The sequence below is a fragment of the Paenibacillus taiwanensis DSM 18679 genome, from assembly GCF_000425125.1.
GTDB lineage: Bacteria > Bacillota > Bacilli > Paenibacillales > Paenibacillaceae > Paenibacillus_B > Paenibacillus_B taiwanensis.
On the sequence record NZ_AULE01000023.1, the window covers coordinates 1 to 57671 of the forward strand.

Here is a 57671-nt window from a genome sequence, read left to right on the forward strand (position 1 = left end):
CCCGTCCGCCGCTAAGTCTCAGAGGTGCAAGCACCTCATCAACTCCGCTCGACTTGCATGTATTAGGCACGCCGCCAGCGTTCGTCCTGAGCCAGGATCAAACTCTCCATTAAAGTGTTTGACTTGCTCATTTGTATTGCTGACGAGATAAATCTCGTGATTCTTAACATTCCCGTTAAATGCGCTTCATGACCGAAGTCATGTCCTTCATTCAACGTTGCTCGTTGTTCAGTTTTCAAGGAACAATGTAATGGTTAGTGAAGCACTCTTTCGCTTCATTTTACCGTGTCGCTCAGCGGCGACTTAATTAATATATCATAACGCCTATACAAACGCAACCCCTAATTTTAAAAATATAAAACTTTACTATTGTCTAATCTATAGTCATGCAATGATAAAGGCCATTTTGGCCTTTATCGGATGCACATTACACCAGCACGTTCATACTATTTATAGAAATAAAACTTCTATTTTTCCTTATTCGGAACGACCGAAACAATCCACAATTTCTTATTCGATTCCAAATGAACCATTTCACCGTTAATAGATATGATAGGTCTTGTTGGGTTAAGAGCTTCTATACTTACAATGTGGCCAACTCGACCATCATTAAGCTTAACGATCGTTCCCTGAGTAAGCTGTGACATCTTCTGAATAAAGGTTTGAACCATAGAAGGCTCCAACTTGCCAAATGAAGCTTCATGTAACTGCTCCAGCGCGACATACGGTGACTCTGCTCGCTTATATACACGGTCTTGTGTCATGGCATGGAACATATCGGCGATCGCAACAATTTTGGCATATGCGTGAATTTTGTCAGCTTTGACACGTAACGGATAACCACTACCATCTAATCGTTCGTGATGTTGTAGTGCCGCTAGCTTAACACCATCGTTAATCGCCGGGACATTTCGCAAAATTTCATATCCATACTGTGGATGGCGCTTCATTTCTGCCTTCTCGGATTCGTTTAGATAAGTTTTGTTATACAATATATCTTCATCTATTTTAATCATACCGATGTCATGAAGCAGCCCTGCCATTGCAATCTGCATTCCTTCCTTGGAAGGATAATCACACCACTGGCCAATAAGGTAAGAGGTTAGACACACTGCAATTGATTTGTTAATTAAGTAGTCGGAGGCATCTTCATTTAATAGCTCAACTATTTGTGATTTTACAGACATAGGTCGATAGCTAGATATATTAGCAAGCAGCTGCTCCAGAACTTGACGGAGTTCCAATATAGGAAGTCGGTTTAGAGCTACCGTAGATAGCATTTTTGACATGTATTGATTAAGCGCCAACCACGCCTGAACAAACTGTTCTTCATCTTTTGCATTTACTTGATCCAATACTGCGATTTCTGGGGAGTTTGAAGGTTGCCCCACAGAAGCTGCTATTGGCGCGATTTCAATGGGACTCCCCCCGCCAGATGAACGATCTACATCGATATGCTTAACCATAAAGGCTTGAAGCACTTCCAGATCACGTGGAGACAACTGTCTGCCCTTTAGCATCAGCAGCCCACCTAACGAAGTATGGATATCCTGATTGAGACGATCTCCAGGTTTCGTTTGCACAAGAGGAATCATAACCATGAAAATTACACGCTCCTACCCAATTAGTGTCTAGTGCAGGTGTAAGTATCATTCATTCGGTCTTCTTATACGCGTATGAAGTTAAAAATAAGGGCGCATCTTATCTATGCGCCCTTACATCTATTCTTGATGGTGTTGTATAATCTCCGTCGAATGACTAGGCATACACACATTTATCATGTTATTCGTTGTCTGGAGGTGATTCTTCCAATACCTCTTCAGACTCAACATCTTCGTTTTTGCTGCAACGAGTTACTGTTGATACAGCATCCTCATCGCGAATATTAATAATCTTCACGCCTTGTGCGTAACGGCCCATTTGCGAGATGCCCGCTATGCTCGTACGAATAATCGTTCCTGATTCGGTAATGACCATAAGATCATCATCATCACTGACTACTTTTAGGCCCACAACCGCGCCATTTTTGTCGGTAACGTTAATGGTTTTAATTCCTTTACCACCACGCGTCTGCGAACGATATTCTGTAGTTGGAGTACGTTTGCCGTAACCTTTGGCCGTAACAATGAGCACATCATTGGCTGGATCAATAACATCCATATCAATTACCTTATCGTTCTCATCCAAAGAAATACCCTTAACTCCAGTAGCCGAACGACCCATCGATCGCACGTCCTGCTCATTAAATCGAATCGACATACCGGTGCTCGTACCCATTATGATTTGTTGATTACCATCCGTTAATCGAACACCAATTAAATCATCATCGTCACGCAAATTAATTGCGATCAAACCGCCCTTGCGGATGTTAACATAATCATCCAACGGCGTCTTCTTCACAATTCCTTGACGTGTAGCAAAGAATAGATACGTATCTGCATCGAACTCTTCCACTGGAATTACCGCATTAATCGTCTCGCCTTGTTCAATCTGAATCAAATTGATAATTGGCGTTCCTCTTGCTGTACGGCTCAAGTCCGGGATCTCGTAAGCTTTGATACGGTATACCTTACCTTTGTCGGTGAAGAACATAAGATAGTGATGCGAGTTTGTGACAAATAAATGCTCTACAAAGTCATCATCCTTTGTTCCCATGCCGACCACGCCTCGACCACCACGCTTCTGACTACGATAAGTGGTAGCAGGCAGCCGCTTAATGTACCCACTATGTGTGATGGTAATAATCACATCTTCGCGAGGAATTAAATCCTCGTCCAAAATATCATCACCAAACGTAATTTCGGTACGACGCTCGTCCCCGTACTTCTCTTTCACTTCTTCAAGCTCGTCGTGAATGATGTTAAGAACAAGCTGCTCACTCGCTAAAATTTCACGGTACTCCGCAATCTTCTTCATGATCTCGTTGTACTCTTCTTCGATCTTCTCACGTTCCAGACCTGTAAGACGGCGCAAACGCATATCAAGAATGGCTTGTGCTTGCTCATATGACAAGCTAAAGCGTTCAATCAAGCCATTCCTTGCTGCTTCGTCATTACGCGAAGCACGGATAAGGGCAATGATCTCATCCAGATGGTCAAGCGCAATGCGCAAGCCTTCCAAAATGTGAGCCCGCGCCTCAGCCTTCTTCAAGTCATACTCTGTACGACGGCGAATGACTTCGATTTGGTGCTGAATATAATAATGCAGCACATCGCGCAAGTTCAACACACGCGGCTCTTGATTAACAAGCGCCAGCATATTTACACCAAAGTTAGATTGCATTTGAGTATGACGATACAAGTTGTTTAATACGACACTTGGTGTAACGTCACGGCGCAGCTCAATAACGATGCGCATTCCGTTACGATCTGATTCATCTCGAAGATCAGTAATGCCGTCAATCTTCTTCTCACGAACAAGCTCGGCAATCTTCTCAACAAGACGTGCTTTATTTACCTGATAAGGAAGCTCCTGTACCACGATACGTGCCTTACCGCCATTTTCCTCAATCTCGGCTCTTGCACGCATCATCACTGAACCTCGACCCGTCATATAAGCCTGACGAATACCCTCACGACCCAGAATAAGTCCGGAGGTCGGGAAGTCTGGTCCTTTAATATATTCCATGAGATCTATAGGGGTTAGATCGGGATTATGAATCAACGCTTGAACCCCGTTAATGACCTCAGTCAAATTATGTGGCGGTATATTGGTCGCCATACCTACGGCAATACCTGACAAACCATTAACGAGTAGGTTCGGGAATCGTGCAGGCAGCACGACCGGCTCCTTCTCTTCCCCATCATAGTTCGGTGCAAAGTCAACCGTTTCTTTGTTCAAATCACGCAGCATCTCGGTTGCAATCTTGGATAGGCGCGCTTCTGTATATCGCATTGCAGCTGCCATATCACCGTCGATTGAACCAAAGTTTCCATGTCCATCGATCAACATATACCGCAGTGAGAAATCCTGCGCCATACGTACCATCGTCTCATATACGGCAGAATCCCCGTGAGGATGATACTTACCGATTACTTCGCCGACGATTCTCGCCGATTTCTTATGTGGCTTGTCCGGCGCCATCCCAAGTTCCGACATCGCATACAGAATACGGCGATGAACCGGCTTCAAACCATCGCGCACATCTGGCAGCGCACGACTAACGATGATGCTCATCGCATAGTCAAGAAAGGATTCTCGCATCTCCGTTCCAATATCGCGGTCCTTGACTTGCGAGTGTTTTTCTTCCGCCATGCTGGACCTCCTTCTAATATTTCATTAACAGCGTCCGCATTGGTGTGGTGATAGCCCTATAATTGCTCAGCAAATGGGACGATATTATCCATTTGGACCCTATTAGGACATATGTCTCTACAAGACAAACGTATGTCATCACACGAAAAAACGGCATGATTCCCTCATAGGAAACAGCACCGTCTTCCTCTTGATCATCTGTCGTCTTGCCCATTAATACGCTATTTATATTATATTACTTTCACAAATGAGAAACAATTAAACGTTCTCATCAACAGCGGTTAGTTCCGAACATTAGGCTAACGCAATTAGGTATTTGTTCCTTTCCCACGCGGATGGGTAATCATACTATTGTTTATTATACCATGAATGCGGCTCGATACTGTACTAAAAACATGTTATACAGCTCGATTGTGAAAGGATATTCCTCTAAGTAGACCTTTATTGTATCCTTCCCGTCCGTTAAACGAAACTATGGTGCAGATAGACATCAGATGTAAAACAACCGTTTAACTTTGCAGGGTTAACGACAACTAGGAAACCTGATCACGATAATCTTACTGCTCCTAATGTTTCATGTGAAACATTTATAGAGCTTTTATATTATATGTGGCTGTCCTGCCATAAAGAAGATAACGAATAAGGAGAAATAATGCACTGCTCCTTTAAAATTATTAAAAGTCCCCTATCTGGCTAGACAGGGGACCAAAGCTTTAATGAATTAAATATCCAAATTCTTAACGAACTTGGCATGTTTAATAATGTAATCGCGACGAGGTTCAACTTGATCTCCCATAAGCGTATCAAATATTTCATCCGCCACCTTGGCATCATCTACCGATACTTGGAGCATAGTACGGCTTTCAGGATCCATTGTCGTTTCCCAAAGCTGAACAGCATTCATCTCGCCGAGACCTTTATAACGCTGAACGTTGATCTTCATACCTTCGCCAAATTCAGCTATAATCTCATCACGCATTTTTTCGCTATCTGCATATCGAACTACCTTGTTTCTTTCGACTTTGAAAAGTGGCGGTTGGGCAATATATACGTATCCAGCCTCCACCAATTGTCTCATATAACGATAGAAGAACGTAAGTAATAGTGTCCGAATATGTGCACCGTCAACGTCGGCATCCGTCATAATTACGATCTTGTGGTACCGAGCTTTAGCCAGGTCAAAATCTTCACCAATACCTGTTCCAAGTGCCGTTATAATTGCACGAATTTCTGCATTGGACAATATTTTATCCAAACGAGACTTTTCTACGTTCAAAATCTTACCACGCAAGGGCAAAATAGCTTGGAAATGACGATCGCGTCCTTGCTTTGCGGAACCGCCTGCAGAGTCACCCTCAACGATATACAATTCGCTGATAGAAGGATCTTTAGATGAGCAGTCAGCTAATTTGCCGGGCAGCGAGCTTACTTCGAGCGCACTTTTGCGGCGCGTCAATTCACGTGCACGACGAGCGGCTTCACGAGCGCGAGCAGCTTGCGTACCTTTTTCTACAATTTTTCGAGATATAGCAGGGTTTTCATTTAAAAATTGCAAAAACTTTTCAGCGAACAATGACTCGACAATACCACGAACCTCACTGTTACCTAGCTTCGTTTTTGTTTGTCCTTCAAACTGCGGGTCTGGAATCTTAACAGAAATAATCGTCGTTAAGCCTTCACGCACGTCATCCCCACTTAAATTCGAATCGTTGTCTTTCATCAGGTTCATCTTGCGGGCATAGTCGTTAATAATCCGCGTCAAGGCACTCTTAAAGCCGGATTCATGTGTTCCGCCCTCATGCGTATGGATATTGTTCGCAAAGGAGTAAATGTGCTCTGAATAGCTGTCATTATACTGTAGTGCTACTTCACACGAAATGTTATCTTTTAGGCCCTCCACATAAATCGGTGGCTCATGAACCTTCTCACGATTGCGGTTCAAGTATTCAACAAACTCAATAATACCGCCATCGTATTTAAACGTTTGCGTCTGCTCTTGGCCAGGACGTTCATCCGTTAATACCAATTCGATTCCTTTATTCAAAAAAGCCAACTCGCGTATACGAGAGGTCAAAGTATCGTATTCAAAGATTACCGTTTCCGTAAACACTTCATGATCCGGCTTAAATGTAACTATCGTTCCTGTCTCATCCGTGTCACCGATCACTTTCAGATCGTATTGCGGAGCGCCACGACGATATTCTTGTTGGTAGCTATGTCCGTCCCGTTTGACCGTTACGATAAGCAACTCAGACAATGCATTTACAACAGATACACCAACACCGTGCAAGCCGCCGGATACTTTATAACCTTCGCCGCCAAATTTACCGCCGGCATGGAGTACCGTCATAACAACTTCCACCGTCGAGCGTTTCATCTTTGCATGTTCTCCGACAGGAATTCCGCGACCGTTATCAATGACAGAAACGCTGTTGTCTTCATGTACAATTACTTCAATACGTGTACAGAAGCCTGCCAGTGCTTCGTCTATACTGTTGTCGACAACTTCCCACACCAGATGATGAAGACCCTTAGCGCTGGTAGAGCCGATATACATACCTGGCCGTTTCCGAACGGCTTCAAGGCCTTCCAACACCTGGATCTGGTTCTCATCATACGTATGCTGATTCAAAGACATGCCCTTCACCCACTTCTCAAATTTCAGTTCCGTCTAAGCTTCATCCATTCGCGACAAAAGATGCGAACGCTTCTTTAACGTTGTCGATGAGATCGGAGAGTAATAAACTTTCCCTTTTGTCACGACAATAGATTTGGCTTCTTCCTCGCCGATCGACTCCACATTTTTCCGTTTATGTGAATGAGCCACAAACTGCTTGGACAGCTTGGATGATTTCTCGATTGAAATATCGAAAATAGCAACCAACTCCGAAGAGCGGATAACTTTTTCGCCACCTAAGTGAATATACAACACAATCACCCCTTAGCGCTTCACTTGCCCGCTCTCAACATGAAATACATTAGCATCTTGCAGTTTATTCGTATGAATTCCTTCTATGCCGGTTGTCGTAATAAAGGTCTGCACCTTATCCTGAAACGTCTCTATCAGTTGTGTCTGCCGATAAGCGTCCAGCTCTGATAAAACATCATCAAGCAGCAGCACCGGATATTCGCCGATTTCTTCATGCATCAATTCGATTTCAGCAAGCTTGAGCGATAATGCTGTTGTTCGCTGCTGCCCCTGGGAGCCGTATGTTTGCACTTCTTTACCGTTAATAAAAAAGGTCAAATCATCCCGATGCGGGCCGACTAACGTTATACCACGCCGCACTTCCTGATCATTCATTTGTGTTAACTTTAACATAAATTGCTCAAATAAGACAGCATCGTCATCCACCTGCGCCGAGAAGGAGGGCACATACTCTATGTTGAGCTGCTCCTGACCATTCGTAATACCGGCATGAATCTGTTCCGCCCAAATTTGCAATTTCTTTAAATATTGTTTCCGTTTCTTTACAATTTTAACACCGTTATCAGCCAATTGCTCGTTCCATATTTCCAACATAGCATGAGAGGTTTTGCCTTTCTCATTCCACATCTGCTTTAACAAATTATTACGCTGCACAAGCACCTTCTGGTACTGCTGCAAGTGGTATAAGTAGCTGGGCTGCACCTGGCCGATCTCCATATCGAGAAAACGACGACGCACGCTTGGACCACCTTTGACGATTTCCAAGTCCTCTGGTGCAAACATCACAACGTTCAGTGAACCGATAAAACCACTTAACTTCCGTTGTTCCAGTCCATTAAGCTTAGCTTTCTTCCCTTGGCGAGATATAGACAGATCCAACGTGCAGGGCCCATATTTGCGCTCGACAACTGCTTTAAGCTGAGCCGTGCTGTCTTCCCATCCGATAAGCTCTTTATCTTTGGAAGTCCGATGTGATTTGGTCAGAGCAAGTACAAAGATCGCTTCTAAAAGGTTTGTCTTTCCTTGTGCATTGCGGCCAACAAATATATTAACCTTATGGTTCGTATCAAGCTCCAACGATTCATAATTACGATAGTTTCCAAGAGCTAGTGAACGGACAAGCACCCGCTAAGCCTCCTGTGACTTGACAATGCGGAAGGAGCCCTCACTCTTCACTTCAACCTTGTCGCCATCATACAACTTGCGGCCTCTGCGCTCATCAATCTCACCGTTAACAAGTACAGCCTGCTCTTGAAGTAATACTTTGGCATGTCCACCTGTAGAAGCAATATCTGCGAGCTTCAGCGCCTGCCCTAATGTAATGTAATCGGTCCGAATGGACACTTCTTTCATCGTTATTCCTCCTGGCTTCATTCAACGAGCTGCGTTCAAAGTAAAAATTAGTTGGTCGTCCGGTATGGGAGAATTAAATGCAAACTGTTCACACGCTCAGTAGGCTTAATAATAATCGGACTCATCGCCCCAGTAAACCCAATAAAAATATGTTCACACTCGACCACCTTAAGTACATCAAGCATATATTTTGAGTTAAAAGCAATACGTAAAGGCTCTCCGTTAAATTGTTTGACTTCAAGTTGTTCCTGCACACGACCGAGCTCAGAGGAACTCGATGAGATTTCAATGGTTCCGTCCTCTTTTGTTTGCAGGCGTACAATGTTGGTCTTCTCTTCACGAGACAACAAATAGGCGCGATCAATTGCTTCTGTTAATTTTTTTGTATCGAGTACAAGTTCTGTTTTGTAGTTAGTCGGAATAATCTTAGAAGTGTCAGGATAAGTTCCGTCTAGTATACGTGAATAGAACAATACACGGTCAATTTTGAATAACACTTGATTTTCTGCAACAACAATATCAACCATTGTGTTTTGATCCGGAATAATTTTGCTCAGTTCATTTAACGTTTTCCCGGAAATGACGATATTTTGAAAACGCAAAGAAGAATCTACCTGTATATCTGCAAGACGACTTGCCAAGCGATGGCGGTCAGTAGCAACAAACTTAAGCTCACTGTCCTGCAAATTCCACAATACACCTGTCAAAATAGGTGTCGTTTCATTGGAGGAAATCGCAAATGTCGTCTGTTTAATCATCGTTTTCAGTAAATCACCATTCACTGTAACCACTTGATTTTCTTCAATGTTTGGCAAGACAGGATATTCCTCAGGATCTAGGCCAACCATTTGGATATCCGTTGCTCCAGCACGCAAAAAGGTCTGGAACTGTTCTTTGACCTCTATCTCAATGTTTTGTGATGGCAGCTTCTTAATGATCTCCACAAAAAATTTAGCAGGCAATACGACACTACCTGGACGTTCTACTTGGGCAATTGTTTGTCGATCATCTTCAACAGGGATAAAGCTTTGAATAGAAATATCCGTGTCGCTTGCTGTAAGTGTGACGCCTTGAAAGGTAACGTCCATCTTAATGCCTGTCAAAATAGGTATTGTAGTTCGGCTTGAAATAGCTTTAGACACATTTTGTATCGCTTCGTTCAGTTCATTTTTGAGAATAGTTAACTTCATGCTTTCACTCCTTAACGCAAATTAGCGTTGTATCTAATGATGTCGATTATAAGTTTTTCTTATATTTTATAAGATGATCTTTATTTAAAAAGATAGTAGTAATAGTAGGGGCCCTGAATATGTGGATAACCCTATTATAACAGCATAAGATAAAGCCTATCCACATGTGTATAGTTTGTGTATAGGCTTATCATTTTGTTCACAGGGTCGGATTTTTAATTTTATCGATTAAACTTTGAATGACTTTGTACAATTCTTGATCCTGCTCGATATTATTGGTGATCTTCTCATGTGCGTGAATGACAGTTGTATGGTCACGCCCTCCGAAGGCTTCACCAATCTTAGGCAAGGAGTAGTCGGTTAACTCACGCGACAAATACATCGCAATCTGGCGCGGAAAAGCGACTGCTTTCGTACGTTTCCGTGCTTTAAAATCCTCAAGGCGCAAGCCATAAAATTCACCGACTCGATGCTGAATGTCTTGAATCGTAATGATCTTAGGACGGCTTGTCGGAATGATATCTTTTAGTGCTTCGGCGGTTAAATGTGTTGTAATATCCTGATTGGTCATCGTAGAGTACGCAACTACGCGGGTTAGAGCGCCTTCAAGCTCACGAATGTTGGTGTTGATCTGATTCGCGATGTAGACCATAGCTTCATTCGGGATATCCAAATTGTCAGCCTTCGCTTTTTTGCGCAAAATTGCGATACGTGTCTCCAGATCAGGCGGTTGTATGTCTGTAATGAGTCCCCATTCAAAGCGCGATCGAAGCCGCTCTTCCAATGTTTCAATTTCTTTCGGTGGACGATCACTTGAGATGACGATCTGCTTATTCTCGGTATGCAGCGCATTAAACGTATGGAAGAACTCTTCCTGCGTTGACTCTTTGCCTGCGAGAAACTGAATGTCGTCAATAAGCAAAATATCGATAGTTCGATACTTATTGCGGAAGCTTTCGCCACGATTGTCACGAATAGCATTAATAAACTCATTCATAAATTTCTCAGATGTCGTATAGACAACTCGACTATTCGGATTATGCTCCAATATATAGTGCCCGATTGCGTGCATTAAGTGAGTCTTGCCAAGTCCGACTCCTCCGTACAAGAACAGCGGATTATACGCCTTGGCAGGTGCTTCTGCAACAGCCAATGATGCCGCATGCGCAAATCGGTTGTTCGAACCGATAACAAACGTGTCAAACGTATACTTTGGATTCAAAATGTTGGAAACGGGCTCTTCTTGCGACACTGCACGAGGAACAGACGTCGGTGGCTGCATGAGCTCCGGTTCGGCTTGCGCTGCTTCCTCAATGATGAATTTAACGTCCACTTGCTTGCCGGCCATTTCGAATATTGTGGAACTAACGAGCTTCGTGTAGCGACTCTCCAGCCATTCGACAGCAAATGTGGTCGGTGCTGTAATTATAAGTTGGGTGTCGGTATACTTGACCGCCTTTGTAGCTTTGAACCAGGTATCATAGCTTGGCTTGCTAAGCTTTGTCTGGATTACGGTAAGTACTTCCTGCCAATGTTCATTTACTTGGCGATCCACAGATGGTTTCACTCCTTCAAACCTGTTGCGTCGTCATTAGAACGCGCTTTCCGGCAAAGTCGCCTAAAAGGACAAGTTCCCCGACAACGCGCCTTAATTACAGAAGGGGCTCTCCAAAGGCACAGAAAGCCCTCTGCTTAGTAGGGCGCTTTGTCGGGGTCTATGTTGTGACATGATACGTTCATGTCGAAATATACCGTACATACTGACATTAATTATCCACACAAACAACAACGAACGATGTAGGTTAGGCACAGCATAAAATAAGTTGTTCACAACTTTATCCACAGCCTGTGTATAAGATAGGATTGTTAATAACTATGCACAACCGAAAAACAATATAATCATAGCAGATGAGCCCTTATATTTCAACGATAGCAGGTATTTTATCCACAAATTCAATAACTTGTGTACAAAAATTATATACACCACAAGATATTGTTTATAACTTGTGTCAATTCGACAAAAAGGGGAATTATGGTGTCGAACGTTATACACAGAGATCGAATTAAAGGTGTTGTTATCTCTCTCACTTTTGCACATGTGAATAACTTCTTATTTAAAATAATAAGGAATGTGTATTCAATGGGGTTGTGGATAGTTTGGCAAACAAAAAGAGCGGCTATACATGTGAACAAATAAAGAGATCACAAAAAGAGGAAGAGTGAAGGTTGACTTGCGCCATTGACTTTCTATGCTGTTTTTGATTAAATGTATAAAGGCGTTTTGCGCGAACATATAAACAGTGCAATGAACTGGTTCTACATGAATAATTGTGTTTTAAGGAGGTGCAAGCTGAAATGAGACCTACATTTAAACCAAATGTAAGCAAACGTAAAAAGGTTCACGGTTTCCGTACACGTATGAGCACTAAAAATGGCCGCAAGGTATTGGCTGCTCGTCGTCTTAAAGGCCGTAAAGTATTGAGCGCATAAGAGCGTGAATGCAAGACCACCCGCGGTGGTCTTTTTTTCTTTTTGTATATAATCAACACGTTTATTCTCTCGAGCTCACGTACATACTTGGGACATATACAAGAGCCTACAAGAGCCTACAAGAGCCGGGATCAGGCAGGAGTTTAATTGTGCAAAAACAATACCGTCTAAAGGACCGTGCGGATTTCAGCCGAGTCTATCGATATGGACGATCATGGGCGAACCATCAGCTTGTCCTATATGTGTTTCCGCGTCCAGCCGTAGACAGATTTCGTGTCGGGGTCTCCGCCAGCAAGAAAATAGGGAATGCAGTTGTCCGCAATAGAATGAGACGTGTCATTAAAGAAGTCGTTCGGCTTCATTCTGATCGTGTCATTAGCCATGTCGATCTTGTATTTATTGTGCGTAAAGGTGCAGTTGATATGGATTATGAGCAGCTTCGTAAGAGTGTGCTTCATGTTTGCCGAAAGGCCTCCGTATTAAAATAAGTTAATCTTGTGAAATACATATTAGCCACAGGGCTTGGACCGTTTCCTTTGAAACCTGAAATGTGATATATTTACTTTGGAATCGGATGGTTTTAGAGAGGAGTTTTGCTATTGTCGCTTAAGAAGTTGCTTACGAACCGTAAATGGCTCTTGGTGGCGTTATCCCTAGTGCTGATTATGGTGCTTTCCGGATGTACCACTAACCATGGAACGATGAAGACCGAAGACCTGCTGCAGGGAAACTTCTGGGAGAAGAATGTTGTTTATTATTTTTCACTAGCGTTGGATACGTTTGCAGGGTGGTTTAATGGAGCGTACGGAATTGCGATCCTTATGATCACCATTATTGTACGTTCGGCTATCCTGCCGCTTACGATAAAGCAGATGAAGAGCTCGAAGGCTATGCAAAAGCTACAACCGCAGCTGGCTGAGCTGAAGAAGAAGCATAAAGACAATCCGCAGAAGCAGCAAGAGGAGACGATGAAGCTGTTCCAACAGCACAACGTTAATCCACTAGCAGGATGCTTGCCGATGCTAATCCAGATGCCTGTGTTTATTGCGTTGTATAACGCCATCTATATGAATTCCGCCGTCCGTGACCACCAATTTTTGTGGCTGCAGCTCGGAACGCCGGACCCATACTATGTCTTGCCTGTAGTTGCGGCATTGACGACGTTTATTCAATCGAAGATGATGTCTGCACAGATGGCCTCTTCGATGCAATTTATGCTGTTAGTATTCCCGGTGCTGATCTTCGTCATGTCGATCAACTTCCCGGCAGCTTTGCCGTTATACTGGGTATACAGCAATATCTTTACGATTGTGCAGAACTATTTCCTTTATCGAAACAAAGATAAGGAGGTACTACCGGCGAAATGATCACATTGATTGTATCAGGGAAGACAATCGAAGATGCCGTTCAGAAAGGATTGGCACAGCTTGAAGCGACGAAGGACCAAGTTACGGTCCGGGTCATTGATCAGCCGTCGCGGGGATTGTTTGGACTTATTGGTGTTCGTGCTGCCAAAGTGGAGCTAACGCTTCAAGAGGCACCGGCCACTACTAAAGCACAACCAGCCGTGCGGAAGGCAGATCCATCCGCTCATCTGTCCAGCGTGTCTGTAGTGGACTCCGTATCCGCGCATAAGCCGCAGCAGACAGGCAAGCATGCACACGAAGAAGCAGCAAGTAATGGAGGAAGTCTTCACATCGACGGTATTGAAGAGGCGAAGCAATTCGTGTTGGATGTAGCTCGATCAATGGGACTTGAAGTTGAGATTCATGTGGACAAACGCAAAGATAACATCATGTTTGATATTGCAGGTTCAGATTTAGGTCTCATTATCGGTCGTCGCGGTCAAACGCTTGACTCCTTGCAGTACTTGACCAATTTGGTCGCAAATCGATATTCTGATCATCATCTGCGTATTGTACTTGATGCAGAGCAATTCCGTGAACGCCGGAAGCAAACCTTAGAATCTTTATCCGAACGACTGGCGAACAAGGTAATTCGCACACGTAAGGAGTTAATGCTCGAACCGATGTCCCCGCAAGAGCGCAAGATTATTCATGCGAAGCTGCAGGATCATCCAAAGGTGAAGACGTACAGTAAGGGTGAAGAACCTAATCGACGTATCGTCATCACTTTGAAATCATAAATTATGTTCATGTAGAATAGAACGTTGCTCACATAGACGAGTATAACGCAATGATTGTCTCTGTATTTTGGAGGCAGTCATTGCTTTTTTTCTAAAAAGAACCGAATTTCTGATACAATTGAAAAGGCATATGAGCGACGATTCACCATCCAAGCGATGAAAATCCGACTTATAGGCGCTTATACGGAGGGAAGAACGATGATAACAGATACGATTGCTGCAATATCGACGCCGCTCGGTGAAGGCGGGATTGCGATCATCCGGGTGAGTGGGGACGATGCACTAAAGGAAGTAGACCGTATATTCCACTCCAAGACGAAGTTGACGGAGGCGGCATCGCATACAATTCAATATGGCTACATTGTAGATCCTAAGACGGGTGAGCACGTCGAAGAGGTGCTGGTATCCGTCATGAGAGGTCCACGTTCATATACTACGGAAGATGTCGTGGAAATAAATACGCATGGTGGCGTCGTATCCATGAAACGGGTAATGGAGTTGCTATTGCAGCAAAATATACGAGTAGCAGAGCCAGGGGAGTTCACAAAACGTGCATTTTTGAATGGACGAATTGACTTGTCGCAGGCAGAGGCCGTAATGGATCTGATCCGTTCCAAGTCTGATCGTGCGTTTGATGTTGCAATGAAGCAGGCTCAAGGCCAGCTATCCACACGCATTAAAGCGTTACGACAAACGCTTATTGAGACACTTGCCCATATAGAAGTAAACATTGATTACCCGGAGCATGATGTGGAAGAGCTGACGAGTAACTATATCCAAACGCAGTGTGGTACAGTTCTGAAGGACATCGATAAATTACTGAAAACAGCCTCGGAAGGTAAAATATTAAGAGAAGGCATCGTAACAGCTATAGTTGGACGGCCCAATGTTGGCAAGTCATCCTTGCTGAACGCGTTAGCACAGGACAACAAAGCAATAGTAACAGATATTCCAGGCACGACTCGTGATGTCATTGAAGAAATGATTACGATTAATGGAATTCCACTTCGTTTGCTGGACACGGCTGGTATTCGTGAAACGTCAGACGTTGTAGAGCGTATTGGGGTAGAGCGTTCACGTACGGCGCTGCAAGATGCCGATCTGATCTTGTTTGTTGTGAACAACAACGAGCCGCTGCATGAGGATGAGCGAGCACTGCTTGCCCAAATGCAAGGCAGACAAGTGATTGTAATCGTAAACAAGATGGATTTATCTAATCAATTAGATATGGAAGAACTGGAAACGTTAAAGGGAACCGTACGAATCGTACAGATGTCAGCCATGCTGCAAGAGGGTATTGATGCGCTTGAAGGAGCAATATCAGACTTATTTTTCACAGGCAAAATTGAATCCCAGGATGTAACGTATGTCAGCAATGTACGTCACATCGGCTTGCTGCACAAGACGAAGCTTTCCTTGGAAGATGCAATGGCAGCTGTACATCAAGGAGTTCCTATCGATATTATCCAGATAGATGTGCGTGCTGCATGGGAGCAACTGGGTGAAATTATTGGTGATGCAGTAGGTGAATCACTTATTGACCAAATATTCTCGCAATTTTGTTTGGGTAAATAAAGCACCAGCATATTGCTTAATTTTTAATTCAAATTGTAATATGATTAGGAATATGCTTTTGGAACAGAAGAAAGCAAAGGAGGGAATTAGATGCCATTTGTAGCAGGTGAGTACGAGGTAATCGTCATTGGAGCGGGACATGCTGGCTGTGAAGCAGCACTTGCTTCAGCACGTATGGGCAGTAATACATTATTGCTGACGATTAATTTAGATATGGTTGCATTTATGCCCTGTAATCCCTCTGTCGGCGGTCCGGCAAAGGGCCATGTCGTACGTGAAATTGATGCGTTGGGCGGCGAAATGGGACGTAATATAGACAAAACATTTATTCAAATGCGTATGCTGAACACAGGTAAAGGTCCGGCAGTTCATGCTCTTCGTGCGCAGGCGGATAAGTTTCTATATCAGCAAACGATGAAAGAAACAATAGAAAGTACACCTAACTTAACCCTACGCCAAGGAATGGTTGAAGAGTTGCTTGTTGAAGAAGGCAAATGTGTAGGTGTAGAAACAAAAAGTGGCGCGCAGTATCGAGCAAAGGCAGTTGTTGTTACGACAGGCACTTACCTTCGTGGCAAAATTATTATGGGTGAATTGCTGTACGAGAGCGGACCGAATAACCAGCAGCCGTCCCTGAAGCTGTCGGATAGTCTAAAACAGCTTGGCTTGGAGCTAGTACGTTTTAAGACAGGAACACCTCCCCGTGTACATGGGGATACAATTGATTTTACGAAGACGGAGATCCAACCAGGGGACAACAAACCGAAATTTTTCTCCTATGAAACAAAGCATTCCGACAATGAGCAGCTGCCTTGTTGGTTAACCTATACATCAGAACATACTCATCGTATTATTAATGACAACTTGTATCGTGCACCGATGTTTTCTGGTGTAATTGAAGGAACGGGTCCACGATATTGTCCTTCCATAGAGGACAAAATTGTACGGTTTGCGGATAAGTCCAAGCATCAAATTTTCCTAGAGCCAGAAGGCAAAAATACGAAGGAATATTATGTCCAAGGTTTGTCAACTAGTATGCCAGAAGACGTACAGTTAAGTATATTGCGATCAATCCCTGGTCTGGAAAACGTAGAAATGATGCGAACGGGTTATGCAATCGAGTATGATGCGATCATTCCTACCCAGTTATGGCCCTCTTTGGAAACTAAAAAGGTGGAAGGGCTATTTACAGCTGGCCAAATAAACGGTACTTCGGGTTATGAGGAAGCAGCGGGCCAAGGTTTGATGGCCGGCATTAACGCTGCACGCAAAGTACAGGGCAAGGAGCCTGTCATATTGGATCGCTCACAAGGATATATAGGTGTGCTCATTGATGATCTGGTCACAAAGGGGACAAATGAACCGTATCGTCTATTAACCTCGCGTGCCGAGTATCGACTGCTGCTGCGTCATGACAATGCGGATCTGCGATTGACGCCGATTGGACATGATATTGGTTTAATTACGGATGAGCGATTTGCTACATTTGAACAAAAAGTAGAACTTGTGCGGCAGGAGATGGAGCGTTTAAAGGCAACGAAAGTGCGTCCTGATGAAGCTGTACAAGAAATGCTTGCCGACGCTGGCTCAGCGCCATTAACCAATGGTATTGATGCTTTGACGCTGCTCAGACGTCCAGAAATAAGTTATGCACATGTGGAAAAGTTATTTCCGTCTGACCTTCCTTTAGATGAAGAGATGAAGGAGCAGGTGGAAATTCAAATTAAGTATGCCGGCTATATCGAAAAGCAGTTGATTCAGGTGGAACGTCTGCAAAAGATGGAGAAGAAGCGGATTCCAGATGACTTGCAATATGAGGATGTGCATGGGTTGGCTATGGAAGCGAAACAGAAACTAGCCAAGATTCGCCCACTTTCAATTGGTCAAGCCACTCGTATTTCTGGAGTTACACCGGCAGACATCTCGATTTTGCTTGTTTATTTGGAGCATTATAACCGTGTTACTGCACAAAAGCATGCAAACTCTGATGCAGGCTAACGGAACTTATTTAGTGGGGAACGATATATATGGATAACGTGCAACAGCAATTTGCAGCTTGGTTGGAACCGTATGGTTTGTCCGTCTCGGAGAGACAATTTAACCAATTGGATCGTTACGTGGAAGTGCTTGCGGATTGGAACGAAAGAATGAATTTAACTGGCATTACCGAGCGATCAGCTGTGTACGAGAAGCATTTTTATGATTCAGTAACACTCTCGTTTCATGTACCGATGGGTAATGTACAAAAGATGGCAGATATCGGTTCTGGTGCAGGGTTTCCTGGCATTCCGTTAAAAATTTTGTTTCCTCATCTTCAGCTAACGATTATTGACTCTTTAAATAAGCGGATTCAATTTTTGGAGCATTTAGCAGGTGCGTTAGAACTTGAGGGTGTTACTTGTGTACATGCGCGAGCTGAAGAAGCAGCTCGTAAGCCAGAACACCGTGATACATATGATCTAGTTACTGCGCGAGCAGTAGCCAGATTAAACGTATTGAATGAGTTCTGCTTGCCGTTTACGCGAAAAGGCGGGTTATTTGCAGCTATGAAGGGGTCTAACCCTACAGATGAGATCAAGGAAGCTGCACGCAGTATGCAAGTGCTGCAAGCCAAGCTGACGGGAGATTATAAGTTGATGCTGCCAGCTGAGCAGTCTGAACGTCATATTGTTGTCCTTGAGAAGACAGCTGCTACGCCAAAAGCTTATCCAAGGAAACCGGGAACTCCGATTAGGACGCCTATTATATAAGCAGTACACATGGTTGTAGACCTGAACTTCTGTCCTTTTTTGTGCATGCAAAAGAGGGCAGAAGTTTTTTTTGTATGGGCTGCCGCCTATCGAATTCAAATGGGAAGGTAACAACTCTTTTTTATGCAATGTAATTATTTGTAATAATAAAATATGAGAAATGTTTGTGCTTATTATAAATTCTTTCCTAATAGCGATATATTTTTGACTTTAAAGGGATTTTTTCATGTGTAAGCGTCATATTTATGGTACGATAAGAAGATAAGCGCCGACCATAATTGGCGAATTGTTCCACGTGAAACAAGACGTAAGTCTACTGTGGTTTGTTTATATTTACCAGTGTAATATCATTTTTTTTGTAATCGTTAAATAAAGCAAATGATAGACATAAGAGAGTAGGATACGATGTTAGTTGAATACAATTGACTTCGGAATCGAGACCGATTCTATATCCGAAAGCTAATCAACTTAAGTTGATCGGGGCTAAATGAGGACAGGTACATAAGTTTTTATGACACTAGTTACCAGAAGGCAGGAAAAAGGCAAGCGACTAGAGAATAATTATGTATCGAGGCATGCTTGCATGAAATCATTCAGCATGATGTTTGCATGGAGAAGATAGATGTCTCTTTTTAATGAGATAAAAGTTCTTCCTGTCACAACGCAACTTGTGTTGCTTCGTAATGGGTACTCTCCGAGGAAAACTGTCAACGTCTCGATGTTCACTTAGAATGAAAGGTCATCCTTGACAACTCATTTGACTTGCCTGGCATTACTATGAAGTTAGGTGGTATGACTTACAGATGAAAGAACAATTGTCCCGGTTATTTGGTTTTGCGGATCGTCCGGCACAGGATGAGGTCAAGCAGCTCCCTGTTGATGAGATCGTTATGAGTCCCTATCAGCCACGCACCGTATTTGATGATGATCGGATTGAGGAATTAGCCCAGACGATAAAGACGCATGGTGTCATTCAACCTATCGTTGTTCGCCAACGTAATGGCAAATATGAAATAATAGCAGGTGAGCGCCGATATCGTGCGGTGATGAAGCTTGGTATGGACACTATTCCAGGCATTATCCGTGAAATTAACGATTCGCAGGCGGCATCAATTGCGCTTATTGAAAATTTGCAGCGTGAAGGGCTAACGTCTATTGAAGAAGCGATCGCCTACCAAAAGCTAATTGACTTGCATGACCTGACGCAGGAAAGTTTAGCGCAGCGTCTCGGTAAGAGCCAATCGACGATTGCAAACAAAATTCGTCTGTTGCAACTGCCCGATGAAGTGAAACAGGCGCTGATGGAACGTAAGGTGACGGAACGGCACGCAAGGGCATTACTCGGGCTGGAAACGCAAGCGCTGCAACTAAAGCTGCTGGAGGAAATTATTTCGAAAGAGCTTAACGTAAAACAAACGGAAGCAAGAGTTGCATTTTATAAAGAAGTATCTAAATCCAAAAAATCCAAACGTGTATCCTTTACTAAGGATGTTCGTCTGGCTTTAAACACAATTCGCCAATCTATAGATATGGTATCCGGTTCAGGGTTAGCCATTAAGACGGATGAACGGGATCATGAAGATCATTATGAGATTGTTATTCGTATTCCGAAACGATAAAGAGGCGAAAGTGCTCAAACAGCTAAGTAAGTCCTCACAGATGTGCTTTGCCGGTGAAAGAAGCGGCTTCTTATGCCGCTCTTTTTTTCGAACAGTTTCAAATAGCGTGTATGCGGATACAAAGTGTTACGTCAAAGTGGAAGAAGGTTGCTTGAGGATAAAATAATTCCTTGAAATGTTTAGAATGAGCAAGGTTAAGCAGCGAAGAGCAGCCAGATGGACAAGTAGAAAGGGCATTGGGGTGAATAGGAATGGCCAAAGTAATTGCCATTACCAACCAAAAAGGCGGAGTAGGAAAGACAACAACAACCGTCAATTTGGGTGCAGGCTTAGCATTAGTTGGTAAACGAGTACTGCTTGTGGATATCGATCCTCAAGGAAATACAACAAGTGGCGTTGGTGTAAACAAAGCTGATGTGACAAATTGTATTTATGATGTCATCATTAATGATATTCATCCACAAGAAGCCATTAAGAAAACCGATATCGAAAATCTTCATATCATTCCGGCCACCATTCAATTGGCAGGTGCTGAGATTGAGTTGGTGCCAACGATATCACGTGAAGTTAGGTTAAAGAAGTCCCTTCAGCTTGTTGCGCATCAGTATGACTATATATTGATTGATTGCCCGCCATCGTTAGGTATTTTGACGATTAACTCGTTAACGGCTGCTCATTCGGTCATTATTCCCATTCAATGTGAATATTACGCGCTCGAAGGGTTGAGTCAGCTGCTAAATACAGTTCGGTTGGTGCAGAAGCATCTAAATACTGCTTTGCAAATTGAGGGTGTATTACTAACGATGTTGGATGCCCGTACGAATTTGGGTATACAGGTGATCGAAGAAGTGAAGAAATACTTTCAACAAAAGGTGTATCAAACCATTATTCCGCGGAATATTCGGTTGAGTGAAGCACCGTCGCACGGTCAATCGATTATGACTTACGATCCCAAATCGAAAGGTGCAGAGGTGTACCTGGAACTTGCGAAGGAAGTGGTTTCATATGAGTAAACGTTTAGGGCGTGGACTAGATGCACTTATTCCATCGCTAGCTGTTCAAGATGATGATAAGGTCATTGAAATTCCGCTCAAACAAATAAGGCCTAATCCATATCAACCGCGCAAACATTTTGACGATACATCTATTCAAGAATTAGCTGAATCCATTAAACAACATGGCGTTATACAGCCCATTATTGTACGTAGTGTGTTAAAAGGTCATGAAATTATAGCGGGCGAACGAAGATTTCGTGCCTCTCAATTGCTTGGCTTGGAGCATATCCCTGCTGTTGTTCGTAACTTTTCAGATGAGCAAGCAATGGAAATTGCTCTTATTGAAAATTTGCAGCGAGAGAACCTGAATGCGATTGAGCTTGCACAGGCATATCAGAATTTAATGGATCAGTTGTCGATGACGCAAGAGGAATTATCTGTAAAAGTAGGTAAGTCACGATCACACATTGCGAACTTTTTAAGATTGTTGCAGCTTCCAGATGAAGTAAAAGATTATGTTTCACGTGGAACACTATCGATGGGACATGCTAGAGCTATTGTTGGAGTGAAAGATACGGTAATCGTAAAACAGTTGGCAAAATCAACCATAGAGCAAGAGTGGAGTGTCCGGCAGTTAGAAGAAGCAATTCAATTGCTGCACCGAAAAGGCAAAGCAGGAGAGAAGAAGAAATCGATTAGCAAAGATCCTTATTTGGATCAGCTAGAGGAATCGTTACGGGAACAATTCCGTACAACGGTTAAAATTAAATCCAGCAAAAACAAAGGTAAAATCGAAATTTCTTATTTCAGTCAGCAGGATTTGGAGCGTTTGTTAGAACTGCTTCAATCGGTAGCTAAATAACCTAATGTATAAAAGCTTGAAGAGCACTCTAATAAAAGATTAGCAAGCTTGGTTGTCATCCGTTGTGAGAAGGATTAAACTAAGAATGCTAATCTTTTTCTTGTTTTAAATAATGGAATATTATAGGTGAAATATTGAAAGAGTCCTGTACTGTACTATGTAAAATTAAGTGCTTAATGTACACAATAAAACGTAATTTTATTACATTGTTTTAACCACGTATGTATACCCTGTAAGTTAATATATAGTCAAAATAATTAAAATAGTCAAAGCATGACGACCACATTTCTATTCTGACCCGCAAAATGTTCAATTTTGAATGTAGAGTCATGAAACGTCCATCATTCGTAAACGTTAATCATAAGCATAACGTCATAAGGGGGAAGTATCGCAATGGGGCAGCAACGTTCCGTTATATATATGGACCACGCGGCTACTTCTTGGCCGAAGCCTGCTGCTGTTCAGGAAGCAATCGTTAAAGCGATGCTGGAGGAAGGTGCTAATCCAGGCCGGGGAGGCCACCAGATGGCCGTACAAGCCGGAAAACGTCTCATGCGAGCACGAATGGCGTTAGCCAAGTTGTTTGGAGTAGCAAATCCAACTGACATCGCATTTACACTTAATGCAACGATGGCTTTAAACATGGCTATTCATGGTTATGTAAGAGAGGGAGATCATGTAGTAGCTACAGCTGTTGAGCACAATTCGGTACGTCGGCCGCTCGAATGGTTGAACATTCATCGTAATGTTCGTGTTACTTATGTGGATACAGATGCGTATGGTAACTTGAATTTGGACCAATTACAAGCAGCGGTGACGAAGCAAACCAGATTGGTCGTATGTAATCATAGCTCCAATTTGCTGGGCTCCATATTACCCATTGAGGAGATAGCGATGATTGCACATAAGAAAGGTGCCAAATTGCTTGTTGATGGCGCACAATCTGCTGGACTGCTCCCTATTGACGTTCGTAAGATGGGAATTGATATGCTGGCTTTCCCAGGACACAAAGGGCTGCTTGGGCCAACAGGAACAGGGGGATTGTATATCGATCCTGAACTGGACGTACAGCCTATCATTCAAGGGGGTACAGGCAGTCATTCTGAAGAACCGCTACAGCCTACAACTAGACCTGATCGATATGAAGCGGGAACACCAAATACGATGGGAATTGCAGGGTTAGAGGCAGGTGTAAACACCGTGCTGCATGAAACAGTTGAGAAACTTTATAATAAAGAATGGGCACTGGCGCAGCGATTAATGGCAGGCCTTCAATCCATTGATACATTACATGTTTTAGGACCGCAGCTAGGTGAGCCACGTACAGGCATAGTATCATTTATTTCATCGACTATGGATAGCGCCGAATTTGCCTTTCGATTGGATCGGGAGTATGGGGTTGCTGTTAGGGCGGGATATCACTGTACGCCGCTAGCACATCAAGCAGCAGGGACCATCGCAACTGGTGCCGTACGTGTCAGTCTAGGTTGGAATACGACCGATGACGAGATCGATACGGTGATAGCTGCAATACAGAATATAACAGAACACTCGATAAGGCAGGAGAGCGAACATTAATGAATGAAACGTTAAATCAGGGATTGCCGGTGATGGTATTGGCAACGGCAGTGCTATGCATCATTTTATTTATTATGGTTATGGTTCAAGGATCTAGGCTGAAGAAGCTGCGCCGCAGTTATGAAGGTGTCATGAACGGCAAAGACGTAAATGATTTGGAATCCGTATTAACGCAAATACATCTCGATATGGAGAGCATGCAAACACGTACAGAAGAACATTCAGAAAAGCTCCAAATGTTGCAGGCTAAGCTTCGCAAGCATACAGGGCACGTTGCAATCCATCGATACAATGCATTTGGAGAACATGGAAATGATCTCAGCTTTTCGATTGCGCTTATTGATGATGAGCGAGATGGTCTTGTATTTACGGGTATTCATGGCCGCGAGCATACGTATGTTTATGCCAAACCTCTTGAAAAAGGCCAATCCGCTTATGCCTTATCACCAGAAGAGAAACAGGCGGTTGAAGTTGCAGCTAGTCGTCAACTGAGATAAGCAGTAACTAAACAGAGCATTTAACCCTAATCCTAATGCGATGCTGATGGATGAGCGCGCAGCAGGGAGTAGTGTAGAGAGTCAGCAATCATTTCTGCCATACTCATAACAAGATGAAGTCGTGTATTTTGTAGTACAAAGTACTCCATGAAGCCTCCGATGTTGACGATGCCAGTAATGTGCATGTCACCGACCGGAGGCAATTGTTTATTTACACCGGCGCCAGGGCGAACAGGTCCGGATTGGACTTGAATGTGGCCTACGCTGCTGCTTTGGCCAAGACATGCGTCAATAGCAATAATAAAGCTATTCGGATGTTCAAGATGTAACTGATCAAGTGTATCTTGAAGATTCATTGCATGAACGGGATGGGAAAGTGTACCTAGTGTTGCGTATTGATTGCTGCTATATTTCATCAGTCGACTGCCTACTAATGGACCTAAGCAATCACCCGTAGAACGATCGGTGCCTATACATATGACAGTTACAGGTTGATGATGGGCACGAAGGCGAAGATGATCGGTGCACGCTTGCACGATGGATTGCTGTGCGTTTGGCTTGTCATGTGCAATTTTAGCGGCAACAGGATCTGGATTAGATAGTGGACGAAATAAGGGAAAATTCATGGGTAGGAGCCTCCGTTTCTATGAATGGTAGTATTTAGTATATGGATGAGAGGCATGTTTTATACTTGTAGTTGACATGAAATCACGTGATTTCATTGCTGGAAAAGGATTAACTCTACAAATCTTGCAGCAGTGGGAGGAGGAAGCTAAAGTGTCAGCTAAAGAGTGGCTTGTGATGGCATTTGATTCGACACAGCAGGCATTACGTGCAGAAATGCTTATGGAGTTTATGGACATGGACGTGGATACTTTTCCGACACCTAAGCAGATCACAGCAGGATGTGCATTATCTATACGTTTTCCAGCTGCAATACTAGCGGATGTTACAAAACTGATAACGACAGAAAGTGTGGTCATACGAGGCATATTTGAATCGGCGGGAGAAGAGTATGTTTGCGTATGGCCTGAAGATGGGGGAATAGAAGAATGAGATCTTATTTACAAGCAGCACCAGGAGAGACTGAGGAAAGTATTAAACAAACCTTAAATGTATTTGAAAAATGGAAGGACACAACATTTAACTGGTTAACGGACAGTGCGACATGGGAAGTGTTGCTTATCAATACAGTGAAGATATTGCTTATTGTGTTGCTAACACGTATTGCAATCAAAGTTGTGCATCGTATGATTAACCATGCGATGTCGGCGAAGGAGCAGAGCCGCGTAACCGTTAACCCGCGACGGTTGGTTACCGTGGGCAAGCTGCTCAAAAATGTAACATCGCTAGCCATGAACTTTATAATGATTATGTTTATTTTATCTGTGTTCCATATTAATTTGGCTCCTCTATTGGCAGGGGCGGGGGTCATCGGCCTTGCGATTGGTTTTGGCGCACAAAGCCTTGTCAAAGATGTTATGACAGGATTTTTTATCATTTTTGAAGATCAGTTTGCTGTTGGCGACGTCATTAAAGTAGGTCAGTTCCAAGGTACGGTTGAGATGATTGGATTGCGATCGACTCGTATTCACAGTTGGACAGGCGAGGTATTTATTATTCCAAATGGAAATATTACCGATGTGACTAATTTCTCTTTAAATAATTCGATAGCGGTAGTTGATATTTCGATTGCTTACGAGGAAAATATAGAGAAAGCAACGGAAGTCATGAAAAATACATTGGCGGATATGCCTGAACGTGATGACAACGTCGTAAACGTACCGCAAGTTCTAGGTGTGCAGCAGCTCGGCGCCTCAGAGATAGTGATCCGAATTATTACGGAATGCCGGCCATCAACTCAAGCTTCTGTTGCTCGTCATATTAATAAGGAGCTTAAAAAGGCACTGGATGAGCACGGAATTGAAATTCCATATCCACGTGTCGTGACATTACATAGACAAGATCAGGGAGGAATCAACTATGGAGCGTAAAGAGTTTGGGCTTGGTGATATTGTTCAAATGAAGAAGCCTCATCCATGCGGGACGAATGAAATGGAAATTATCCGTATGGGAATGGACATTCGAATTAAATGTGTGGGCTGCAAGCATAGTGTGATGATTCCCCGAGCTAAGTTTGAAAAAAGCATGAAAAAGGTGCTCCAAGCAGCGCCTCGTGAGTCTATGAAAGACGATACTAATCTTATTTAATAAATGTAATATTCATACATAAGCGGACAGGATGCAGTAATGATTATTTATCTGTTTAAATATTTGGAGGCGGATAAAGAAAATGCCGGTTATTTTCCATAATAAGTGACTAGGCTATTGCATCCTGCCTGTTCATATGATACAATCACTTATGCTGTGGAAAGGTACCCAAGAGGCCCAAGGGGGTTGACTCGAAATCAACTAGGCGTCGCGAGGCGTGCGTGGGTTCGAATCCCACCCTTTCCGCCACCATTAAGTTACGCGCAGTATTCCTGTTAATTGGATGTAGTGCGACACGAAAGCTGTTCGAGATACAGCTTGATAATGACTATATAAGTATTTACGATACTCCTGACGTTTATATATGCGTTTTGGGGTATTTTTGCATTATTTAGGTTCATGTATTTAAGTTAATGGTAATCACCGTTGACCTCTTAATACATGTACGAATGTACGAACGTCACTACAAGCATAATGACGTATACTAAATCAAATAGACGTATAATTTCACGTATGATAAGATATAAATAGAAGAGGAGCCGTGCTGGAAACACGACTCCTGCAGTAGCCGCTTAAAGAGCGGTCGGCTGCAAACATTCGGCTGAAGAAATAGACCGATCCTTTGCCGGGGGCGGTCTATTTGCGTTTGAACGACAGAATCGCAATGATTAACGTTCCGAATGTTAACATCAACGTTAATGCTTCGTATACTGTCACGCGCATCACCTCCCTTCCGAGAGGCTAGCTAACCGCCCTTATAAGCCTTCTACCGTATGGTAATTATATCCTATTTATAAACTTGCGTAAACGATTACAATACCAGATATGAATGCGGAACAAAAATTAAATGTTATTTTGACGGTATTAGTCACTGCAACCGGCTTGTACCACTCGTAACCGCTGCTCCTTCCCGTGCATATTCATAATTATGGGCTGACCTATATGTTATGCATGTCGGGAGGATTACAATGATGGCTAACGTTTATTTTCTAATTGCAGGGCTGCTGCTCGCGTTTGTGTCTAATACGGTTGGTGATGGATGGATAGCTCATGTACTGATTTATCCGGCTGCTTCGTGCTTGTTGCTGTCACTCTTATTATCGATGCCGGTGTTTAAAGAACTGTTAAATAATAAGGAGACGCATAAGAGGGCTGTACAGATCGCCGTAACTGCGGTGGCGACCTTGATTAGTTATCAGTTCACCATTATTTGTGCAGTAGATGGTGAGTGGAATTTGGCTGTAGCGGGTAGTTTGCTATTTCTAGGAGTGGGAGCACAATTGATCCGACTTTTATCGAGACCAAAGTTAAAATGATCATAAATGAAGAGACCTTATTTGCATAAGGTCTCTTCCTGGTGACGGTGCTTTATTTGGACTAATTCGAATACTTCAGTTCTGATTGCTTGGAACATGCATGGTATTTAGCCACACTTGCTTTGTGTTTAGGACTTAATAGTCTTTAGCACAACCCCTCGCTTCTCTTCATTGTTGTATAAGACAAGCCTGCTCTGGTTCAACTGCTCCATTGTTCAATGGAACCACACCTCGCTTCGCACCGTCAGTAATTATTATGACCACCATTCGAATTAATATACATCATCATTTACAAAAAATTAATGAACCAAGGCATGGGACTTCTTTTTCCACTTGCGATCCTTATTTGTAGTATCCGGAAACTTCTCACCTTTGGCTAACTTGATTTGCTTCGGATTTTGAATCTCCGTATGAAAGCTTGCTTCGCCAACCTCCATGTAGATGCCATCGTTAGGAGCTCGATCGCCTGGATTATATTCGGTACGTTCACCCATTGTACTTCCTCCATTCATCATTATTGTTGAGGCACTCCGTATTATGCGACTGAACAAGAAATTCGATAAGTGGAAATGTAATTTTACAATGGTTAGAACGGTTATAATTAGGGAATTACAGTTCACTTGCATAAAGCAGATCAGCTGAGAAACGGTAGTCATGGAAACGAGCTTCCAGTTGCGTTAATCGCCCGTTTTTGTTATATTAATTTAGTGCGAGTTTAACTGACTCGTACTCCTTGTTCCTGGCGCAAGTCCAGGGGCCAAAGTCCATAAGGAGGTGAAATATATGCGCAAGTACGAATTGATGTACATCATTCGTCCGGACATCGAGCAAGAAGCTGTACAAGCTGCTGTCGAAAAATTCCAGGGCGTCATCTCTAACGGCGGTGAAATTACGAAGCACGATGTAATGGGTAAACGCCGTCTTGCGTACGAGATCAAGAAATTCCGTGATGGTGTCTATGTGTTGGTTAACTTCACAGCAGAACCTGCAGTTGTAGCGGAATTGGATCGTCAGTTGAAGATTTCTGACGATGTTATCCGTCATCTCGTCGTAAACGATGTGGCTTAATGCCAACCATGAATCTTGCCTGATTCGTAAACAAGCTGTTGAAGGAGGGATACGATGTTAAATCGCGTCATTTTGATTGGTCGTCTGACAAGAGACCCTGAATTACGCTACACGCCTGCGGGTGTTGCGGTAACGCAATTTACCATTGCAGTAGATCGACCGTTTTCTAGTCAAGGCGGCGAACGTGAAGCGGACTTTATTCCTGTCGTCACTTGGCGGCAGTTAGCAGAGACGTGTGCAAATTATTTGCGTAAAGGTCGGCTAACCGCGGTAGAAGGACGCATTCAAGTACGTAATTATGAGAATAACGAAGGTAAACGTGTATACGTAACGGAAGTTATTGCTGATAATGTACGTTTCTTGGAATCCAATCGCGATAGCGGTGGTTCTCGCAGTGATGATATGGGTGGAGGTTATAGCGCACCAGCGCCTAACCAACAGCAACAGCAATACTCCCAGCCACGCAGCGGTAACAATTCCAGCTATAATCGCGGTCCATCAGCGGATCCATTCTCCGACGACGGCAAACCGATCGACATATCGGATGATGATTTGCCATTCTAAGATGCTGTTAAGCATCTGGAGCGGAATTTTAAGAAAAGGAGTTGGACAGAATGAGCTTTAAGCAAAATGATGGCGGCGAACGCGGCGAACGTAAATTCGGCGGACGTCGTGGCCGTAACAAGCGCCGTAAAGTGTGCTTCTTTACTGCTAACAAGATCAAACACATCGATTATAAAGATATCGACCTGTTGAAGAAATTCATCAGCGAGCGCGGCAAAATCTTGCCACGTCGTGTAACAGGTACAAGTGCAAAGTACCAACGTGCGTTGACAATCGCAATCAAGCGTTCCCGTCAAGTAGCGTTGTTGCCATACACTACGGAGTAGTTTTTACTCCTACACAAGAGACTGTTTTCTCGTCATCTCGTATGACAGAAGGCAGTCTCTTTGTGTTATATTGCCCGCTATAACAAGTAACCACTCCAATTACCCATTTATTTTATTTGTAGTTAAATTTTAAATATACATCTGGTTAATAAAGCCATAAAGTTGTTATATTTGTCTTTAATTAAGGATAAATTTGTCAGTTTATTTCAATTTTTCATTCCATTTTCTGAAAATATTAATGTGGAGACAATTTGGTATTTTATTTTTTGCTGTCTACCTAGTAAAATAGACATATTGTTCTGCTAGTACATGCATGTATGAAATGTCATATGTGCACATATCTATGCAAAATGAATGTGCTGTATACGCACCTCAATAGTCATTCTTTACAATACCGCTCAGACAGATAAAATGCGGCGGGCATGCTCATCCTACACGTTAATGGAGGAGGATGCACCATGTTGGAGGAGTGGCTCGCGGTTGCAGGACGAACTTGGTTGGCGATGGCCGTGTTATTTATAATGACAAAACTGCTTGGCAAGCGGCAGGTATCGCAGTTGTCCTTATTCGAGTATATGACGGGATTAACAATTGGCGGTCTGGTCGTATATATTTCTTTAAACACGGATGGCCAATGGGTTCTAGGGGTTTTATCTTTATTGGTATGGGTATTCACGTTGCTTGGCATCGAATGGCTACAGCTAAAGAACAAGCGGTTTCGTGACATGGTGCACAGCAGCGGGACAGTATTAATCCAGAATGGTCGTATTCTGGAACAAAACATGCGTAAAGAACGTCTGACGATTGATGAAATGATGACGCAGTTACGCAATCGTAATGCTTTTCACTTGGCTGACGTGGAGTTTGCCATTATGGAACCAAGTGGTGAAATTAATGTGCTGTTAAAAAGGGAACATCAGCCGATAACGTTAAGGCATTTCCATAAGGAGCTACTAGTCGAGCACGAGCCAGTCATCGTGCTGATGGACGGATCCATTTTGGAGCAGGAGCTGTATCGTATCGGCAAGGATGCATCGTGGTTGCGGATGGAGTTATATAAACGGGGCTTGCACGAACACGATGTATTTATTGTTGAGGTCAATTCTAACTTTCAATTATTTATTGATTTATTTAATCAACCGAAAAGGCTCAAGCGTACACATCGAATGAAATAAACAGTTGTGATCGACTCAGATCACTCGGTGTGCGAAAGAATTATAAATCGAGCTGAAGTCAATTGGGATAGTAACGGGATGGATTCAATAATCTCAGGGGAAGAAGTGGAACAAGTGGAAAAAATGGAAAAGCGAAAAAAGAAAAAAGGTAAAAATACGGCAAGAAAATGGTGGATTATATTAGGTGTCGTACTTCTCGTTGGACTAAGCGGTTTTATTTTCCGGAAGCAACTAGCTATCTTTGCATTTGATGTATTTTTATCCGGATCAGTAGAAGATAAGTTGTCAGATTCTTATAAGCCAATTAAAGGGAAGCCTGAAATAACTCGAGAAATAACAGAGCCATTTTCTGCTCTTCTTCTTGGTGTCGATCAGCGGGATCATGAAATTGGACGTTCCGATACGATTATTTTCTCGGTTGTGCGTCCGAAGGACAACAAAGTATTGTTAGTCTCTATACCACGTGATACGTATACTGAGATTATAGGACACGGGTCGTCAGACAAGATCAACCATGCCTATGCTTTCGGAAGTGCTAATAAGGAAATTGGCGGTCCGAAAATGAGTATGGATACGGTTGGAAATTTGCTAGACCATGAAATTAACCATTATGCAACGATTAACTTTGAAGGACTAAAAGACGTAGTTGATGCTGTGGGCGGCGTGAAGCTGCCGATTAAAGAGGATATCGTTAATAAGGCAGCGGAGCATGAGAAATTCCGTATAGAAGCAAATAAGCCTATCTACAATGGTCAAGAAGCACTTTACTTTGTACGTTATCGAGAGGATTCAGACATGAATCGAACGGAGCGCCATCGTATTTTCTTGAAGGCGATCATGGATCGGGCTATCGAGATGGATCAGATTACGAAAATTCCAAGCCTAATGGACATTATGGGCAAAAACTTTACGACAGATATGAGACCACGTTATATGATCGATCTGGCGAAGCAGATGTTCCAAATGGACGGGGCGCCGACTATTAATAGTTATATGCTGCATGGAGAAGGCAAGCGTATTGATGGCTTGTGGTACTATCTTCCGAATGAAGAAGATCTAACCTACATTAAAAGTTTAATTACGAATTGGATGGACCCAAAGACAGAGTCAACCCAGTTGATGATACCACGCAAGATGAAAGAAGAATAAGGACTAAGTTTACAGGTCAGTCGCAGCTATTGCGGCTGACTTTTGTTTTTAAACCTCAAAATGTGTTAATTTAAGGGTAGGGAAAAGTAAAATAGGTTCGGCTTATGAATTGAGGAGGAGAACGAAGGAATGAACATTGCTTTTTTCTTACTGCCTAAAGTTGAAGTTGTTTGCGTAAGCGATCAAGCTACACTGCGGCAAACACTTGAGCGTATGGAGTATCATCGTTATACGGCAGTGCCGATCATTAATGATCAAGGGGAATACGTAGGTACGGTCACAGAAGGCGATTTGCTCTGGCATATGAAGAACTCTAACGGTGAGATCTCATTTGAAAATGCAGCTAAGTTTACGTTAAAGGATGTACAATTAAATATGAGAATTCAATCCGTAAGGATTGATTCCAACATGGAAGATCTGATCAATCTGGCCAAAGTACAGAACTTTGTCCCTGTAGTTGACGATCGGAACCGTTTTATCGGAATTGTGAGACGAAGCCAAATCATTGAATATTGCGAGCAGTACGTGATGAAGGCTATAGACACGCACTAATTATGTTATAATGAAGAATAATGCAAGTTCGGAAGAACACCAGCTTGAGGACGCAGATTCTTATTTTTCAGCGCTGGATGAACATTTACGCAAGAGGTGAACATATTGAATAAACGTTGGGCATCATTGGCATGGGCGGTTGCTGCGCTTATGCTGCTGCTTTCAATCGGCAACCAGGTACAAATATTGACGATGAGCTTCATTGCGGTTCCATTCGTTATTTTGTTTACGACGCTCTCTGTGAGAGCTTTTGTTATGCATGTGGCGCCGCTGCTAGTTATCGCCTTTTTGTTATTTGGCCAGCTCGGATCGATTGTGGTGCTGACATCGTTCTACTTTATTATTCCTGCTATCGTTATGGGCTACATGTTCAAACGTAAAAGGCCAGGTTGGAACGTATTTAGCGCAGGAACATTAACATTTCTCGTGGAATCTTTAGTGCTGCTCGCGGTTGCAACACTTGTGATGAAGTTTAATTTGAATGACTTTCTAACGTCACAAATGAATGCAAGCTTGCAGACACTTAAAGACACAGCTGTTATTTCGTCTGAGTGGACGGCGGATATGACAGATACGTTTATAAGAACAATTAGTTCTATGATACCAGTTATGTTAATTATGAGTGCGTTGTATATGGGGACGATTACATATGCTATCAGTCGGAGATTGTTGACAGCTCAAGGCGTTGAAGTGAACAAGATGAAATCGATTAAGCATTGGATGCTTCCGAAATCATTTCTGTTATACTACTTGGTCACTCTTATTCTGGAATTAGTTTTAACGAAGAACACAGGCAGCTTTATCAATATCATTCTATTGAATTTATTGCCATTGTTGCAGCTTGCGTTTATTGTGCAAGGCATCTCTTTCCTGTTCTTCTTAAGCGATGCTAAAGGATGGAACAAGACAATTCCGGTAATATTGACAATTGTGATGCTTTTTGTGCCATTTCTGCATGTGCTTGTACGTTATGTGGGGCTTTTCGATCTGGCATTTCCACTGCGAAAAATGGTATTTAAACCAAAACAATAGGGTGAGCAGATATGCCAAAATTGTGGTTCCAGCGATGGTATGCAAGAAATACAAGCTGGGCGCTTGTATTTATGCTTGTGCTTACAGTTGTTGTAGCTTTTTACAACTTAATATTAGGCATTTTAGCTATGGTCGGACTCATTGCGCTGTTTGTGACGAGCTTGATGGCCGAGCGTAATTTCCGTGACGAGGTGGAAGCCTATTTAGCTACGCTTGGGCATCGGATCAAGCATGCGACAGATGACGCGATTATAGAACTGCCTTATGGGATTTTGTTATACAATGAACAGAACATCGTCGAATGGACCAACCGATATGTGAGCGGGATGGTCGACAAGGACAGCCTAATTGGGGAGAAGGTCAATGACCTCTTCCCTCAGTTGCTTACGGGCAAGGAAAAGGACGGCATAATAGAACTTGAACTGGACGAACGGATGATTCAAGCACAAATTATATCGGATGAACGTTTAATCTATTTTACCGATATTTCGGAGATCGCAGCGTTGCGAAAGCGTTATGATGAAGAGCGGATGGCTGTTGGTATCGTTGTGCTTGATAACCTAGAGGAATCCACTCAGGGACTTGACGATCAGCAGCGTTCGGCCCTGTTGTCCCGTGTGACGGGTCATTTAACCGAGTGGGCGGCTGAGAACGGCGTGTTAATGAAACGCTTATCATCTGAACGGCAGTTTATGGTGATGGATATGCAGACGTTAAAGCTGCTGGAACAGACCCGATTTGTTATTCTCGACGAAGTCCGAGAGATGAAGGTTGACAATAAGCTGCCAGTCACGCTAAGCATGGGCTTTGCTGCTGGTGCTGAAACGATTATGGAGCTTGGACAGCTGGCGCAATCGAGTTTGGACATTGCACTTGGGCGCGGCGGTGATCAAGTAGCCGTCCGTGTCGGTCAACGGTTGTCGTTCTACGGGGGTAAGTCCAATGCTGTTGAGAAGCGTACACGTGTGCGAGCCCGTGTAATCGCCCATGCACTCCGTGATTTTATTCAGCAAAGCGATTGTGTCATCATTATGGGGCATCGTATACCGGATACGGATGCGATTGGAGCTGCCATTGGCGTACTTAACGCATGTCGTATGCTAGGTGTAGAGGCGTACATTGTGCTTGAAGAGAGCAATCCATCTATTGACCGCTTAGTGGCGATGTTAAAGAAGGATGAATTGTTATGGTCCCGATTTATTTCACATAACGAGGCGCTTGAAATGTCAAGTGAAGACAGCCTTGTAGTCGTAGTAGATACCCATAAAGCATCTATGGTTGAAGAGCCTCGTCTTTTACAAACGACCAATCGGATCGTATTAATCGATCACCATCGTAGGGGCGAGGAATTCATTTCAGATGCGGTACTAATTTATTTGGAGCCATATGCGTCGTCTGCCTGCGAACTCGTGACGGAGCTGCTGCAATACATTCACAACAAGTTAAGTTTAAGTGTGCTTGAAGCAACTTGCTTGCTTGCAGGCATGACAGTGGATACGAAGCATTTTACGTTGCGAACAGGCTCGCGAACGTTTGATGCGGCCAGCTTCTTGCGACGTCATGGAGCGGATACCTCGTTAATTCAGAAGATGCTTAAAGAAGACTTGAGTGAATATGTTCAGAAAGCAGAAGTTATTCGCCATACGGAAATGGTTTATGAGCACATAGCGATTGCAGTCACAGAGCCGGAGCGCAAATTTTCACAGTTGCTCATCGCTCAGGTTGCTGATACGCTGTTAAATATGACGGGCGTACTTGCTTCATTTGTCATTAGTGAACGGCCAGATGGTTTTATTGGTATTAGTGCGCGTTCGCTCGGCCAGATGAATGTTCAATTGGTTATGGAGCGATTGGGCGGAGGCGGGCATTTAACAAATGCGGCCGCACAGTTAACCAGCACGCTGAAAGAGGCCGAAGCTAAGCTTAAGCAGGTGCTCGCAGAAATTGATGCAGAAGAGGGGTTGTTCGAATGAAAGTCATCTTGCTGCAAGATGTCAAAGGACAAGGTAAAAAAGGACAAATAAAAGAAGTTTCTGAAGGGTACGCTTCCAACTTTTTATTTCCACGCAACTTGGCGCGTCCAGCGACCGACGGCAATCTGAAAACGCTCGAACAGCAAGATAAAGCTGAATTGAAGCGTAAAGAGCAAGAGAAAGCAGATGCAGAAGCGTTAGCTGCAACGTTAGGTGAAACGACAATCGAAGTGAAGACCAAAGCAGGCGAAGGTGGACGATTGTTTGGAGCGGTTACGACTAAACAAATTGCAGAGGCACTGGCTAAAGTCAATTTGAAGCTTGATAAGCGCAAGATTGAGCTGCAAGAGCCTATCCGTTCGCTCGGGTATACGAATGTAAGCATTAAGCTTCATCCAGAGGTTCGTGCGACGGTTAAGGTCCATGTAACGGAGGAATAAGATGAACGACATGTTTGTCGATCGTGTTCCCCCGCAGAGTACCGATGCTGAGGCTGCTGTACTCGGCGCGATATTGTTGCAATCTGAGGCATTAATTACAGCGATGGAGCGGGTGCAAGCGGTAGATTTCTACCTGCCCGCTCATCAGTTTATATATGAAGCGATGATCGAGCTTGGTGAAGAAGGCCAACCGATTGACATGATTACGCTGACGGCGAAGCTGCAGGTAAAGAAACAGCTGGATGACGTTGGCGGCGTGTCTTATTTGGCCAAGCTTGCTAATTCAGTCCCGACTGCGGCTAACGTGGACTACTACGCCCAAATTATTGAAGAGAAATCAATGATTAGGCGTTTGATCAACACGGCTACACAGATCGTCAGCGAAGGATATGCCGGAGACGATGACGTAGGTGCACTGCTGAGTGACGCGGAGCGTCGTATCCTTGAAATATCAAATCGCCGTTCTTCCAGCGGTTTTATTGCGATTAAAGACGTCTTGATGGAAGTTTTTGAGAAGGTTGAGAACTTGCATGAGAATAAGGGTGGAACGACAGGCATACCGTCAGGCTTCACGGATTTAGATAAGATGACGGCAGGCTTCCAACGCAGTGACTTAATTATCGTTGCGGCGCGCCCTTCTGTCGGCAAGACGGCTTTCGCCCTCAACATTGCCCAGAACGTAGGAGTTCGAGCCAAAGAAACGGTTGCCATCTTCAGTTTGGAGATGTCAGCAGCACAACTCGTTCAGCGGATGATATGTGCAGAATCAAACGTCGATGCTACCCGTCTGCGTACGGGTCATTTGGAGGACGACGATTGGGAGAAGCTGACGATGTCGATTGCTTCATTATCGGAAGCCCAAATCTACATTGATGATACACCAGGGGTTACTGTAGCGGATATTCGAGCGAAATGCCGCCGTCTGAAGAAGGAACGCGGGCTTGGTATGATTTTGATCGATTATTTGCAGCTTATTCATGGACGCGGCAAGGCCGGCGAGAACCGGCAACAGGAAGTATCCGAAATATCGCGTACCTTAAAGCAGATTGCGCGTGAGCTGGAAGTTCCGGTTATTGCGTTGTCACAGCTAAGCCGTGGGGTAGAACAGCGTCAAGATAAAAGACCGATGATGTCTGACCTTCGTGAATCTGGGTCGATTGAGCAAGATGCGGATATTGTTGCCTTCCTGTACCGCGATGATTATTATGACAAAGAGTCGGAGAAGAAGAACATTATCGAGATTATTATCGCTAAGCAGCGTAATGGGCCTGTAGGTACAGTTGAACTTGTCTTTCTCAAAAATTTCAATAAATTCGTCAGCTACGAACGGAATCATGCAGACCCGCATGCGGGATAATAGCCTTAAAGAGCACAAGCAGCGTGCCCCACATGAAGGTCCATAATTGGACAAATCAAGGGATACACGCTGCTGCTCTACGTTTTAGCCGCATTTTTGAGATCGTTTCTGATTAAAGCAAATCGGTGGGACACGAGGTTACGTTTACAAAAAGCTTATACAAAGCTTCTAATTACAGGAAAGTGGCTAAACCTTGAACATGATCCCGAACATTCCATATGGGGCCTTATTTATTGTTCGCCATTTGATTGACTTTGCTAGTTAAGGCTGATAAACTTGGAGTGCTGCCTTTCACCCGGAGGGCGGCCAATATTGGTGTGTTGAACACCCGATGGGGGTATAAGTTATGTCTACAGTAGTTGTTGTAGGAACCCAATGGGGCGACGAGGGGAAAGGTAAGATTACAGACTTTCTCGCTGAGAGCGCTGACGTCGTAGCGCGTTACCAAGGTGGTAACAACGCGGGACACACAATTCTAATCGACAACAAGAAATACAAGCTGCATTTGATTCCATCCGGTATTTTCTACGATAACAAGTTGTGTGTCATCGGTAACGGTATGGTTATCAATCCGAAAGCTTTAATCGAAGAGATTGAGTATATTCATGAGAATGGATTCAAGACGGATAACCTGCGTATAAGTGATCGTGCTCATGTCATTCTTCCTTATCATATGGTACAGGATGAGCTTGAGGAAGAGCGTAAAGGTCCGAACAAGATCGGCACGACACGTAAAGGTATCGGTCCTGCTTATATGGATAAAGCTGCTCGTATCGGTATTCGTATTGCTGATCTTCTTGATGAGGAAGAATTCACAAAGAAACTGCGTCACATTGCCAATGAGAAGAATGAACTCATTCAAATGTACGGAGGTCAACCGCTTGATATTGAAGCGATGTTGAAGGAATACTTGGCTTATGCGGAGTACATTCGTCATTATGTAGTGGATACTTCGGTTGTACTTAATGATGCAATCGATGACAACAAGAAAGTGCTCTTCGAAGGCGCGCAAGGCGTAATGCTTGATATCGATCAAGGAACTTACCCTTACGTTACATCGTCAAATCCGACAGCGGGCGGCGTATGTATTGGTTCAGGCGTAGGCCCTTCCAAGATTGAAGAAGTTATCGGTGTAGCGAAGTCCTATACGACACGTGTGGGTGATGGCCCATTCCCGACGGAGCTAAACAATGAGATTGGTGATTTCATTCGTGAAGCAGGTCATGAGTATGGCACAACGACAGGCCGTGCACGTCGTGTTGGCTGGTTCGATAGTGTGGTTGTTCGCCATGCTCGCCGTGTAAGTGGCATTACGGGCTTGTCCTTGAACTCGCTTGACGTCTTAACGGGACTCGAAACGGTTAAGATATGTACATCATACAAGTTCCGTGATGAGGTTATTGATTACTATCCGGCTAACCTGAAGATGCTTGCTGAGTGCGAAGCGATCTATGAGGAAATGCCAGGCTGGTCAGAAGACATTACACAATGTAAGTCTCTTGATGAGCTTCCTGAAACTACACGCAACTACGTGGCGCGTGTATCTGAATTGACTGGAATTCCGGTGTCGATCTTCTCTGTCGGCCGCAACCGTGAGCAAACCAATCAAGTACGTGCTATCTATCGCTAAGCGATTGGATTACGTACTAGCATAGGGACTCTTTGTAGTCCCGAACCTTAAAGCGTTCTAGCCTGTTTATTCAGGTTAGAACGCTTTTTGTTGTTCTGGAGGCAAATATGCTGCATGAATCTTTATTTAACCGGAAATACTGAGAAGTAAAAACCTTTGAATAGGGAAAATTAGAGTACGTAATGTCACTAAAGATACTCAAAGTTACTCTGAGTTACTCTAAGTCACTCTAAGTTACTAAAAAACGGCCCACTAATCCATTTAATAGATGCAAAAGGAGGTAACTTTATTATGCGGTGGTTTCTGCGCTTATTTCAGATGACTGCAATTATGATCATTGTAGGCATCATTTCAAGCTTGTTGACGATAGGCACAACAGCACTTGTTGTAGACCGGTATATTCAGTCTGCCATTTCACAATATAATATTCCTGTTCAGCGGCAACCTTTGACGGCAATGACGTTATGGTCTTCCTTATGGGGAGGCGAAAAACATCAAAAGACGGCAAGTTCCAGCAAGGGAGCCGAAGCAGGAGTAGGAACAGGAGCAGGGAATACACCTTCCTCTTCTACTAGTGAGTCGGCTAAAGATGACGTTAAGGTAGATGACAGTAATGAAAATAAGCCGAACGGGGTAAATACGAGTACGAATCAGGGTCATTCCGATTCTGCTGCATCCCAGCAAGGGGATACAACGCAGCCAAGCACAGGATCTCGTGGAGGAGATGAACAAAAATCAGCGACCCCGCAGCAACCAGACGGTGCACTTCCAGTATGGGGTGCAGTATCTACAGAAGAGGCAAACGGGCAATCGTCTCAGCTAGGTCATCAAGAAGAAGTGGTGATGTCACCGGAGGCGTTGACAAAAAATAAAGATCAATTGTCGGCGGAAGCCAAAAATAAAGTATTTACCACCTTAATGAAAAAGCTGCCGCAGGAGGAGTGGCAGCGCATATCTACATTGATGGAGGGGGGATTAACGTCTTCCGAAATGAACGAGGTGGAACAAATATTAGCCAAACATTTAGATGATGATCAATATAAAGAGATGCGGCAGCTGCTGACAGGCGCTGTTCCTAAGACAGAACCGTGATACGAAAATACAATAAACTAAACCGTATGCTAATGGCTGCCTTTCATAAAGGGGCCATTTTTCTTGTTTTTGTAGCTGAATGCGTCAGTTGCATCTTTTCTTCGACTTGTGTTACAGTAAAAAAGGTGACAAAACGTTAACTTTTGTCGTATGCGATGTTGTACTAGGGGTAACTTATGTACAGAAATTATAGATGTAACAACAGATAAAGGGACAATTGGGCAAGATCATTATAAGGAGAGTATCATGGAACAATTCGATAAAGACCTTCATGATGAAGGCTTGAATAAACCTCAATCTCCTGGCCGATGGAGGAAGTTGACGTCTGCATGGCGCAACAAGGCGAATGCCGCCACTATGAAGCAATGGGTGAGCCAATCCCGCAAGCAGATCGTTCTGTCGGTAACAGGAGTGGCTGTTATGACCGCCGCGATATGGGGTGGCACAGCTTATGTGGATGCACATACAATAACGTTTTTGAACGTATATAGAGGCAATGAATTAGTTGGCACTGTATCTACACAAGATGATTTGAAGCGTATGTATGCGGATCGTCTTGAGGAAGTACAAGCGAAACATCCGAATGCTATTATGGAGATTGATACTTCTGCCATTCACACGGTTACAGATGCGAAGTATAAGGCTGAGCCAGCAACAACAGAGACACTTTCCAAGTTGAAAGGCCAGATTCCAGCGTATGCTGCTGCTATTGAGCTGAAGATTAACGGAGAAGCTGTTGGTTATGTGAAGGACCAGACGACGGCTGATCAGATTTTGGCGCAAGCGAAGGCCAAGTACGATCCGGATCATGGCAAGAAGGCAGGACAAGTTCGCACTTTGTCAGCGACTCGCTCGACACACGCTATGAAAGCCGTATCCCGCGTTGAATCGGTTACTCTTCGTGAACGTGTGGCTACCGTGGACAAGAAGGTTGATCCGAACAAGGTGCTCACGCCGGAAGAGGCGATGGCTATGCTCACGACGGGCAGTACTAAGCCAGTCAAGTATGAGGTGAAAAAGGGGGATACGGTATCGTCGATTGCTCGTGATAAAGATGTGTCTATCGAGACGATTTACCGTAATAACCCGAGTGTAGGCGAAGAGTTTATTCAGATCGGACAAGTCTTGGATTTAACGGAGCCGAAGCCGTTAATTACGGTTAAGACGGTTGAAGCGTATAGTGAGTATTTAATTACTGAGCCTCAGAAAGTGATTAAAGAAGATCCGGAGATGAAAGCGGGACAATCCAAAGTAGTTCGTCAAGGTAAGCAAGGATTAAAGCGTATGTCTTATCGCTTGATCAAGGATAATGGACGCTTGACGAAGGAAGAATGGATCAATCAGGAAGTAATTGAGCCTACGATCCCGGAAATTATTATTCGTGGAACTAAGGAAGTTCGTGGGGAAGGCTCGGGCACATTTGCTTATCCCGTGAGCGGCGCACAATTAACGAGTGGTTATGGCAAGCGCTGGGGACGTATGCATAAGGGGATCGATCTTGTCTCTTCAGACCGGACCATTATGGCTTCTGATGAAGGCGTAGTGTCTTTTGCGGGTGTGAAGAATGGATACGGCAACACTATTATTATTAACCATAGCAATGGCTATGAGACGTTATATGGCCATCTCAGTGAGATTAACATTAATGTGGGCGACATTGTTGAAAAAGGCCAAGCGATCGGTGTGATGGGCAGCACAGGGAATTCGACTGGAACGCATCTGCACTTTGAGATCCATAAGGGCGATAACATTGAGAATCCACTTAAATATTTATAACCATTTCGGAAGCAGGGCAAACGTTGCCTTGCTTCTTTTTGTGCATAGCTTGTCTAGTTATCTGAATAGGGTCTGAATAGGTGAGTGAGCTGCACATATGGTGGATTATCTGTATCTTCTGTCACGGGTTCTACCTATTTTCTGTACAACGACCGCCATAAAGTGGACAGTGCACGCTCCAACGTTTACTATCAGGGTATAGCGACAAGTATGATAAAATAGACAAATGGTATTGGCTTTAGAAGAGAGCGATAAGAAAAGAGGTGGAGTTCATGTACGGCAAAATATTGGTCGTGGACGATGAACAGCCGATTGCAGATATTTTGAAGTTCAACTTGGAGAAGGAAGGCTATGAAGTCGTATGTGCATTTGACGGGGGTGCGGCGGTGGAGCTTGCGCTTCAGGAGAAGCCTGACTTGATGTTACTAGACTTGATGCTGCCAGTAAAGGATGGTATGGATGTATGTCGTGAAGTACGACAGCATTTGCAGATGCCGATTATTATGCTTACGGCCAAAGATACGGAGCTGGACAAGGTGCTGGGCCTTGAAATGGGCGCAGATGACTATGTCACGAAACCGTTCAGCACACGTGAACTGCTTGCCCGTGTCAAAGCACACCTCCGTCGTCAACAGAAGGTAGAATCGACGGCGGCAGCGGAAGAGAAGCAGGGTATTCGCCTGCACGAACTACTTATTGATACGGATATGTATATCGTTTATAAGAATGGCGAGCCGCTAGATCTGACCCATCGCGAGTTTGAGTTGTTGTATTATTTGGTGCGAAGCAGCGGGAAGGTTATGACAAGAGAGCATTTGCTACAGGCAGTATGGGGCTATGAATATTTTGGTGACGTGCGTACAGTGGATGTGACGATACGGCGGCTGCGTGAGAAGATTGAAGACGATCCAAGCAAGCCGGAGTATATTATTACACGGCGTGGACTTGGCTACATGATGCGTAATCCCAAGTCCGGAGGGCTGTGATGACGTTGTGGATCAGCCGATTCGTACGAACGATTCAAGCGAAGCTAATCATTATTTATGTACTGTTAATCTTGATTGCGATGCAGCTTATCGGGGTCTATTTTGTCAGTACGATGAAGCATACACTTACGAACAATTTCACACAGGAATTGCAAACGACTACCAATTTTGTGCTCATGCAAGTTGGACCGAAGCTGGATATGGTCGAGGGAACGGATTTTGAGCGTTCGCGGGAAGACTTGAATGCGATCGTTAGAAGTGTATCGAATATGAACGGAATCGAAATTCAAGTGCTGGACGCTACGGGTAAAGTGCTAACCACCTCCAGTCAGCCTGACGATAATTACGTAGGCCGCAAAAATACGGAGACGGTTGTTAACCGAGCGCTGCAAGGGCTGCGGGACAATGAGGAAGTCATTATCGGCAAAGATAATGAGCGCAAAAAGGTATTAGCGCAGCCGATTCAGTACGGCGCCAAAAATCTCGGAGCACTCTACGTTGTGGCCTCCATGAAAGACTTGTACGATACGATCGATAATATTAATCGGATATTTCTGTCGGGTATGGCCATCGCCCTTGGTCTTACTGCTGTGCTTGGTATTATATTGGCACATACAATTACGCAGCCGATCAAGGATATTACGAAGCAGGCGACCCGAGTTGCCGAAGGTAACTTTGAGGGACAAGTGCCTGTGCTCGGTAATGATGAGATTGGCCAACTAAGCGAAGCGTTTAACGATATGACGCGCAGGCTTCAGGAGGCGCTCAGTGTCAACGAGGAAGAGAAGGAGAAGCTGGCCTCCATTTTGACGAACATGAGTGACGGAGTGTTGGCTACAGATGAGCACGGGCGTGTCATCGTGATGAATAAGCGTGCTAGTCTGATGCTCAGAATTCGTCCAACAGCATGTGTAGGCAAGGAATTGTCGGCCTTGCTTGGCTTAGCAGAGGCGGAGCTTAGGGAGCGGGTAGAAGATAAAATGAACTGGATGCTACTTCCAGTTCATGCAGAGGAAGAGGGAGAGGCAGATCATGATTCCATTCTGCGGGTTACGTTTACGCCGATTCATCGTAGAGGCGAGGGGATAACGGGTACGATTGTTGTCCTTCAGGACGTGACAGAGCAGGAGAAATTAGATCAGTCGCGCCGTGAATTTGTAGCAAATGTGTCGCACGAACTGCGCACACCGTTAACGACGATCAAAAGTTACGTCGAAGCGTTGGATGATGGTGCTCTGGATGAGCCTCAATTAGCTGGCCGCTTTGTAGGTGTTATTCATAACGAGACGGAACGGATGATTCGGTTGGTGACCGATTTGCTCCATCTGTCACGTTTAGATTCGAAGCAGGCGAAAATGCGAATGCAGCCGATCGAAATATGTGAATTGCTGGAGGAAGTCGTTGATCGCTTCTCGTTCCAATTTCAAAATAAACATATTCAATCTGTCGTTCAAATAGAAGCAAGTATCCCTAAAGTTACGATGGATCGGGATCAAATTGATCAGGTGTTGGATAATCTCGTCTCGAATGCGTTTAAGTACACGCCGGAACAAGGAACGATTACATTGTCGGCATCCATTGCAGATGAAGGTAAGTATGTCGCCATAGTTGTGCAGGATAATGGCATGGGCATACCCGAAAAAGATGTAGAGCGAATATTTGAACGCTTCTACCGCGTAGATAAAGCACGCTCGCGGAATATGGGCGGGACAGGTCTAGGTTTATCCATTGCCCGGGAAATGGTAATTGCACATGGCGGCACGATTGGCATCGAGTCGGAATGGAATGAGGGCACCTGTGTAACATTCACACTGCCATTGTCTGCTCCCGTGTCATTGGCACAGCCGGAGGAGACTGAGGGGAGTGAAGCTGAAGTATGATGGAGCGGAGTAAATCAATCGTACTGGCGGTGCTTGTCTTACTGAGCTTGGTGCAAAGCTTCCTTTTGGCTTATAGCATGCCAAACTTTGATGTCGTAAAACGAGTGGGAAGCACGTACATTAAGGCAGATCCCTTGGGACCAGAAGAGAAAGTGGATAATCTCATTTATCCAGAACATATGATTCTTCACCTGGGCAACAACAAGCATACGATTATGGACCCAGGGACGATCTTCTTTAACATTATTATGAAACGTTTGCAAGGACGTTCTTATGACGGCTTTCAATTAAAATCAGGGGCGGATTTAGACTGGGCCGCTATACAAGAGAAGAAGCAAGGCTTGGAGCTGCGCTTTAATTCGCCTGTACCGGCAAAGCTGCTGCAGAAAGTGCTGCCTATTTCAGAAGATGCAGCATTTCAGACGGAAAGTATAAATAAAGTATGGCTGTATGCCTCAGAAGAGTTAAACGAGGTTCGCGTCTTCTTCTTTACGGCGGAAGATAATCGGATCTACGAGTCCACTAGAGCAGACTTGTCTGTGCAGGATGTAAAACAGCTAGTAGAGTTTGGAAGCTCGTGGACACCTTATCGACTCGTAAATGGCACGTTCTATGTGCCGCAGGAGCCAATCGAGATGGTGGAGGTTAAGCTGCCGTACACGGTGTTTTCACCGGAGCAGATGCAGCGAAGTTTATTTTTTGACCCGACGCTGACAAAGATCATCCAAGAAAATGATGGTTCTAAAATTTATACAGATGGTAAACGGGGACTGCAAGTGCAGCGGAATCAGCTTTGGATTACGTATTCCGATGCTACTGCCCCGACAGAGGAACGAACGGATATGACTAGCGATGTGATGACCTCCGTTAACTTTATCAATCAGCGCGGCGGTTGGAGTGGTCGCTTCCGTTTGTCGGTGATGGAGAACATGGCGCAAGGAAGTCCAGGCATCCCTACTTTAAGCGGAACGCACAATCGACTCGTGTTCCAGCAATATTGGGGCTCGTACCCGATTATAAGCACAAAGGATACTCGCTTTGGCTATGTGCAGGTTACTTTGCAGCAGGGAATGGTTATGAACTATGAGCGCTCCTTGATCCAGCTTGGTGCTCATGCGGACGAGAAGCAGGTCAAGAAGTTGATTGCAGGTGATCCACTCCTTGCCAGGCTGAAAACATTACCTAAATATGCACAGGTTGCAGAAGTAAACCCTGTATATGAGCCTTTTATGAGTGAAGAGCAAATTCGACTACATCCTGTATGGCAAGTTAAGTATACAGATGGTACGACGGAGCTGTTGGAACCTTAGGACGATGTTGGAGGGTCAGGAGCGCGGGAGGACCTTCCGATAGTTGTCCCCATTTTAGAGAAAAGGAGGTGTTCAGGATGGATTGGAGCCGTGCCAAAAGTGTACTTATTTATGCGTTTTTGCTGCTTAATGTGGTGCTAGGCTATCAGTTATGGCAGGATTTGCGCGATAAGATGCATTCTGAGCTTGACTGGACTTCCTTGTCTGCGGAAACACAGCTTATTATGAACAAGAAGCAGATTCAGGTGTTGGCGACCATACCGTCCGAAACGCCATCCTTGCATGAGCTTACGTATCGGATTACAACTCGGAAGTACAAGACACCTTTGCAGCAGCAGGAAGATACGAAAATTATTTTCTCACAAAAGGAACTTGTCCGTGGGTTGGATGATGAAATTGAGCATATGGAAATGTACCATTATGATCAATTTTCTGGTGATGATCGTGTATTCGTGCTGCATCAGCAGATGGCTAACGGGCTGCCGCTGTTTGAGGTGAAGCTTGAGCTGTATTACGAAAGTCAGAAAATTAAAGCTTTCAGCCAGCAATTTGCGGAACCAGAAGATTCGAAGGACGCTCAGGAGCAGAAAATACTTCCTGCTACACAAGCGCTTGGCAGGGTCATAGAAATATTGCCGACCAATGCCATCGTAAGAGATGTGCGGCTCGGCTATCACGGGCAGCTGTTTAATACGGATACGCAGGTGGCAGCACCTACTTGGAGAGTATTGTTGGATAGTGGTGACGCGTATTATATGAATGCAATTAATGGAGCAGTAGAGCATGTGCCCGTAGGAAAGAAGGAGAGCAAGCTATGAGTTTACGATTTACCGTGTTGTCGAGCGGTTCTACAGGGAACGCAACCGTTATTCAAAATGACGATGCTACCTTGATGATAGATGTTGGATTAAGCTGCAAGCGGACGGACGAGCTTTTAAAGGAACAGGGGCTGTCTGGCGCTGCTATTGACGGTATTTTAGTCACGCATGAGCATTCGGATCATATTAAGGGTTTAGGTGCATTTTCGCGTAAGCACAACGTTCCCGTTTATGCGAATGAGAAGACATGGGAAGCACTAGAAAAGCACATTGGAACCATTGCGGAACAAAATCGGATTGTAATGCAGACAGGCGAAGCAAAAGATTTTGGTGACTTGCGTGTCGAATCCGTTGGCATCTCACATGACGCTGCTGAGCCGGTAGCTTATACGTTTCACGAGGGTGATACGAAACTAAGCGTGACGACCGATCTCGGTTATATGAGCGACAAGGTACGGGATGCGATTATAGACTCCGATGTGATGGTGTTAGAGTCCAATCATGATGTGGAGATGCTCCGTATGGGTCGTTACCCCTGGAATATTAAACGCCGCATCCTTGGTGATATGGGGCACTTATCTAACGAAGCGGCTGGAGAGGCGCTCTGTGACGCCATGACTGGTAATACGCGTCGTGTCTATCTGGCGCATCTCAGCCGCGAGCATAACCAGCAGGATCTGGCCAAAATGACGGTGCAGAATGTAATGGAGGACCGAGGCCATTTCTACAAAGAGTCAGAATTAAAGCTTCTCGATACGTATTATGATCGTCCTACGTCATGGGATACGGTGCGCGCACAGAAGCTGGCGCTTCATCCGTAACTTGCAGAAAGGCGTCTAGGTCGGCTGCTTTGCGGGAGATATCATCATGTGTTAACAGCCCTTTTTCAACCAATAGATCCATCAAGGTGGAGACAGCCAAGGTAAGACGATAATTATCATGCTTGAGATCGGCAATTTTACCAATAAGGTCAATGTCTGACCAAGTAGGGGATATTCGTGACATGCTCTTTCTCCTCTCGGAAATGGAATGAAATAATAGAGAATACTTTCTCGTAATCAAACCCTCTACTAAGTATCTTGTGATAGAATATGAATCAGACAGACTGTCTATGACAATTGTTCAGCATTTGTGGGGCGAACCCTATTCTTTTCATTTTAAAGTTCAATTTCATGTTCATTGTAAGCTTGTCATATGCATTAATATATATTGTTAACCGTTTGAAGCAGTCGCATTCATGTGTAAATGGAAATAGAGCCAAATGTGGGCTTCGAATTGGGAACAACCGGAGGGGCGAGGGCCCTGGTTGAGAGGGAGTTGGTTGCGGATGGGCTTGTTTGATGATGATTTCTATTCGCCAAAAGTATCACGCAGGCGCGAACGTGCGTGGCTGGAAGAGGAACGGGCACCGCGCACGGGGTGGCGCAAGCTTCGCAGAGCAAGGAGCAGACGGCAGCTATCAACCGTTAAGGTGGCCGTTATTAGCTCTGTGATTAGTGCTTTAATGGCGGTTATACTATATAGCTGGCTTACCGGAACGGGGACTCCGAGCCAGCAGATTGTATCAGCTAGCGGGGGATATGTAAATGATCCTTATGAGCGGATCGTGCAGGCCGCAGCGAAAGTTAGTCCAACAGTTGTCAGCATCGTTAACAAGCAGAAGGATCTGACGGAGCAGGAAAGCAAGCCTGAAGAGGCGAGCCTTGGTTCGGGTGTCATTTTTAAGCAAGAGGATGGCAAAGCTTACGTGATGACCAACGATCATGTTGTGCAGGGCGCTGATCTATTGGAAGTTGTACTGGCGAATGGACAGCGCAAGCATGCTGAATTGGTCGGCAAGGATAAAGTGACAGATATCGCCGTTCTGAAGATGGACAGCGCTGGCATTGCGGCGGTAGCGGAGCTTGGTGATTCCCGCAAGCTGCGTCGAGGCGAGACGGTAATTGCCATCGGCAATCCACTCGGCCTGGGCGACTCCTTGACTGCCGGTATTATCAGCTATACGAACCGGGTGATTCCGGTCTCCCTTAATCAAGATGGCGTCTATGACTGGGAGCAAAGTGTCATCCAGACCGATGCTGCCATCAATGAAGGCAACAGTGGCGGTGCCCTTGTGGACCTGAGCGGACGTGTCATCGGCATCAATACGATGAAGATTTCAACTACGGGTGTAGAAGGCTTGGGATTTGCGATTCCCTCACACGAGGTAACATCTATTGTGGAGCAGTTGATGGAGAACGGCAAGATTGTGCGGCCATATCTTGGCGTATACACGGTTGATCTTAACAATCCTTATGCACCGATTACGAAGGAGCAGCGGGCGGATCTGAAGCTGCCGAATTCGGTGACACAAGGTGTCATCGTGCTCGAAGCAACAGGACCTGCTGAGACAGCGGGCCTGAAGCTTAACGACGTAATTGTGAAGTTTGACAGTACGGATATCGGCTCTACGCTTGAGCTGCGCAAATATTTGTATGAGAACAAGAAGATTGGCGATTCTATGACTGTCGCGTTCTATCGTGACGGTGAGATGATGACAGTTGCCATCACACTTACGGATAAGCCAGAATCGTAGTAGGATGACGCTTCACCCTTGAACAAATCATACTGATGGGGTAGAGTTATACGTATACACAGTCAGCAAGAAGGCAAGAAAGAGGGAACATCATGTACGTAGTATGCAAAGAGCACGTAGAGCTCGCCATTGATAAGTTTGTGGATGAATTTGAAGATGCACCCGATATCGTCAATCTGGACGATGCACAGTTCAGTGACTGGGAGCGCCCAATCAAGTGCTGCATGAACTGTGAAGTGGAAGCGCAGTTTCTGGTCGTGTAAGCAGAGAGGGATTCGCAGTAGGAAGTTAAGGCTCTGATTGTACTAGAGCGACTGCTTATCGTTATACGGATGAGAGCATGAGAACAAGGGTTATGGTGTGAAGACCTAGCCCTTGTTCTTTTATGTTTCTGGGGATAAGTCGTGTGTCAGTTGGAAATTCGGTTATCCACATGTGGATGAATAGTTCAGTAGCTTGTCATACTCCTTTATAGTTGTGCATATATCGGTCTAGGGACGGAATTGCTGTCCAGTTACGGCCTGATGACGAAGTTTATGCAGCTAAAGTACAATAAGGGTACATGAACATAATAGAGCGGGGTGTTAGCATGAAATGGCATCAACAATTCAAACGGATGATGACGGCTGAATATGCAAATGGACACGACAGGGAAATTGATTACCAGTGGCCTTCCCCAAGCTTTCCTGTCATCAGCATTCGGAGCAGCTTATCTTATCGGCAGGGGAAATTTCATCGCCCCAAAGTGGCGGTAGGCTTGATTGCCATCGGGGACATAGCAATCGGGTTGATCTCCATCGGCGCTATTAGCTTAGGACTTTTTTCGATTGGTGCGATTACAGCAGCTTTGTGGTTGGCAGCAGGCGCCATTTCTATAAGCAATGGCCTGGCGTTAGGAGCAATAGCGATCGCGCCACTGGCTATAGGAGCTATCGCAATTGGTGAAGCGGCGGTTGGAGCTATTGCCATCGGAGAGTGGGGGCTTGGTGCATTAGTCATTGCAGAGAAGGCACTTGGTGTGGGGAGCATTGGCGAATGGGCCTACGGAGTTGTCGTCATTGGAAAGCATGGTTTCGGACTCGTTCCTATTACGGAGGATTTATTTAATTGGTTTGGGCGTGTGTTAGGTTTTTAATAAAATAATATAAAAAGTTTTGAAACCTGCTGCCGTGTATGTGCGTATTTGTAACGTAGTCATCAAGAGCAACAAGGTGACAAGTCGAATTTCATAGTGTGTGAACATACTCCAAAGGGGAGTAGCTGCTACAGTAAAGTCGTCAATTCGAGAATGAACTTCTCCGGCTTTATTGGCAACGTAACGTTGTTAGCGAGACCTTTGCCTATTTAGGCAAAGGTCTTTTTTGTGTAAGTGCACGCGAACAACCTGTAAAAGCGGCAAACCACTCATCATGTGCAGACAAAATGGGCATTAATAAAATAACAATGGAGGGATCAAGATGGATTTTGCATTATTGATGGAGTACGGATGGGTATTATTAGTTTTAATTGCCATCGAGGGTCTCCTGGCCGCAGACAATGCGCTGGTTTTGGCTATTATGGTGAAGCATCTGCCAGAGAAAGAACGGAAAAGAGCATTATTTTATGGTCTCGCGGGCGCCTTTGTATTCCGCTTCGGATCGTTGTTTGCGATCTCGTACTTAGTAGATGTATGGCAGGTACAGGCGATCGGTGCCTTATATCTCTTATTTATGTCGCTGAACCACATTTTCAGAAAAGTAATCTTCAAGAAACAGGGCGATGCGCAAGCTGAGGCCGATGCTGCGGCGAAGAAGGTAAAAGGCGCAGGCTTCTGGACAACGGTTATTAAAGTCGAAGTAGCAGATATTGCGTTTGCCGTTGATTCGATTTTGGCTGCTGTAGCACTTGCCGTCGCACTTCCTACTACAAAGCTGCCAAATATCGGCGGTATGGATGGTGGTCACTTCCTCGTTATCTTTATTGGCGGGTTTATTGGTTTGGTTATTATGCGGTTCGCGGCAACGATGTTTGTCAAGCTGCTGGAACGTAAACCAGGCCTAGAGGTTGCGGCTTTTGCAATTGTAGGCTGGGTTGGGGTGAAGCTAGCAGTATATACGATGTCTCATCCGGCGTTGGCCATTATTCCAGAATCGTTTGCTCATTCTACTACGTGGAAAATTACGTTCTATGTTGTGCTTGTATTAATCGCTGTAGGTGGTTGGTTCTTATCAAGTGATAAAGACCAGGGAGGCCAGAAACCATTGGCTGCTGGTGAGTAATCAAATAAAGATTGGTACTGTCTAACACGAAATGGTCACCACACGCCATGAAGGAACGAATGAATGACGTGAGGGAAGTAAGGTAGTAAGGTATAGGCAGTATAAAAAAGCAAGATAAAAGGCGTGTGCTCTTGTAAATGGAGCAGCGCCTTTTTGCTTTGTGTGCAGGTGTAACTCAGTGATCGATGAGGTCAGATTATGGATGGCAACGACGATAATGGGGGTACATTTTCAACGTTTAGAAGCGTTCCATTCATCCTTTTAGATGCTCCACTCAACCCTGAAAAGGGCATAATTCAGCGGTATTATAAGGTTTGTAGCTGTGAAGCGGGTTAAGATGAGTACATCAAGAACGACGATACAGAGGAGATGTTTAAGTTGACCAGCATGCACACATTCACAACAAATTGGAAGCGCCGCACGATCCAGATTACGCTCGCATCTGTCCTATCTTTAGGTTCCATACTCTCATTTGGAACATCTATATATGCTCAAGGGGGAGAAGCAAGCAAGTCTGCCTCTAACACAACGATTCAATTAAAGGATACAACATCTGCCGCTCAGATGGAGCAGTGGAAGAAGTGGATGAAGACATACGCCTATTCGCTGGATACGATTCAGCCTGCCGTGATGAAGGATGGCAAGTTTGCGAAAGGCAGCTTCACGGACCTTGATATGCTGAAGCCGTTATTAATGGACAAGCGTATCGTATACCTCGGTGAGAGCTCTCACGGGGCAGCCGAGTTTAATACGGCGAAGTCACGCCTCATTCAATTTTTGCATGAAGAGCTGGGCTTTAATGTGGTTGCCTTTGAAACACCGATGGGTAATGCGGCTACTGGATACGGAAACGTAAAAAGCAAGACGCCAGAACAGATGATGAAAAGCTCTGTTTTCCCGCAATGGTGGGCGCAAGAGACGCTGCCTCTATTTCAATATTTAAAAGATACACAAGCAACGGACAAGCCGCTGCAATTAACGGGCGTGGACATGCAATCGATGGGTGCTTTTTTGTCCGGCGACTGGATGGGAGATGAGGAGTTAGCGAAGCGGTACATCGAGATGGATAAAAAGTTGGGTTCTTGGCTCGGTTCTGAAGATTTGGCTGCTTATCAGCAGACGAAGCCTGAATTATTAAAGGTGTACAAAGATGTAAAAAGCAAGGTGTCGACACGGGAAAAACAATTAATTCAGCAGTATCCAGACAATCCACATATTGTTGCGCTCGTGAACCGCACATTGGACGATCGCATTCGAGTGGTAGAAACGTATTTGGAAATGAATATAAACGCTAATATAGCGGTTAAAAATGCTGATTATGCGCCGATGTTAAAGGCGTTTGAATGGCGGGATCAAGCGATGGCGGACAATCTGCTTTGGTTGGCTACCGAGGTTTATCCGACAGAAAAAATGATCGTGTGGGGACATAACTCCCATATTAGCAAAGCGCAATCGAAGATAGAGCAATCTTTCCTTCCGGTAAAAGCAATGGGCGAACGGATGCATGAGACGTTATTTGGACCTTACAGCTACTCACTTGGTTTGTATATGGGAAGTGGTCAGACAGCAGACAACACGGGCAATCCAATCGATGTTGCGGCATTGCAGCCAAACTCAATCGAAGCGGTAATAAAGTCGGCTAATCGCCCGTATACGTTTGTGGACATGCGTCATCAGTTGATGGTGCCGGGCAACTCGTGGATGACTCAGAAGCGTACCGGATACTATTGGGGCATGTACCCGGAAACGTTTGTACCGCGCGATCAATATGACGGCATTTTGTATATCGATAAAGTGAAGCCCTCGAATTACATCGAGTAGGAGAGTAACGGTCGTTGTGGGAGAGTGACGGATCAGAAGCACAGACGATCTAAAGAGATGAAAAGAGATAAAATGAGATGGAAAGTATAGTATATCCTACTTCTTTTTTGCAGGGTGGTTACATGATTGCTTGGCTGAATAGATAAACGCGTGCTTATTAATAAGCCACTACATATATGACTTGGGGGATGTTCGGATGAACACACAATTACTAACTTGGAAAAAGCGAGGCTTGTCTTTATTCCTTGCTTCGATTATGACACTGGGATCGTTATTATCCTATACAACGACTGTTTATGGAGCGGCTGTTGAGAGCAAGGAAGCTGTGATAACCGAACATACGGTGAACAATGGCGCACAAGCACCACAAACAAATGACTTGAAGGTAGCAGATCAGGATGGAGCACGAACCAGCACAGCAACTCGTCAACAATGGAAACAGTGGATGAAGAGCAATGCTATTGCATTAAAATCTATCAAGCCTGAAGTTACAAAGAATGCAGTCGTCAAGGCAGACCAATTTAAAGACTTGGCGCCATTAAAGACGCTGCTAAAGGATAAACGTATCGTTTACTTGGGCGAAAGTTCTCACGGTGCAGCCGAGTACAACTCGGTGAAGACGCGACTCATTCAATATATGCATCAAGAATTGGGCTTTAATGTAGTCGCATTTGAGACGAATCTCGGCAATGCTGCTTCTGCTTACGGGAACGTGAAATCCAAGCAGCCCGTACAAACGATGAAGGATTCGATCTTCCGCATCTGGCAGGCGGAAGAGACGGTACCTTTGTTCCAATATATTCAGGACACGCAGAAGACCAAGAAGCCGCTGGCGTTGGCAGGGTTCGATATGCAGCCGCAAGGGCCATTATTTTCAGGCGAATGGATGGGAGATGCCAACCTGGCCAAGCGTTTCCAGGATGCCGAGCTGGAGTTGGACCGCTGGGAGCAAAGCGAAGATCTAGCTGCTTATGCGAAAGCAAAGCCGAAGCTATTAAAGGTGTACCAACAAGTGCGCCAGATTGCGCCTAAACGTGCCGATGCGCTGCGCCGTCAATTTCCGGATAATCCACATATCGTGAAACTGGTCGAGCGTGCACTGGATAACCGTATCCAAGTGGTGAAGGAATACATGGAGACGACGATTGCTTCAACTGGATTTATGTTAGGCAAATCGATGGACTATCAATCTGTTATCAAGTCCTCCGAATATCGTGACCGCATGATGGCGGACAACTTGGTCTGGCTGGCAACGAATGTGTACCCCAATGAGAAAATGATCGTGTGGGCGCACAACGGTCACATTTCCAAGGCGTATTCCAAGGAGTTAAACGCGCTGCCGCGTGTGCATATGGGCGAGCTGATGCAAAAGACAAAGTTCAAAGATCAAAGCTACGTGATGGGTCTGTATATGGGGGGCGGAAAAAATGCCCACGTGACAGGCGAGATTTTCGACGTGCTGCCGCCAATGGCGCACTCTATCGAAGAAGTGATGAAGGGGGCCGGACACCGCTACTCCTTTGTAGATATGCGATATAAGCCGGAGACAGTAGGCAACTCGTGGATGAGACAGCAGATGGTTTCTTACTACACTGGTGTGTCTACTGTAAGCAGCATACCATTTGAGCAGTATGACGGTATATTGTATATCGATCAGGTGTCGGCGCCCAAGTATTTTAAGAAATAGGGATATAGGTGTTAAAAGGAATCTCGGGGTTGCTTTGGGTGAATGTATGTGAGGAATAGCGTTCAGTGGATGATATGTGGACTAGAGTGTAAATGAAGAGCAAGCCATTCATGTTGTTTGTAGAGATGCAAGCAGAAGTGAGAATAGCCATGATGATGGATACTCTTCATATTTATAGGGAGTGCAAGGACAGGGACAGCTTTCGAAAGAAGGCTGTCTTCTTTATTGTATAATTACCTTCTAGTTCGACTGGGGTGAAATGTGACGTCGTTTGTGGTCACTTTGAAAAATGAAGCAGTGGGTGGACATAGACTAGAAGGTTCCCCTTCGGGTACACTAGCTTGTAGCAAGCAGCTCTAGGGGGATTAGCTACAGACTATTTTAAATAGGTATGAAGGTTATTTGCCCGTATTATTTTATTTGTGAGTTGTAATCGAAACGGGGATAGTGATTATGTTTATTCAATTGATCAGTGTAGGCAAGTTAAAAGAAAAATACTTGGTGCAGGGCATTGCGGAGTATAGCAAACGTCTTGCGCCTTATGTGAAGTTCCAGGTGATCGAAGTGCCTGACGAGAAGGCACCTGAAAATATGAGCGACGCTGAGCTGTTGCAGGTGCAGGAGCGGGAAGGCGAGCGCATTCTTGCGCACGTGAAGCCGGAGGCGCATGTGGTGGCGCTGGCGATCGACGGCCAGCTCTGGTCGAGCGAAGACTTGGCGGCGCATATGGACAAGCTCGGCACGTATGGGACGAGCCACGTCGTGTATATTATCGGCGGCTCGGTAGGCCTGTCGCCAGCCGTGATGCGCCGCGCGCAGTCGAAGCTCTCGTTCGGGCGCATGACGCTGCCGCACCAATTGATGCGCTTGGTGCTGGTGGAGCAGATTTATCGCGCGGTGAAGATAAATCGGGGAGAACCATATCATAAGTAGGGCGAAAAATAGGGGGTGCCTGGCACTTCCTTTTTGCTGATATTGTTCTCTCATTAAAAGAAATCTTCGCGTTTTTTTTAATAAGGCCAACGAACAAAATGCTTATTTTCGGTGCGAGGCATTATATCGGTGAGTGTATACAAACCATGTAATGCTTGCTGTTAATAATGCCGACGAAATCAAAGCTGTAAGAACACTATATGTTTGCCAAATAAGTATCGCTGACCAATCTAATGCATAGAACATAATACACTGGACAATCGTAGCAATCAGCAAAATAGCTGTTACGATTATTCGCTTTTTTGTTATTGGCTGCCGCTCATTCGCTTTCCTTCTGCGTAATCCTAAGAGAAAGAGCAGAACAGCCAATAGGCAGAGAATAATTGTGGTAGATGACAAAATGATGTCCAAAAGCTGTGTGCCGCTTATTCTATATGATTGCGTCAGATTGCCGTCTAATATATCTTTAACTTTTAGTACCATGCTTCTATTGATATTTGCGCCGTTGGTCAGCAAGCAGATGGCTGTTCGTTCATTTAGCAGTATGGCCATTTCGGTCCCGAAATTAGGATTTCCCCCTGGGTGCTCTATAATCGTTTGGTTGGCGTTTACCGACCAGCCCGCCGCATAATACATTTCATTGACGGGCGGAACAGACATATCACCCTGATGTGATTTTTCGATAACCGTATGAAATATTTCAGGTATGTCCTGCACAATACCCATCTGTATGCCCATCCAACGCGCCATATCTTTTGTACAAGAAATGATGTAGCCTGCGGGTTTATTTCCGGAATAATCCGGCGCGTTATATGGAGTTGTCATAAAAAAGGAAGAACGGTAGCCCTGTGCCAACTGTCCGGTGGCTTGGGCATCTTCTTTGTAAACATACGTCTGGTGAAGACCTAACGGCTGAAATACCTGTTCCCTCATAAAGTCTTCATAGCTTTGTCCCGACACAATCTCAATAACCAAACCCAATACGTCATAATTAACGGTTCCATAGTTATACTGTTCACCGGGAGGGAACGCCAACTCAGCATCTACCAGCATTTCCACAGTCTTTTGCAGCAAATCTGGCGTATTGCCTTGTGGTATATTTTGAGTATGCCTAGCATTTGTTAGGCCGCTAGTATGGTGAAGAAAGTTATTGAGTGTAATACTTTGCATATCAACGGGTTTCCCCTGATACTTTAATGTAAACCAAGGCAAATATTTCTGGATAGGGTCTGACATTGACAGCAGTCCTTGTTCTTCCATCAGCAGAATACCCATGCCGGTAAAAGCTTTACTTACCGAAGCCAACTCATATAGAGTATTTTCACTTGCCGACAGTCCCTTTTCACGATCTGCGTACCCGGAAGAAAAGTAGAGCACTTCATTGTTCGCAAGTATTGAGATTGACATACCCGGTATACCTGATATACGGCTTGCATCATCCAACAATGTTTGTATTGAATCAGATTGCGAATCTGATAATGCATAACTAGGTGTTGCGAATCCG

The 57671-nt window shown here is 44.4% G+C and carries 54 protein-coding genes, 1 tRNA gene and 1 rRNA gene (1 of these 56 running past the window's edge); 42 read left to right on the top strand and 14 right to left on the bottom strand.

The window, feature by feature from the left end; all coding sequences use genetic code 11:
- The 9 genes from H509_RS0102185 to dnaA all read right to left on the bottom strand — a co-directional run.
- Window positions 1–113 (bottom strand): 16S ribosomal RNA (locus H509_RS0102185); the annotation flags it as partial.
- A 354-nt stretch (window positions 114–467) separates the two neighbouring features.
- Window positions 468–1601: an HD-GYP domain-containing protein gene (locus H509_RS0102190; protein ID WP_028543623.1), complete on the bottom strand. Its 1134-nt coding sequence runs from the start codon at window positions 1599–1601 to the stop codon at window positions 468–470.
- 181 nt (window positions 1602–1782) lie between these two features.
- Window positions 1783–4254 carry a DNA gyrase subunit A gene (gene gyrA / locus H509_RS0102195; protein WP_028543624.1) on the bottom strand — a complete coding sequence of 824 codons (2472 nt, stop codon included), beginning with the start codon at window positions 4252–4254 and terminating at the stop codon, window positions 1783–1785.
- 721 nt (window positions 4255–4975) lie between these two features.
- Complete coding sequence (gyrB, locus tag H509_RS0102200; protein WP_028543625.1) at window positions 4976–6892, bottom strand: DNA topoisomerase (ATP-hydrolyzing) subunit B; 1917 nt, start codon at window positions 6890–6892, stop codon at window positions 4976–4978.
- Between the two features lie 33 nt (window positions 6893–6925).
- On the bottom strand, window positions 6926–7183 hold the full coding sequence (remB, locus tag H509_RS0102205) for an extracellular matrix regulator RemB (RefSeq protein ID WP_028543626.1): 258 nt from the start codon (window positions 7181–7183) through the stop codon (window positions 6926–6928).
- Between the two features lie 12 nt (window positions 7184–7195).
- The gene (gene recF / locus H509_RS0102210; RefSeq protein WP_028543627.1) at window positions 7196–8308 is read right to left on the bottom strand and encodes a DNA replication/repair protein RecF; all 1113 of its coding nucleotides are present in this window, start codon (window positions 8306–8308) and stop codon (window positions 7196–7198) included.
- 3 nt (window positions 8309–8311) lie between these two features.
- The gene (yaaA, locus tag H509_RS0102215; RefSeq protein WP_028543628.1) at window positions 8312–8536 is read right to left on the bottom strand and encodes a S4 domain-containing protein YaaA; all 225 of its coding nucleotides are present in this window, start codon (window positions 8534–8536) and stop codon (window positions 8312–8314) included.
- Between the two features lie 47 nt (window positions 8537–8583).
- On the bottom strand, window positions 8584–9726 hold the full coding sequence (dnaN, locus tag H509_RS0102220) for a DNA polymerase III subunit beta (protein ID WP_028543629.1): 1143 nt from the start codon (window positions 9724–9726) through the stop codon (window positions 8584–8586).
- A gap of 199 nt (window positions 9727–9925) precedes the next feature.
- Window positions 9926–11281: a chromosomal replication initiator protein DnaA gene (gene dnaA / locus H509_RS0102225; protein ID WP_028543630.1), complete on the bottom strand. Its 1356-nt coding sequence runs from the start codon at window positions 11279–11281 to the stop codon at window positions 9926–9928.
- Between the two features lie 800 nt (window positions 11282–12081).
- Here dnaA and rpmH point away from each other — a divergent pair.
- The 12 genes from rpmH (at window position 12082) to H509_RS0102285 (ending at window position 24238) form a co-directional block, all read left to right on the top strand.
- A complete protein-coding gene (rpmH, locus tag H509_RS0102230) occupies window positions 12082–12216 on the top strand; it encodes a 50S ribosomal protein L34 (protein ID WP_028543631.1) in 135 nt (44 codons plus the stop codon).
- A 149-nt stretch (window positions 12217–12365) separates the two neighbouring features.
- Window positions 12366–12704, top strand: a complete 339-nt coding sequence (gene rnpA, locus H509_RS0102235; protein ID WP_028543632.1) for a ribonuclease P protein component — start codon at window positions 12366–12368, stop codon at window positions 12702–12704.
- A gap of 111 nt (window positions 12705–12815) precedes the next feature.
- Window positions 12816–13583 carry a YidC/Oxa1 family membrane protein insertase gene (locus H509_RS0102240; RefSeq protein WP_028543633.1) on the top strand — a complete coding sequence of 256 codons (768 nt, stop codon included), beginning with the start codon at window positions 12816–12818 and terminating at the stop codon, window positions 13581–13583.
- Window positions 13580–14362: an RNA-binding cell elongation regulator Jag/EloR gene (jag, locus tag H509_RS0102245; RefSeq protein WP_028543634.1), complete on the top strand. Its 783-nt coding sequence runs from the start codon at window positions 13580–13582 to the stop codon at window positions 14360–14362. The genes H509_RS0102240 and jag overlap by 4 nt, the downstream gene beginning before the upstream one ends.
- Window positions 14363–14560: 198 nt before the next feature.
- Window positions 14561–15937: a tRNA uridine-5-carboxymethylaminomethyl(34) synthesis GTPase MnmE gene (gene mnmE, locus H509_RS0102250; RefSeq protein ID WP_028543635.1), complete on the top strand. Its 1377-nt coding sequence runs from the start codon at window positions 14561–14563 to the stop codon at window positions 15935–15937.
- A gap of 90 nt (window positions 15938–16027) precedes the next feature.
- Window positions 16028–17935: a tRNA uridine-5-carboxymethylaminomethyl(34) synthesis enzyme MnmG gene (mnmG, locus tag H509_RS0102255; protein WP_028543636.1), complete on the top strand. Its 1908-nt coding sequence runs from the start codon at window positions 16028–16030 to the stop codon at window positions 17933–17935.
- 29 nt (window positions 17936–17964) lie between these two features.
- Window positions 17965–18687, top strand: a complete 723-nt coding sequence (gene rsmG / locus H509_RS0102260; RefSeq protein ID WP_028543637.1) for a 16S rRNA (guanine(527)-N(7))-methyltransferase RsmG — start codon at window positions 17965–17967, stop codon at window positions 18685–18687.
- Between the two features lie 803 nt (window positions 18688–19490).
- Window positions 19491–20306, top strand: a complete 816-nt coding sequence (gene noc, locus H509_RS0102265; protein WP_028543638.1) for a nucleoid occlusion protein — start codon at window positions 19491–19493, stop codon at window positions 20304–20306.
- Window positions 20307–20557: 251 nt separating this feature from the next.
- Window positions 20558–21319 carry a ParA family protein gene (locus H509_RS0102270; RefSeq protein WP_028543639.1) on the top strand — a complete coding sequence of 254 codons (762 nt, stop codon included), beginning with the start codon at window positions 20558–20560 and terminating at the stop codon, window positions 21317–21319.
- Entirely contained in the window at window positions 21312–22163 is an 852-nt protein-coding gene (locus H509_RS0102275) for a ParB/RepB/Spo0J family partition protein (protein ID WP_028543640.1), read from the top strand. Before H509_RS0102270 ends, H509_RS0102275 begins: the two co-directional genes overlap by 8 nt.
- Before the next feature lie 393 nt (window positions 22164–22556).
- Window positions 22557–23741, top strand: a complete 1185-nt coding sequence (locus tag H509_RS24025; RefSeq protein ID WP_036695934.1) for an aminotransferase class V-fold PLP-dependent enzyme — start codon at window positions 22557–22559, stop codon at window positions 23739–23741.
- Window positions 23741–24238, top strand: a complete 498-nt coding sequence (locus H509_RS0102285; RefSeq protein WP_028543641.1) for a DUF4446 family protein — start codon at window positions 23741–23743, stop codon at window positions 24236–24238. The genes H509_RS24025 and H509_RS0102285 overlap by 1 nt, the downstream gene beginning before the upstream one ends.
- A 32-nt stretch (window positions 24239–24270) precedes the next feature.
- Here H509_RS0102285 and yyaC read toward each other — a convergent pair whose 3' ends face one another.
- Complete coding sequence (gene yyaC, locus H509_RS0102290) at window positions 24271–24864, bottom strand: spore protease YyaC (protein ID WP_028543642.1); 594 nt, start codon at window positions 24862–24864, stop codon at window positions 24271–24273.
- Window positions 24865–25039: 175 nt separating this feature from the next.
- Between yyaC and H509_RS0102295 the strand changes: the two genes are divergently transcribed.
- The 4 genes from H509_RS0102295 (at window position 25040) to H509_RS0102310 (ending at window position 26698) form a co-directional block, all read left to right on the top strand.
- Complete coding sequence (locus H509_RS0102295) at window positions 25040–25294, top strand: putative Se/S carrier protein (RefSeq protein WP_036696073.1); 255 nt, start codon at window positions 25040–25042, stop codon at window positions 25292–25294.
- Window positions 25291–26232 (top strand): mechanosensitive ion channel family protein, encoded by a 942-nt coding sequence (locus H509_RS0102300; RefSeq protein WP_028543644.1) that lies wholly within the window; start codon window positions 25291–25293, stop codon window positions 26230–26232. Before H509_RS0102295 ends, H509_RS0102300 begins: the two co-directional genes overlap by 4 nt.
- Window positions 26222–26449 carry a DUF951 domain-containing protein gene (locus H509_RS0102305; RefSeq protein ID WP_028543645.1) on the top strand — a complete coding sequence of 76 codons (228 nt, stop codon included), beginning with the start codon at window positions 26222–26224 and terminating at the stop codon, window positions 26447–26449. Before H509_RS0102300 ends, H509_RS0102305 begins: the two co-directional genes overlap by 11 nt.
- A 158-nt stretch (window positions 26450–26607) precedes the next feature.
- Window positions 26608–26698, top strand: a tRNA-Ser gene (locus H509_RS0102310).
- Window positions 26699–27085: 387 nt separating this feature from the next.
- Here H509_RS0102310 and H509_RS28720 read toward each other — a convergent pair.
- The gene (locus H509_RS28720) at window positions 27086–27172 is read right to left on the bottom strand and encodes a putative holin-like toxin (RefSeq protein WP_425414217.1); all 87 of its coding nucleotides are present in this window, start codon (window positions 27170–27172) and stop codon (window positions 27086–27088) included.
- A 248-nt stretch (window positions 27173–27420) separates the two neighbouring features.
- On the opposite strand from H509_RS28720, the gene H509_RS0102320 reads away from it, so the two are divergent.
- The gene (locus tag H509_RS0102320; protein WP_157277414.1) at window positions 27421–27765 is read left to right on the top strand and encodes a hypothetical protein; all 345 of its coding nucleotides are present in this window, start codon (window positions 27421–27423) and stop codon (window positions 27763–27765) included.
- Between the two features lie 299 nt (window positions 27766–28064).
- On the opposite strand, the gene H509_RS0102325 is transcribed toward H509_RS0102320, so the two are convergent.
- Window positions 28065–28259 carry a YjzC family protein gene (locus H509_RS0102325; protein WP_028543647.1) on the bottom strand — a complete coding sequence of 65 codons (195 nt, stop codon included), beginning with the start codon at window positions 28257–28259 and terminating at the stop codon, window positions 28065–28067.
- Between the two features lie 289 nt (window positions 28260–28548).
- Between H509_RS0102325 and rpsF the strand changes: the two genes are divergently transcribed.
- The 18 genes from rpsF (at window position 28549) to H509_RS0102415 (ending at window position 47714) form a co-directional block, all read left to right on the top strand.
- On the top strand, window positions 28549–28833 hold the full coding sequence (gene rpsF / locus H509_RS0102330; RefSeq protein ID WP_028543648.1) for a 30S ribosomal protein S6: 285 nt from the start codon (window positions 28549–28551) through the stop codon (window positions 28831–28833).
- A gap of 54 nt (window positions 28834–28887) precedes the next feature.
- Window positions 28888–29397 carry a single-stranded DNA-binding protein gene (ssb, locus tag H509_RS0102335; protein ID WP_028543649.1) on the top strand — a complete coding sequence of 170 codons (510 nt, stop codon included), beginning with the start codon at window positions 28888–28890 and terminating at the stop codon, window positions 29395–29397.
- Window positions 29398–29447: 50 nt separating this feature from the next.
- Window positions 29448–29723: a 30S ribosomal protein S18 gene (gene rpsR, locus H509_RS0102340; RefSeq protein WP_028543650.1), complete on the top strand. Its 276-nt coding sequence runs from the start codon at window positions 29448–29450 to the stop codon at window positions 29721–29723.
- A 458-nt stretch (window positions 29724–30181) separates the two neighbouring features.
- Window positions 30182–30898, top strand: coding sequence for a DUF421 domain-containing protein (locus tag H509_RS24030; protein ID WP_051286766.1), 717 nt, complete (start codon window positions 30182–30184; stop codon window positions 30896–30898).
- Window positions 30899–30976: 78 nt separating this feature from the next.
- Window positions 30977–32047, top strand: a complete 1071-nt coding sequence (locus tag H509_RS0102350; protein WP_342663629.1) for an LCP family protein — start codon at window positions 30977–30979, stop codon at window positions 32045–32047.
- 129 nt (window positions 32048–32176) lie between these two features.
- Window positions 32177–32599, top strand: coding sequence for a CBS domain-containing protein (locus H509_RS0102355; RefSeq protein WP_028543652.1), 423 nt, complete (start codon window positions 32177–32179; stop codon window positions 32597–32599).
- A gap of 96 nt (window positions 32600–32695) precedes the next feature.
- Window positions 32696–33631 carry a DUF2232 domain-containing protein gene (locus tag H509_RS0102360; protein WP_028543653.1) on the top strand — a complete coding sequence of 312 codons (936 nt, stop codon included), beginning with the start codon at window positions 32696–32698 and terminating at the stop codon, window positions 33629–33631.
- A gap of 11 nt (window positions 33632–33642) precedes the next feature.
- Window positions 33643–35604 (top strand): DHH family phosphoesterase, encoded by a 1962-nt coding sequence (locus H509_RS0102365; protein ID WP_028543654.1) that lies wholly within the window; start codon window positions 33643–33645, stop codon window positions 35602–35604.
- The gene (rplI, locus tag H509_RS0102370; RefSeq protein ID WP_028543655.1) at window positions 35601–36044 is read left to right on the top strand and encodes a 50S ribosomal protein L9; all 444 of its coding nucleotides are present in this window, start codon (window positions 35601–35603) and stop codon (window positions 36042–36044) included. Before H509_RS0102365 ends, rplI begins: the two co-directional genes overlap by 4 nt.
- A 1-nt stretch (window position 36045) precedes the next feature.
- Window positions 36046–37401: a replicative DNA helicase gene (dnaB, locus tag H509_RS0102375; protein ID WP_028543656.1), complete on the top strand. Its 1356-nt coding sequence runs from the start codon at window positions 36046–36048 to the stop codon at window positions 37399–37401.
- Window positions 37402–37747: 346 nt separating this feature from the next.
- Entirely contained in the window at window positions 37748–39031 is a 1284-nt protein-coding gene (locus H509_RS0102380) for an adenylosuccinate synthase (protein WP_028543657.1), read from the top strand.
- Between the two features lie 291 nt (window positions 39032–39322).
- On the top strand, window positions 39323–40123 hold the full coding sequence (locus tag H509_RS24035) for a hypothetical protein (protein ID WP_051286767.1): 801 nt from the start codon (window positions 39323–39325) through the stop codon (window positions 40121–40123).
- Between the two features lie 246 nt (window positions 40124–40369).
- On the top strand, window positions 40370–41899 hold the full coding sequence (locus H509_RS0102390) for a M23 family metallopeptidase (protein ID WP_028543658.1): 1530 nt from the start codon (window positions 40370–40372) through the stop codon (window positions 41897–41899).
- A 272-nt stretch (window positions 41900–42171) separates the two neighbouring features.
- Window positions 42172–42885: a response regulator YycF gene (gene yycF, locus H509_RS0102395; RefSeq protein WP_028543659.1), complete on the top strand. Its 714-nt coding sequence runs from the start codon at window positions 42172–42174 to the stop codon at window positions 42883–42885.
- Window positions 42885–44765: a cell wall metabolism sensor histidine kinase WalK gene (gene walK / locus H509_RS24040; RefSeq protein ID WP_051286768.1), complete on the top strand. Its 1881-nt coding sequence runs from the start codon at window positions 42885–42887 to the stop codon at window positions 44763–44765. The genes yycF and walK overlap by 1 nt, the downstream gene beginning before the upstream one ends.
- Window positions 44762–46075 carry a YycH family regulatory protein gene (locus tag H509_RS0102405; protein ID WP_028543660.1) on the top strand — a complete coding sequence of 438 codons (1314 nt, stop codon included), beginning with the start codon at window positions 44762–44764 and terminating at the stop codon, window positions 46073–46075. The genes walK and H509_RS0102405 overlap by 4 nt, the downstream gene beginning before the upstream one ends.
- A 77-nt stretch (window positions 46076–46152) precedes the next feature.
- Window positions 46153–46893, top strand: coding sequence for a two-component system regulatory protein YycI (gene yycI, locus H509_RS0102410; RefSeq protein ID WP_028543661.1), 741 nt, complete (start codon window positions 46153–46155; stop codon window positions 46891–46893).
- Window positions 46890–47714 (top strand): MBL fold metallo-hydrolase, encoded by an 825-nt coding sequence (locus H509_RS0102415; RefSeq protein WP_028543662.1) that lies wholly within the window; start codon window positions 46890–46892, stop codon window positions 47712–47714. The genes yycI and H509_RS0102415 overlap by 4 nt, the downstream gene beginning before the upstream one ends.
- On the opposite strand, the gene H509_RS27050 is transcribed toward H509_RS0102415, so the two are convergent.
- A complete protein-coding gene (locus H509_RS27050) occupies window positions 47665–47898 on the bottom strand; it encodes a hypothetical protein (protein ID WP_084159046.1) in 234 nt (77 codons plus the stop codon). The two genes, H509_RS0102415 and H509_RS27050, sit on opposite strands and share 50 nt — an antisense overlap.
- A gap of 322 nt (window positions 47899–48220) precedes the next feature.
- On the opposite strand from H509_RS27050, the gene H509_RS0102420 reads away from it, so the two are divergent.
- The 7 genes from H509_RS0102420 (at window position 48221) to rlmH (ending at window position 56167) form a co-directional block, all read left to right on the top strand.
- Window positions 48221–49468: a S1C family serine protease gene (locus H509_RS0102420; protein WP_028543663.1), complete on the top strand. Its 1248-nt coding sequence runs from the start codon at window positions 48221–48223 to the stop codon at window positions 49466–49468.
- A gap of 92 nt (window positions 49469–49560) precedes the next feature.
- Complete coding sequence (locus H509_RS27055; RefSeq protein ID WP_084159047.1) at window positions 49561–49731, top strand: CxxH/CxxC protein; 171 nt, start codon at window positions 49561–49563, stop codon at window positions 49729–49731.
- A 326-nt stretch (window positions 49732–50057) separates the two neighbouring features.
- Window positions 50058–50603: a hypothetical protein gene (locus H509_RS0102430; RefSeq protein ID WP_028543664.1), complete on the top strand. Its 546-nt coding sequence runs from the start codon at window positions 50058–50060 to the stop codon at window positions 50601–50603.
- Between the two features lie 322 nt (window positions 50604–50925).
- A complete protein-coding gene (locus H509_RS0102435; RefSeq protein ID WP_028543665.1) occupies window positions 50926–51726 on the top strand; it encodes a TerC family protein in 801 nt (266 codons plus the stop codon).
- A 387-nt stretch (window positions 51727–52113) separates the two neighbouring features.
- The gene (locus H509_RS0102445; RefSeq protein WP_028543666.1) at window positions 52114–53547 is read left to right on the top strand and encodes an erythromycin esterase family protein; all 1434 of its coding nucleotides are present in this window, start codon (window positions 52114–52116) and stop codon (window positions 53545–53547) included.
- Window positions 53548–53743: 196 nt separating this feature from the next.
- On the top strand, window positions 53744–55234 hold the full coding sequence (locus tag H509_RS0102450) for an erythromycin esterase family protein (protein WP_028543667.1): 1491 nt from the start codon (window positions 53744–53746) through the stop codon (window positions 55232–55234).
- A gap of 453 nt (window positions 55235–55687) precedes the next feature.
- Window positions 55688–56167, top strand: a complete 480-nt coding sequence (rlmH, locus tag H509_RS0102460) for a 23S rRNA (pseudouridine(1915)-N(3))-methyltransferase RlmH (RefSeq protein WP_028543668.1) — start codon at window positions 55688–55690, stop codon at window positions 56165–56167.
- 102 nt (window positions 56168–56269) lie between these two features.
- Here rlmH and H509_RS0102465 read toward each other — a convergent pair whose 3' ends face one another.
- Window positions 56270–57671, bottom strand: partial view of a serine hydrolase domain-containing protein gene (locus H509_RS0102465; RefSeq protein WP_028543669.1) — the 3' portion only. The gene runs 47 nt beyond the window's last position; the window shows 1402 of its 1449 coding nt (coding positions 48–1449); its start codon lies beyond the right edge, outside the window; its stop codon occupies window positions 56270–56272.

Bases quoted from the DNA above. Each gene is read 5' to 3' on its own strand.
- H509_RS0102320 (WP_157277414.1), top strand. From the start codon at position 27,421: ATGGCTAACGTTTATTTTCTAATTGCAGGGCTGCTGCTCGCGTTTGTG.
- yyaC (WP_028543642.1), bottom strand. From the start codon at position 24,864: ATGAATTTTCCCTTATTTCGTCCACTATCTAATCCAGATCCTGTTGCC.
- H509_RS27050 (WP_084159046.1), bottom strand. From the start codon at position 47,898: ATGTCACGAATATCCCCTACTTGGTCAGACATTGACCTTATTGGTAAA.
- H509_RS0102295 (WP_036696073.1), top strand. From the start codon at position 25,040: ATGGCATTTGATTCGACACAGCAGGCATTACGTGCAGAAATGCTTATG.
- H509_RS0102275 (WP_028543640.1), top strand. From the start codon at position 21,312: ATGAGTAAACGTTTAGGGCGTGGACTAGATGCACTTATTCCATCGCTA.
- dnaB (WP_028543656.1), top strand. From the start codon at position 36,046: ATGAACGACATGTTTGTCGATCGTGTTCCCCCGCAGAGTACCGATGCT.
- rplI (WP_028543655.1), top strand. From the start codon at position 35,601: ATGAAAGTCATCTTGCTGCAAGATGTCAAAGGACAAGGTAAAAAAGGA.
- rpmH (WP_028543631.1), top strand. From the start codon at position 12,082: ATGAGACCTACATTTAAACCAAATGTAAGCAAACGTAAAAAGGTTCAC.
- H509_RS0102350 (WP_342663629.1), top strand. From the start codon at position 30,977: ATGGATTCAATAATCTCAGGGGAAGAAGTGGAACAAGTGGAAAAAATG.
- H509_RS0102445 (WP_028543666.1), top strand. From the start codon at position 52,114: ATGCACACATTCACAACAAATTGGAAGCGCCGCACGATCCAGATTACG.
- yycF (WP_028543659.1), top strand. From the start codon at position 42,172: ATGTACGGCAAAATATTGGTCGTGGACGATGAACAGCCGATTGCAGAT.
- gyrB (WP_028543625.1), bottom strand. From the start codon at position 6,892: ATGTCTTTGAATCAGCATACGTATGATGAGAACCAGATCCAGGTGTTG.
- noc (WP_028543638.1), top strand. From the start codon at position 19,491: ATGAAAGAACAATTGTCCCGGTTATTTGGTTTTGCGGATCGTCCGGCA.
- rpsR (WP_028543650.1), top strand. From the start codon at position 29,448: ATGAGCTTTAAGCAAAATGATGGCGGCGAACGCGGCGAACGTAAATTC.
- ssb (WP_028543649.1), top strand. From the start codon at position 28,888: ATGTTAAATCGCGTCATTTTGATTGGTCGTCTGACAAGAGACCCTGAA.
- jag (WP_028543634.1), top strand. From the start codon at position 13,580: ATGATCACATTGATTGTATCAGGGAAGACAATCGAAGATGCCGTTCAG.
- H509_RS0102325 (WP_028543647.1), bottom strand. From the start codon at position 28,259: ATGGGTGAACGTACCGAATATAATCCAGGCGATCGAGCTCCTAACGAT.
- H509_RS0102270 (WP_028543639.1), top strand. From the start codon at position 20,558: ATGGCCAAAGTAATTGCCATTACCAACCAAAAAGGCGGAGTAGGAAAG.
- H509_RS0102190 (WP_028543623.1), bottom strand. From the start codon at position 1,601: ATGGTTATGATTCCTCTTGTGCAAACGAAACCTGGAGATCGTCTCAAT.
- H509_RS0102415 (WP_028543662.1), top strand. From the start codon at position 46,890: ATGAGTTTACGATTTACCGTGTTGTCGAGCGGTTCTACAGGGAACGCA.
- walK (WP_051286768.1), top strand. From the start codon at position 42,885: ATGACGTTGTGGATCAGCCGATTCGTACGAACGATTCAAGCGAAGCTA.
- H509_RS0102355 (WP_028543652.1), top strand. From the start codon at position 32,177: ATGAACATTGCTTTTTTCTTACTGCCTAAAGTTGAAGTTGTTTGCGTA.
- rsmG (WP_028543637.1), top strand. From the start codon at position 17,965: ATGGATAACGTGCAACAGCAATTTGCAGCTTGGTTGGAACCGTATGGT.
- H509_RS27055 (WP_084159047.1), top strand. From the start codon at position 49,561: ATGTACGTAGTATGCAAAGAGCACGTAGAGCTCGCCATTGATAAGTTT.
- H509_RS0102435 (WP_028543665.1), top strand. From the start codon at position 50,926: ATGGATTTTGCATTATTGATGGAGTACGGATGGGTATTATTAGTTTTA.
- H509_RS0102285 (WP_028543641.1), top strand. From the start codon at position 23,741: ATGAATGAAACGTTAAATCAGGGATTGCCGGTGATGGTATTGGCAACG.
- yaaA (WP_028543628.1), bottom strand. From the start codon at position 8,536: ATGAAAGAAGTGTCCATTCGGACCGATTACATTACATTAGGGCAGGCG.
- H509_RS24030 (WP_051286766.1), top strand. From the start codon at position 30,182: ATGTTGGAGGAGTGGCTCGCGGTTGCAGGACGAACTTGGTTGGCGATG.
- H509_RS0102390 (WP_028543658.1), top strand. From the start codon at position 40,370: ATGGAACAATTCGATAAAGACCTTCATGATGAAGGCTTGAATAAACCT.
- gyrA (WP_028543624.1), bottom strand. From the start codon at position 4,254: ATGGCGGAAGAAAAACACTCGCAAGTCAAGGACCGCGATATTGGAACG.
- H509_RS0102450 (WP_028543667.1), top strand. From the start codon at position 53,744: ATGAACACACAATTACTAACTTGGAAAAAGCGAGGCTTGTCTTTATTC.
- yycI (WP_028543661.1), top strand. From the start codon at position 46,153: ATGGATTGGAGCCGTGCCAAAAGTGTACTTATTTATGCGTTTTTGCTG.
- mnmE (WP_028543635.1), top strand. From the start codon at position 14,561: ATGATAACAGATACGATTGCTGCAATATCGACGCCGCTCGGTGAAGGC.
- H509_RS0102420 (WP_028543663.1), top strand. From the start codon at position 48,221: ATGGGCTTGTTTGATGATGATTTCTATTCGCCAAAAGTATCACGCAGG.
- dnaN (WP_028543629.1), bottom strand. From the start codon at position 9,726: ATGAAGTTAACTATTCTCAAAAATGAACTGAACGAAGCGATACAAAAT.
- H509_RS0102300 (WP_028543644.1), top strand. From the start codon at position 25,291: ATGAGATCTTATTTACAAGCAGCACCAGGAGAGACTGAGGAAAGTATT.
- H509_RS0102305 (WP_028543645.1), top strand. From the start codon at position 26,222: ATGGAGCGTAAAGAGTTTGGGCTTGGTGATATTGTTCAAATGAAGAAG.
- rpsF (WP_028543648.1), top strand. From the start codon at position 28,549: ATGCGCAAGTACGAATTGATGTACATCATTCGTCCGGACATCGAGCAA.
- H509_RS24025 (WP_036695934.1), top strand. From the start codon at position 22,557: ATGGGGCAGCAACGTTCCGTTATATATATGGACCACGCGGCTACTTCT.
- H509_RS24035 (WP_051286767.1), top strand. From the start codon at position 39,323: ATGCGGTGGTTTCTGCGCTTATTTCAGATGACTGCAATTATGATCATT.
- H509_RS0102405 (WP_028543660.1), top strand. From the start codon at position 44,762: ATGATGGAGCGGAGTAAATCAATCGTACTGGCGGTGCTTGTCTTACTG.
- H509_RS0102430 (WP_028543664.1), top strand. From the start codon at position 50,058: ATGAAATGGCATCAACAATTCAAACGGATGATGACGGCTGAATATGCA.
- H509_RS0102365 (WP_028543654.1), top strand. From the start codon at position 33,643: ATGCCAAAATTGTGGTTCCAGCGATGGTATGCAAGAAATACAAGCTGG.
- H509_RS28720 (WP_425414217.1), bottom strand. From the start codon at position 27,172: ATGCGCGTGACAGTATACGAAGCATTAACGTTGATGTTAACATTCGGA.
- rlmH (WP_028543668.1), top strand. From the start codon at position 55,688: ATGTTTATTCAATTGATCAGTGTAGGCAAGTTAAAAGAAAAATACTTG.
- H509_RS0102380 (WP_028543657.1), top strand. From the start codon at position 37,748: ATGTCTACAGTAGTTGTTGTAGGAACCCAATGGGGCGACGAGGGGAAA.
- mnmG (WP_028543636.1), top strand. From the start codon at position 16,028: ATGCCATTTGTAGCAGGTGAGTACGAGGTAATCGTCATTGGAGCGGGA.